Source organism: Streptomyces sp. NPDC002088, assembly GCF_040296605.1.
In the GTDB taxonomy this organism is placed as follows: Bacteria; Actinomycetota; Actinomycetes; order Streptomycetales; family Streptomycetaceae; genus Streptomyces.
The window spans coordinates 1-55,619 of record NZ_JBEOXO010000034.1 but is presented as its reverse complement, the minus strand read 5'-3'; the positions used below and the strand labels follow the sequence as shown (position 1 = coordinate 55,619).

The following is a 55,619-nucleotide window of genomic DNA, read 5'->3' as shown; positions in this document are numbered from 1 at the left end:
GCCGCGGCGAACGTGGCGTCGGGGATGCCCCGCAGCAGCTCCGGTACCCGGAAGGTGGCCCGGTCACTGGCGACGGCGATGTCGGCCATCATCGCGATCAGCAGGCCTCCGGCCTGGCAGATGCCGTTGACCGCCGCGATCACCGGGGCCCGGCTCTCCCGGATCGTGAGGAACGGCAGGAACTCGTGCCCGATGTCCGGGGGAGCGGTGTCCCCCGGCTGGGACCGGCCGCCCAGATCGCCGCCCGGGGCGAACACGTCACCCGTGCCCGTGATGACGAGAGCCGCCAGGTCCGGATCGGCGTTGACCAGACGGACGGCCCGCTTGATGCCGAAGTACATGGCCGGGGTCAAGGCGTTGCGCGCCTCCGGACGGTCGATGTGGCACCAGGCGATGACGCCGTCCCGTTCGAAGCGCAGCCCGGCCGCGCCCAGATCGTCTCCCACTCGCCCGCTCCTTCCAGTTGGTAGTTGGTCACCGAGGAGGCCGCGCCGTGGTGAGGCGCGTCCGCAGTTCGACGAGGACGTCGGCGGTGAGCCCCGCCCGTTCCGTCAGAAATCCCTCGACCGAGCCGTGTCGGGCCCGCAGGCCTGCGAGCACGGTCGCCATGGCGTGCCGGGGCCCCGAACACCGCGCGGTAGTGCGCGGCGTCGATGCCCGCGGCCTCGAGCTTCGGCCGGAGCCTCGGCATTCGCTGCGGTCCTTGCCATGCCGGCAGTGGAACAGCGCGGGCAGACCGTCGGGCTCGGTGAGGTGGGTGAGGATTCTGCCGAAGACCGGGGCGTGCGCCTCCAGCAGACTCTCGTACACCGGTACTCCTTCCCACGGTTGCGCCGGTGTGCCGCTCAGGTGACCGCGCCCGCCGCCTTCAGCGCGAGGATGCGATCCCAGTCCATGCCGAGTTCGAGCAGGATCTGCTCGGTGTGGGCGGCGAATTCCGGCGCGGGTTCCAGTTCGAGGGGTGCGGTATCGAACTGGACCGGGCTTGCGACCAGTTCGAGGTCTCCGGCCCGGGTGACGAACTTGTTGGCGCGCACCTGCACGTCGTCCCCGACCTGGACGGAGTCCTGGACGGGCGCCCAGGGGCCGGAGAGGGTGACGAAGCGCTCCGCCCACTCCGCGAGCGGCCGGGAGACGATCGTCTCGCGCAGCAGCTCCACCGCCTCCGCGGTGTGCTTGCTGATCAGTTCGGCGGTCGCGAAGCGCGGGTCGTCGGCGAGTTCGGGCCGGTCGATGTGCCGGCACACGTCCGCCCAGTACCTCTCGGGCTGCAGCATGACGAACGACAGGTGGCGGTCGTCGGCCGTGCGGTAGATGCCGCTGAGCGGGTTGGCCATCGCGTTGGGACCGCCGGGCCGGGCCATCACCCACGGCTTCTTCTGCGCCCGCGCCAGCGCGATGCCGTGACCCATCGCCCACACACCACTGCTGAGCAGGGACACGTCCACGACGGAACCCTCCCCGGTGCGTTCCCGCCGCAGCAGGGCGGCGGCGACCCCGCCCGCCAGGTTCGTACCGGAGATCGTGTCCCCGTACGCGGGCACCGGCAGCGGGATGATGCCGTCCAGGCCTTCCGGGGTGATGCTGGCGGCGGCCGAGGAGCGCGCCCAGAAGGCCGTCATGTCGTAGCCGCCCTTGTCGGACTCCGGGCCGTTCGGGCCGAACGCGGAGCCGCGGGCATAGACGATGTCCGGCTTGACGGTACGGATGTCGTCGGGCTCGATGCCGAACTTGCGCCGTGCCGCCGGCAGGAAGCTGGTGAGGAACACATCGGCACCGGCGACCAGTTCGCGCAGCACCGCCATGCCCTCGGGTTTGGAGATGTCCAGGCCCAGGCTGCGCTTGCCGCGGTTGGCGTGCTCGATGTTGGGGTTGGGGTCGCCCTCCTCGATGACGAACGCGCCCGTGCGGCGCAGCCCGCGCTGCGGATCGCCGTGCACGGCGTGCTCGATCTTGACGACGTCCGCGCCCCAGTCTGCGAGCACGGCGCCGGCCGCCGGGACGAAGCCGTACATGGCGACCTCGATGACGCGGATACCTTCCAGAGGCTTCATGCCGGCGCTCCGAACGTCTTGGTCTCCAGGAACTCCGCGAGCCCTTCGAGCCCGTACTCCCGGCCGATGCCGGACTGCTTGTAGCCGCCGAAGGGGCTGTCGGGCGCGAAGTAGTTGCCCCCGTTGATACTGAAGGTGCCGCTGCGGATGCGCCGGGCCACGTTCACCGACCGCTCCTCGGACGCGGAGAAAACGGCGCCGGACAGGCCGTACGCCGAGTTGTTGGCGATCCGCACCGCGTCGTCCTCCTCGTCGTACGGGATGACGGACAGGACGGGTCCGAAGACCTCCTCCTGGGCGATCTCGCTGTCCGGGTCCACGCCGGCGAGGAGCGTCGGCTTGTAGAAGAAGCCGGGGTCGACGCGCTCGCCGCCGCACACCAGCTTCGCCCCGTCCGCGACGGCGCGCCGCACCAGCGCGTCCACCTTGTCGCGCTGCCGCTCGCTGATGAGCGGGCCCATGTATGTGGCCGGGTCGGCCGGGTCGCCGACGGGGATGCGGGCCAGGCCCTGGGCGACCATCTCGACGACCTCGTCGTGCCGCTCCCGGGGAACGAGCAGGCGGGTGCAGATGGCGCAGCCCTGTCCGGCGTGGCTGCACGACATGAAGGAGGCCATCATCGAAGCCGTCCGGAAGTCGGCGTCGTCCAGGAGCACCATGGCGGACTTGCCACCGAGTTCGAGGAAGACGCGCTTGACCGTCTCGGACGCGGCCGCCATGATGCGCCGCCCGGTGGCCGTCGAGCCCGTGAACGTGACCACGTCGACGTCCGGGTGCGTGGTCATCACCTCGCCGGCCGCCGCGCCCGAGGAGGACAGGACATTGACCACGCCGGCCGGGATGTCGGTGTGCTCGGCGATCAGTTCGCCCAGGAAGAGGGTGACCAGCGGGGCGTCCGGGGCGCCCTTCAGGACGACGGTGCAGCCAGCGGCGAGGGCGGGGGCGAGCTTCGCCAGGCCGATCTGGTTCGGGTAGTTGTACGGGATGATCGCGGAGACGACGCCGGCCGCCTCCTTCTCGACCCAGCGGCGGTGCCGCCCTCCCCGGACCTCGACGACGCCGAGGTCCCGGCTGAACTCAAAGGCCGGCAGCAGGTCCGCGTACCAGCGGACGGTGGCGATCGGCTCCTCCAGCTGTGCTCCCGCGGTGAGTTGGTGCGGGGCGCCGACCTCCTCGATGGTCAGGGCCCGCAGTTCCTCCTTGTGGTCGACCAGCGCCCGGTGCAGCTGGTCGAGGCAGCGCACACGGAAGTCCCGGTCCGTGGCCCATACCGTGGTGTCGAAGGCGCGGCGGGCAGCGACGACGGCGGCCTCGGCCTCGGCGGGACCCGCATCCGGGGCGTGCCCCAGGACGGCGCCCGTGGCCGGATTGAGGGAGGCGAACGTGGTCTTGGCGCCGGTGAGTCGGCCGTCTATCAGAAGCCGCCGGTCGGGGGCTGGGTCGGTCATGGGCTCTACGCCTTCCTGCGTCGTTGCCGGAGTCGTGATTGCGGGAGTCGTGGTCGTACCGAGTGATGGGTTCGGGGCCCTCAGACCTTGCGGGTGATGCCGCCGTCGACGCGGATGATCGCGCCGGTGGTGAAGCTGGACGCGTTCGAGGCGAGGTGCACGGCCAGCGGTCCCACTTCCTCGGGGCGGCCCATGCGGCCCAGCGGTACGAACGGGGCGTCGTCCGGATCCTCGGGCCGCCAGGCGCGCGAGAGGTCGGTGACGAAGGGGCCCGGCAGGATCGCGTTGACCCGCACCTTCGGCGCGTACGCGTCCGCGAGGCCGACGGTGAGCGCGTTGAGGCCCGCCTTCGCGCAGGCGTAGGGGAGTTCGCGTGTGCTGGCGGTGAGCGAGCCCGCCGTACCGACGTTGATGACCGAGCCGCCGTCGTGTTCCGCCATGTAGGTCGCGGCCCGCACCGCGAGCCGGAACGGCCCCTTCAGGTTCACGCCCAGGGTCTTGTCGTACAGCTCCTCGCTGATGTCGTCGAGGCTCCGGTACGTGGGCGACATGCCCGCGTTGTTGACCAGCACGTCGAGTCGGCCGAACCGGTCGAGCGTCTCGTCGACGAGCCGGTCGCAGTCGTCCCAGTGGCCCGCGTGGAAGGCGATGGCCGCGGCGCGGCGTCCCGTCTCCTTGCTGATCTCGGCGGCAGCCGCCTCACAGGCGTCGGGTTTGCGGGAGGCGATCACGACGTCGGCCCCCGCCTCGGCCAGGGCCTGGGCGATGGCCCGCCCGATGCCCCGGGAGCCTCCGGTCACGACGGCGGCCTTGCCGGTCAGGTCATGGAGTGAGGCCAAGGTGTCCACAGGTGCTGCTCCCACGGTGAGATTCGTCAGTACGGGTGTGCGTAGCGCGGTCCAGGGCGGGCGGCGGCTCAGTCGGCCACCCGCACGACGACCTTGCCGATCGCCTTGCCGTCCGCCACGCACCGCAGGGCCGCCGCCGTGTCCGCGAGCGCGAACTCCGCGCCGATGTACGGCCGTACGGTGCCCGCGGCGAACAGTTCGCGCAGTCGCGCCTCGTTCGCCGTGAACTCCTCGGGCAGGTGCGCGGCCAGGTCGCGCAGCTGGAAGCCGGTCACGTTGACGCCCTTCAACAGGACGAGGTTCAGCGGGAGTCGGGGGATGCCCGCGGCGAAGCCGATGCTCACGAACCGGCCGCCCCAGCGCACCGACCGCAGCGCCGGTTCCGCGAGGTCGCCCCCGACCGGGTCGAGGACCACGTCCGCCCCGGCGGGCAGCGCCTCCTTCAGCGCGGCCCGCAGGCTGCCGCCGTGCCGGTGGTCGATCAGTACCGCGGCGCCCTCGGCCTCGGCGGCCTCCAGCTTCCGAGGTGACGACGCCACCGCCGTGACCCGGGCGCCGGCCAGCGCCCCCAACTGCACGGCGGCCAGGCCCACTCCGCCGCCGGCGCCGAGGACCACCAGCTCCTGACCCGCGCGCAGCCGGGCCACCGTGTGCAGGGCGTGGTAGGCCGTGCGGTGCGCCACGCCGAACGCGGCCGCCACCCGGTCCTCCACCCCGTCAGGGACGGGGGAGAGGGACCGGGCGGAGGCCACCGCCACTTCGGCGAACGCGCCGACCAGGCCGGTGCCGCACACGCGGTCGCCGACCCGCACCCCGCTCACGTCGTCGGCGACCTCCTCGACCACCCCGGCGAACTCGCTGCCCGGCACGAACGGCGGCTCGGCCCGGATCTGGTACTCCCCGGCGACCAGCAGTACATCGGGGAAGTTGACCGCGGCCGCGCCGACCCGCACCCGCACCTGGCCCGCGGCCAAAGCGGGCGGGGACACGTCGGCGAGGCGGACGATCTCCGGCGGCCCGTACGACGGACACTGCGCGGCCTTCATCGGATCAGCACCCCCGCCACACGGGCGCGCGCTTCTCCATGAACGCCACCGCGCCCTCCTTCGCGTCCTCGCTGGTGAAGACGCGATGCTGCAACTCCTGCTGCCGGGCCGCCGCGCGCTCGGGATCGGTGATCGTCAGCCGTACGAGTTCCTTGGCGGCGGCGAGCCCCAGGGGTGCGTTGGCCGCGATCCGCCCGGCCAGCTCCAGGGCTGCGGGCAGCACCTGGTCCGCGTCCACCACGGAGTTGACCAGCCCGATCTGCCGGGCGCGCGCCGCGTCCACCGCGTCCCCCGTCAGCACCAGCTCAAGGGCGGTCGCGAGGGGGATCCGGGTGCCGAGCGCGGCGCCGCCCCCCGCCGGGAACAGGCCCCGCTTGACCTCCGGGAACCCGAACGTCGCCGCCGCCGACGCCACGACGACGTCGCAGGCCAGCAGCAGCTCCATACCGCCGCCGAGCGCCGTGCCGTTGGCGGCGCCCACCACCGGGACCGTGCTCCCGCCGTCCAGGAACCGCTGATACGCGGCCCTTCCCTCGTCGGCGCCGAGCACCGTCTGCTCACCGCGAGAAAAGGCCCGCAGGTCCATGCCCGGGCAGAAGACCCGGTCACCGGAGCCGGTGACGACCACCGCCCGGAGGTCCGGATCGTTCTCCGCGTCCAGCAGGGCCTGCCCCAGGGCGGACATCAGCTCCGGGGTCAGCGCGTTGCGGGCCTTCGGCCGGTTCAGCCGGGCCACCAGGACGTTGCCGTTCCGTTCCCGTACGAGGATGTCCTCGCTGTCCTGTGTGCTCATCCCCGGTACCTCGTCGTCTCGGCAAGGTCGGCGGCCTCGCGCATCACTTTCAGGATGATCGGGCCGTACGCCTGGAGCTTCGGGTCGTCGCCGGCCCGCTGGAACCCCTGCTCCAGGACGATGGCGAGCTTCCACTTGGCCAGCACGCAGTAGTAGTCGATGTCGTCGACCTGACGGCCCGACGTCTGCGCGTACCGGGCCAGGAGTTCGTCGCGCGAGGGCATGCCGGTGAGGTCGACGTAGCCGGAGGTGGCGGCTTCGGGCGACGAGGTGTCCTCGGGCCAGGTGTGGATCATCCAGGCCAGGTCCAGCTTGGGGTCGCCGACGGTGCCCATCTCCCAGTCGACGACCGCGGCGAGCCGGGCCGGGGCGCCGTGTTCGAACATCACGTTGGCGAACTGGTAGTCGCCGTGCATCAGACCCGGCACGTAGTCCAGCGGCTTGTGGGCGCGCAGCCAGGCCGACGCCTCGTCGAGCCCCGGGATCTCACGGCCCTTGATGCGCTCCAGGAACCGCGTCCAGCGGTCCACCTGCCGCTCGTGGAAACCGTCGGGGCGGCCGAGGTCGGAAAGGCCGCGGGCCTGCCAGTCGACCTTCGACAACAGAGCGATACCGTCGGCGAGTTGCTCCGCGAGGCCACGGCGGGCCGACAGGTCGCTGCCGAACGGCTCCGGCCACTTCTTGTCCTTCATGTTCATCGGCGACCAGCCGTCGACGAACCCCATCAGATAGAACGTGCGACCGAGCACCGATGGGTCCGTGCACACCGCGACCGCCGGGGTGTGCGGCACGTCCGTGCCCTCCAGTGCCTCGATGATGCGCCACTCGCGGTGGATGCCCTTGTCCCGGTCGGCGGGGGCGGTGGGCGGCGGGATGCGCAGTGCGCAGTGCAGGGGGCCGCGGCGGATCTCGTAGATCTCGTTCTGGGTTCCGCCGGAGAGGTAGGCGTGCTCCACGGGTTCGCCCTTGCCGGGCAGATCGAGACCGTCCAGCCAGGTCGCGAGACGTTCGGTGTCGATCACAGATTTCCCATTTCTTGATCGAGAGGGCTCAGGTCGAGGTGCGCGGCGAACTTGGCGCGTGCGGCCTCCAGACGGGAGGGCAGATGGCCGGTCGGCCATATCCCCTCGGTGGCCCGGTGGTCACGCAGGACCTGGCGGGCGACGGTGACCTTGTGGACCTCGGTGGGACCGTCGGCCATGCCCATCACCCCGGCGCCCGTCATCATGCGCTGGAACGGCATCTCGTTGCTCATGCCGAGCGCCCCGTGGACCTGCGCCGCGCGCTGCGCGATGTCGTGCAATACCTGCGGCATGACGACCTTGACGGCGGCGATGTCCTTGCGGACCTTCTTGTAGTCGTTGTGCTTGTCGATCGACCAGGCGACGTACAGCACGAACAGCCGGAATTGGGTGAGCTGCGCGTACGAGTCGGCGATGTAGCCCTGCACGAACTGCTTGTCCGCGAGCACCCCGTCCCGGGTACGGCGGCTCAGCGCCCGCTCGCACATCATGTCCAGGGCCTTCTTCGCCTGCCCGATGGTGCGCATCGCGTGATGCACCCGGCCCCCGCCGAGCCGCGTCTGGGCGATCACGAACGCCTGCCCCGGACCGCCGAGCACCGCGTCGGCGGGCACCCGCACGTCGTCGTAGTGGATGAGGGCGTGTGAACCACCGCCCATTGGCTCGTCGCCCAGGCCCACGTTCCGCTCGATGCGGATGCCCGGGGTGTCGGAGGGCACGAGGAACATCGACATGCCCTTGTACGGGCCGGCCTGCGGGTCCGTCACCGCCATCACGATGAAGAAGGCCGCGGTGCGGGCGTTGGAGGAGAAGAACTTCCAGCCGTTGATCACCCAGCCGTCGCCGTCGCGTTCCGCGCGCGTCTCGAAGAGCGCCGGGTCGGCCCCCGCCTGCGGCTCGGTCATCGAGTAGCAGGAGAAGACCTCACCGTCGAGCAGCGGCCGCAGATAGCGTTCCTTCTGCTCCTCGGTACCGTAGTGGGCGATGATCTCGGCGTTCCCGGTGTCCGGTGCCTGGCAGCCGAAGATGATCGGCGCCCACTCGGAGCGGCCCAGGATCTCGTTGAGCAGGGCCAGCCTGAGCTGCCCGTAGCCCTCGCCGCCGAGTTCGGGGCCGAGGTGAGCGGCCCACAGGCGACGACGCCGTACCTCCTCCTTCAACGGCTCGATGATCTTGCGGAGGTCGGCGTCGGGCGGGGTGAACTGCAGTCCGTGGAAGGCCAGATCGAGGGGTTCCACCTCCTCGCGAACGAAGGTGTCGGCCCAGTCCAGCAGTTCCTGGAACTCGGGTTCCGTCTCGAAGTCCCATGCCATCTTTCGGTTACTCCTTCTCGGGGTCGAGCGGCGCACCCATCCGCTCCAGTGCGGCCCGGGCCGTGCCGAGTACGGCCTCGGCGGTGTCGTCGTGGCGTGTGTCGGGAGCGTCGGCCAGGGCGCTCATCAGGCGGACGTCCTTGGCGAGCAGCGCGCCCGCCAGGTTGCCCATCCGGCTCGGGTCGCCGCCCGCTGCCGCGAGCCGGCCGAGCGCGAAGCTGGCGGCGCTGCCGTGGCCCGCGACCTCGGCCAGCCGTTCGGGGGCCACACCGAGCCTGCGGCCGAGGTCCAGGGCGCTCGCGGCGATCCCGAAGTTGGCGGTGAACAGGACGTTGTTGAGGAGTTTGGCGACCTGGCCCGAGCCCAGCGGGCCCAGGTGGACGACCGGGTCGCCGTACGCCTCGAAGACCGGACGGCAGCGCTCCACAGCCTCGCTCTCGCCGCCCGCCATCACCAGGAGCCGCCCCGCGGCGGCAGCCGGGCCGCCGCCGCTGACGGGGGCGTCCACCACGTGCACGCCACGCCGGGCGGCGAGCGCGCCCAGGCGGCGGCAGGTGTCCGGGTGGACCGTGCTGTGCACGGCGAGTACCGCGCCGGGCCGCAGCCCCGCGAGCACCCCCGACTCGCCGAGAACCACGCCCTCGACGTCGGTGTCGGCCACCACGCACACCCCCACCACGTCGCAGGACGCGGCCAACTCCGCCGGGGAGGAGGCGAGTTCGGCCTTTGTCGACGCGAACGGCTCCAGTGACGCGCGGCGGCGCGCCCACAGGGTCAGGGGCAGCCCGGCATCCAGGATGCGATGGGCCATCGGGGCGCCCTGGCTACCCAGGCCGATGAATCCGGCGCGTGTCACAGAACCTCCAGAAAATCTCAGGGAATCAGGCCTTGCCCGATCGCTCCGGCTTCTTCGGCCGCCAGAACGTCGCCAGCAGTCCGGCCGTCGCGACGATGCCCACACCGAGCGCCACGCCGCCGCCCGTCCAGCCGGTCACCTCGACATCGAGCGCCGCGTCGAGGGACCAGGGGCCCGGGCCCAGCGTGGCCAGGGACAGACAGGCCACGGCCAGGACGAGGACGTACTCGTATCCGTCCTTGAAGACGAAGAAGCCGTTGCCGCGATGGGCGAGCAGCCCCGCGACGAGCATCACCGACACCACCGCCGCACAGGCCAGCGGCGTCAACAGCCCTGCGGCCAGGAGCGCTCCGGCGCCGATCTCGGTAGCCACGCTCATCCATGCCTGCAGCCGCCCGTTGCGCAGGCCCAGGCCTTCGAACCAGCCGGCGGTGCCCGCGATCCTGCCACCGCCGCGCCAGTGGTTGAGGCCGTGCACCACCATCGTCGCGCCGATGACCAGGCGCAGCAGCAGTACGGCGAACGCCTCCGCCCCGGTCATACGTTTCCTCCCTTCGCGGAGCCGCGCGTCCGCAGCACCGCGCATTCCTCGGCGAACGACAGGACCCGCAGGTGGTAGGCGCGGGCAGCGAGGCCCAGGCTCAAGTTGTGTCCGGCACCCCCCTGTTCATTGGCCCGCACCCAGGGTGACGCGGTGAACAGACCGGTGATCTCGGCGAGCGCCGCAGGACCGGACTCCCAGACCTTCTCGTGATCTCCGAGGCTGAACTCGACCGGGATCCGTACGCGGGCGGCGAGTGCGGCGAAGTCGTGCTCGATCCAGGCGCGCGCCGCACTCTCGTAGAGAGGGGAGTCCGAGGCGATGTGGGGCGTGTTCCAGACGTCCTCGGCATAGAGCGCGGCGGGACCCCACAGGGTCTCGCGCATCGAGGTGGGCCGTCGGCCGGCGCGGCGGATGGCCTCGGCGGCCTCCAGGGCGTGGACGGTGTCGGGGTCGTGCCGCAGTCCCGCCCCCGCGATCTCCAGGCCGAGCAGTTGCCGCCCCCGGGGATCGGCCGCCATGCGCACCGCCAGCTCGCACCCGGCTGAGTGTGCTGCGAGGAACACGCCTTGTCCGCATGGCAGTCGGGTCAGGAGCCGGTCCAGCGCCGCGTACGTGATGTCGACGCGCCGCGCCGGATCGTGGAAGTCGTCGCCGTGCGGTGCCGAGGCGCCGTAGCCCGGCCGGTCCAGGGCGATGACGGTGTAACCGAGGGCCGCTCCGGTCCGCAGCAAGGACAGCTCGGGGCGACCGGGGCAGTCGAAGTAGACCGAGGTGGTGCCACCGCCGTGCAGGGCAAGGAGCACCGCGCGGGGCGACGGCGCCGCGCAGACGCGCGCCGAGAACGGTATCCCGTCCACCCGCGTGGTGGCGGTGTGCACGGTCGGAGCGAACTCGTCTTCGGGGGCCGCCTCCAGACGGCCGGGCACCGTCATGCGCCCGCCCTCAGCAGCAGGACGCCGCTGGGCGTGAGACCGCCCGAGCTGACCACGGCGGTGCGGGCGCCGGCGATCTGTCGGGCCCCGCCCTCGCCGCGCAACTGGGTGATCGCCTCGCGGATCAGGCCCATGCCGTGGGTGCGGCCGTGGGACAGCTGTCCGCCGTGCGGATTGACGGGCAGGACGCCGTCGCGGGCGATGTTCTTGCCGCCCTGCAGGAAGTCCTTGGCCTCACCGATGCCGCAGAAGCCCAACGCCTCTATCCAGGACAGGCAGTTGATGGTGAACCCGTCGTACAGCAGCGCCACGTCGACGTCGTCGGGACCCAGATCCGTGCGGGTCCACAGATGGGCGGCCTGCGCCAGGACCTGCGGCTCGTGCGTGGCGGTGGACTGGTCCCACTCCAGGCGCTCGATCAGCTGCGTGCCCACCGCCTCCACGAGCACCGGCGGCTTCGGCAGGTCCCGCGCGGCGTCGACCGCCGACACCACCACCGCGATCGACGCGTCGCACGGCACGTCGCAGTCGTACAGGCCGAGCGGGGTGGTGATGGTGCGGGCCGACAGGTAGTCGTCCATGGTGAGCGGCTCGCGGTAGATCGCCTCGGGGTTGAGCGCGGCATTGGCACGCTGGTTGAGGGCGATCCAGCCGAGGGACTCCCGGGTGGTGCCGTACTCGTGGAAGTGGCGCTGGGCGTTCTGCGCGAGGGCGTGCGGCGCCAAGGCGCCGAACGGGGCGCGCCACTCGGCGCCGTCCGTCACCCGGTCCGGGCTTGTCACGGTGCGCCTGCCGTCGCGGATCTGCTGGGCGTGCGTGGCCTCCCACACGGTGCGAAAACACAGCACGTGCCGGGCCAGGCCGCCCGCGACGGCGAGCATCGCGGCGATGACGGAGCCGGCCGGACCGAAGGTCTCGGTGCCGCCGTTGTGCCAGGTGGGGCGGATACCGAGGGCGCTCTCCACGGCGGCCACCCCGCCCTCGCCGAACCCCGCGGTGATCCCGGCTCCGGGGTAGCCGGCGAGGCCGTCGATGTCGTCCATCGTCAGACCGGCGTCCGCGACGGCCTGCTCGCACGCCTCGACGGTGAGGGCGAGCGGCGGCAGACCGAGCCGGCGCCCGATCCGGGAAGCACCGGCGCCGGTGAGGGCCGCTTTGTGCTCGAACCTTTCGGAGCTGACCGGGGGTCGTACGAGGGCCGCGACGCGTTCCGGTCCCGGGTCGTCCGGTGGCAGCGCGGCGGGCTCGGCCGGCTGCTCGGCGCACGGCCGGAACAACGGCAGCCACACGTCCTCGATCTGCTCGAAGACGACCTCCACCCGCATGCCGAGCCGGAGTGCGGACGGCTCGCAGCCGACGATGCTGGTGGTGAGCCGCACCCGTGGGTCCTCGTCGACCGCCACCCGGGCCACCACGTACGGCGTCTGCAGACCGGGCACCGAGAAGCGTTCGTTGACGGTGAACGAGATCAGGGTGCCCGTTCCGGCGACGTCCGTGACGGTCAGCCCATGGCCCCGGCAGTGCCGGCACACCGGCTGCGGTGGGTGGATCAGGGCGGAGCAGGCCTCGCACTTCTGGAAGCGGAGGCGGCCGTCCGCGCCGGACGTCCAGAAGAACTCGTTCTCCTCCGTCAGCAGGGGCAGGGGGCGCCGGGCCACAGATGTCTCCTCACGATGCACGATGTGCTTCCCCCGCCGCGGTGCGGGCGGGGGAGGATGGTTCGCAGCCGCGCGCCGGGTGCCGCCAAGGGCTGCCCGGCGCGCGGCAGGCTCAGCGGATGTCGGCCCGTGCGGCGCGCGTGGTCACCGGGGCGGCCAACCCCTTTTCCTCACAGGCCCGTTGGAGCTTCTCCAAGGTCTCCTTCAGGCCCGGTCCCTGCCGTGTTCCCGGTGTGAAGACGGCGGGCAGGTGCCGCATGCCGTTGATGACGCCGATCGAGTCGTAGTGCACGGCGCCCTGCGGATCGCACACGTAGTCCGGCATCCGGTCCAGGACATGGGTGAGCATCCGCTTGAACACGACCCGCGCCACGTTGGAGCCGATGCAGCGGTGGATGCCGAGGCCGAACGCCTGGTGCCGGTTTCCCTTGCGCTCCAGGTCGACCGAGTTCGGGGCGTCGAAGACCGACGGATCACGGTTGGCCATCGCCCACGACAGCCAGATCCGGTCGCCCTCCCTGAAGTCCTGGCCCGCCATCTCGCAGTCCACCGCGACGGTACGGGCGTCACCGACGGCCGGGGTGAAGTACCGCAGGAACTCCTCCGTCGCCGAGTCGAGGAGCCTGTCCCGCTCCCGGCTCAGCCGTTCCCGTTCCGTCGGGTGCTGCGAGAGCCACTCCAGCGAACGCGCCGTCAGCGCGGTGGTCGTGTCGAAGCCGCCGCCGATCAGCAGCGCGAGGACCCCGACCAGCTCGGCGTCCGACGGCGCCGAACCACCGACGTTCGCGTTGAGCACCGCGTCCACCAGACCGGGCCGCGGATCGGCACGGACGGCGTGCAGCTGCCGGCCGATGTCCTGGATCATCGCCATGTGCAGCTCGCGCACCCGCGCCATCTCCGGCGAGTTGGGGTGGGTGTAGACCCCCGCGTGCGCGGGCTCGTTGTAGATCTCCCAGTTCTGCAGCGGGATCCCCATCATGGCCAGCGTGAACACCGCCGGCACCGGATTGGCGAGATTCTCGATGAAGTCGATCCGGCCCGACTCGATCCGCTCGTCGAGACAGGCGCGGATCAGCTCGTCCAGGAACGGGATCCAGCGCTGTATCGCCGCGGGCGAGAGATACGGATTGAGGGCCTGCCGGTAATAGCGCTGTTCCGGCGGGTCCATCTCCAGGAACCCGCCCCGCATGCCCTTGCCGCGGGTCGGGGCCGGGATGCTGATGCCCTGGTAGCCGCGGCGCTCGTCGTTGACGTCGTGGTCGTTGGAGAGCCTGTCGGCGGACCGGGCGATCTCGAAGACCTCCTGGTGCCCCGCGGCCACGAAGTGTCCACCGTGGGTGTCGGACCAGGCGACCGGGCAGCGGCTCTGCATCTCCTCGGTGATCTCGACGAACCGTTCCCGGTAGTCGGGGGCGTGGCGGTCGAACGCGTAGCGGGGGTTCTTGCGCTCCTCTTCCCCGGGCGCGTCGGGGGCGTCGTGTGCATTCACGGTGGTGCCTCCTTCCTCCCTTGCGGCGGGTCTGTCAGCCCGCGGTGTCGGTGAGGGATATGGCCCGTTCCGGGCAGGTGCGCGCGGCCTCGGCGGCGGCCGCCTCCTCGCCGGACGGCACGTCCTCGCTGATGGGCGAGGAGTGGCCGTCGATCTCACTGAGCTGGAACACCTTCGGCGCGATCATGGCGCACAGGGTGTGGCCCTGGCAGCGGTTCTGGTCCACGCTGACCTTCATGAACAGCCCCTTCCTTTCTCGGTCTCGGCGACCGGTCAGCGGCGCCAGTCGTACCACTTGAGGTAGCCGCCGGCGTCCACCCGCAACTGCACCCCGGTGATGTACCGAGCCTCGTCCGAGGCGAGGAACAGCACCGCGTTGCTGATGTCGACCGGCTCCACGAACGAGATGGGCATCGCCTGCTGGACGGCGAAGGCGGGCTCGGCGTCCTGCCGGGTCGGGTGCTCCAGGTCCGGGCGGAAGGACCGGTACATCGGCTCGCTCTGCAGCATCTGGGTGTTGACATTCGTGGGGTGTATGACGTTCGCCCGCTGCTTCAACGGGGCGAGATTCCGGGCGAGTTCGTGCATGTACTCGGCCAGCGCCCGCTTGGCGTAGGCGTATCCGGCGCCGCCCGGGTTGGAGCCGGGGTTCTCCACGATGCCGTGCTCCATGAGGGCGGCCGTGGACGCGGTGGCGATCACCGAGGCGCCCTCGCGCAGATGCGGCAGGCACGCCTGGATGGCGTTGATGCTGCCGACCAGGTCGACGTCGACCGCGTCCGCCCAGGCCTGCAGCGCAGGGGTGCCGTGCAGGGGCGCGATCCCGGCCTGCGCCACGACCACGTCGATCCCGCCGAGCTCCGCCACCGCGCGTCCCGCGGCGTCCCGCATGGCCTCCATGGAGCGGACATCGGCCTGGATCGCGAGTACGCGGCGGCCCTGTGCCTCCACCAGGCGTGCCGTCTCCTTGAGGTCGTCCGGTGTGGCCATCGGGTAGTCGACCGTCTCGTAGTCACGACACAGGTCGATCGCGACGATGTCGGCGCCCTCCTCCGCGAGACGCACCGCGTGGCTGCGCCCCTGACCGCGTGCCGCGCCGGTGATGAACGCGACCTTGCCCTCGACCCGTCCCATGCCGCTTCCCCTTGTCGTCGTCCTACGTCGTTGGTGGTGTGCCGAACCCGGCTTGCCGGTCACGCGTCTGTGCCGACCCCCGCGCGGCCCAGCGCCGCGAGCGCCGGCTCCAGGGCGCCGAGTCGCGCGCCGAGACCGTCCGCGACCTGCCGGACGACCTCGACGTCCTTGTCCAGGAACTCCCGTACGTCGGTGACGAATCGGTCCGCCGACCCGCGCGAGGCCACCCCCGCCAGGGCGCGGCTCGCCGAACTGCCGTGCCCGAGCGCTGCCAGCAGCACCGTCTCGTCCACCCCGAGGTCCCGGCCGAGCCGCGCGGCCTCCGCGACCAGCCCGATCTGCGCCGCGAACAGCGCGTTGTTCACGAGCTTCACGCGCTGTCCCGCGCCCACCGGGCCGACCGGCAGCACCGGGTCCGCGTACGCCGCCAGCACGGGCCGCAGTCGCTCGACGGTGGCTTCGTCGCCGCCCGCGAAGACGGTCAGCCGACCCGCCGCGATGTCGTGTGGCCCTCCGCTCACCGGCGCGTCGAGCACGGTGATGCCGCGTGGGGCGGCCCGCTCGGCGATCTCCTGGAGCGTCCGCGGGTTCGCCGTGGTGTGGACGACCAGCGCCGCGCCGTCCGGCAGCGTGTCGAGGAGCCCGCTGTCGAGGCAGACCTCGCGCACCTGCCGGTCGGTGAACACGCACACCAGGACGGCGTCGGCCTCCTCGGCGGCGTCCTCGACGCGACCGAGGGCGACGGCGCCTTCCCCGGTCAGGGCCGTGCGCCGGTCCGGCGTGCGGCCCACGGCGCGCACCTCGTGTCCGGCCGCCACCAGGCGGCGCACCATGGGCAGCCCCATGCGTCCCGCACCGGCGAATCCCAGCCGCTTCACGGGTGATTCGTGAGCCACAAGAATCTCCCTCCCGTTTCACGAGAACAGTAATCTCGCCATCGGAGCTGTGGAAGGTGTCGTTCGGGACTTTCTCCAGGCGTTCCTATGGGCCCGCGTGGCGCGCCCTTGGGTCGCGGATGGGGAGTACGTCCTGTTGCCCACAGAGGGCGAGAATCATATTCTCTCTGAATGAAAACCAGAGATGCGATCGGGTGCGTGGTCCGGATCAACGGCAGCGCCCGGAGCTGAGGCACGGCGGAGGGGATCTCGGATGACGGTCCGTCACGACCACTGGATCGACGGCAAGCCGGCCGTACCCGCCCTCGGCGGCTATCTGCCGCTCCGCGACCCGGCCACCCGCCGTGCGGGGGACGACGTGGCGGCCGGCTCGTCCCACGATGTGGAACGGGCCGTCGCCGCCGCGGTCGCCGCACAGCCCGCCTGGGCCCGGCAGCCGACCCTCGAACGGTCCCGGATCCTGCACCGGATCGCCGACGCGATCGAGGCGCACGCCGAGGAGTTCGCGGTGCTGGAGCGCTCCTGCACCGGCAAGGTGGAGACGCAGCTGGCCACGGAAGTCGCCATGTCCGCCGCGTATTTCCGCTACTACGCCGGAGTGCTGCCGGCCTTCCACGGCCGAACCGTCGACCAGGGCGCCGGCACGCTCACGTACACCCGGCTCGAACCCTTCGGGGTCGTCGGTGTGATCACCCCCTGGAACCTGCCGCTCAACCAGGCCTGCCGGGCGCTGGCCCCCGCCCTCGCCGCGGGCAACGCCGTGGTGGCCAAGCCCTCCGAACACACCCCCCTCAGTACGCTGTTCCTCGCCCGCCTCGCCTCCGCGGCCGGACTCCCGGACGGCGTGCTCGACGTCGTCTCCGGTACGGGCGCGGACGCGGGGACTCCGCTGGCCGCCCACCCGGACGTTCGGCGCGTCGCCTTCACCGGCTCGGTGCCCGTCGGCCGCCACCTGGCGGCCGTCGCCGCCGACCGGCTGATCCCGCTCACCCTCGAACTCGGCGGCAAGTCACCGCTTGTGGTCTTCGCCGACGCCGACCTCGACCGGGCGGTCGCCGCCGCGGTCTCGGCCCTCGCCTCCAACGCCGGGCAGGTCTGCTCGGCCACCACCAGGCTGCTCGTCGAGGAATCCGTCCACGACGAGGTCGTCGCCCGGATCGCCGAGCGCGCCGAACGGCTCGTGCCCGGCACCGACTTCGGGCCGATGATCACCGAGGCACAGTACGACAAGGTCCTCGACCACTTCGCCAAGGCCGGCGCCGAGGGAGCCGTCCCGGTGTGCGGCGGTGGCGCGTTCGACGACGGTCCTGCCGCCCAGGGGCAGTACATCCGCCCCACCGTCTATGCCCGCGTCGAACCGGATCTGGGCATCGCCCGGGAGGAGGTCTTCGGGCCCGTCCTGGTGACCCAGCCGTTCACCGGTGAGGCCGAGGCGCTCGCCCTCGCCAACGACACTCCCTACGGCCTGGTGGCCCATGTATGGAGCGGCGACACGGCCCGCGGGCTCCGGCTGGCCGAGGGCATCGAGGCGGGACAGATCTCGGTCAACGGCGGCCCGCTGACCATCGAGACGCCGTTCGGCGGCTTCAAGCAGAGCGGCTACGGCAGGGAGAAGGGGTTCGAGGCCCTCCACGAATACACGCAGGCCAAGACCGTCAGTGTCGGCCTGTCGTCCTGACGCCGATCCGCGCAGAGCCCGATCCGAGCCCGGACGGAGCAGAGCCCGCGCCGTCCGCACACCACCACCCCCCGAACCCGTACGAGGAGGAACCCCGTGGCGCAGACCGATCCGCCGAAGGACGCCCGAGGCATGCGTCGGGCCGTGCTCGGCGACGCCTACGTCGACGCCGCCGTCCGCGATCCGGAGCCCGCCGTCGCCGAATTCCAGGACTACATCACCGAGACGGCCTGGGGTGTCTGGGCCCGAGGCGGCGCGCTCACGCCACGCGACCGCAGCCTGCTCGTCCTCGCGATGACGGCCGCCCTCGGCCGGACGGAGGAGTTCCGGGTGCATGCCACCGCCGCGCCGCGCGCCGGTGTGACCCAGCAGGAACTCGACGAACTGCCCTTCCAGGTCGCCGCCTACTGCGGCGTGCCCGCCGGTGTCGCCGCCCGCCGCGGCCTCACCGAGACCGGGGCCGCGCGCGAGGACGTACGTCGGGAGACGTCCGCCGCCGGAAAGGGCGGGGCGTGAGCATGCCCACGGTCGGATTCGTCGGTCTCGGCAACATGGGCGGCGCACTCGCCGCCAACCTCGTGCAGAGGGGCCATCGCGTCGTCGCCTACGACAGCGCGGGCCCCGCCCGCACGCCCAGCTTCGCCGCGACCTGCAAGGACGTGGCCGAAGTCGCGCGCACGGCCAGGACGGTGGTGCTCAGCCTCCCCGACGGACACGTCAGCGAGAAGGTCGCGCGGGAGATCGCGGAGGCGGCGGGGCGCCGTACCACGTACGTGGTGGACACCTCCACCGTCGGCGTGACCGCGGCCCGCCGCGTCGCCGACCTCCTCGCCGAGCACGGCATCGGGCATGCCGACGCCCCGGTCTCCGGCGGCGTCGCCGGGGCCCGGGCGCGCACGCTCACCATCATGTATGCCGCCCCCGACGAAGTCTGTGCCGCCGTCGAGCCCGTACTCGCCGATCTCAGCGACCGGCGCCGCAGGGTGGGGGAGCGGCCGGGCATGGCGCAGGCCCTGAAACTCGCCAACAACTTCCTCTCCGCTACCGCGCTCGCCGCCACCAGTGAGGCCGTCGCGTTCGGCCGGGCCGCCGGCCTCGACCCGGCTCAGATGCTGGACGTGCTCAACGCCTCCAGCGGCCGCAACGGCGCGACCGAGGACAAGTTCCCCCGTCATGTCCTCACCGGCCACTACGACTCCGGATTCGCCAACTCCCTGATGGCCAAGGACGTGGACCTCTATCTGCGGGCCGTGGCCGAGCAGGGCGGTCCGGACGAGGTCGGCACCCTCATCGGCGCGCTGTGGCAGCGATTCGCCGACGCCGAGCCCGGAGCCGACTTCACCCGCGTGCACCGCTTCGTCGAGGCCACCAGGAGGCACGACCGATGACCACCACACCCGAGGCCGGAAAGGCCGAGCCGCGGCGTATGTCGCCCCTGCCGATCCGCCAGTGGCCGCCGGAGATGAGGGCCGCGCTGGCCGCGCTGACACCGCCGGTGGCGCGACATCCGGTGCCCGAGCGGGGCGCCGACCGCCCCAAAGGGCTGAACGCACTCGGCACCATGGCGCACTACCCGGAACTGACCCGGGCCTTCCATGTCTTCAACGGGCATGTGCTGTTCGCGACGAGCCTGTCCCTCCGCCAGCGGGAGCTGACGGTCCTGCGGATCAGTGCGGTGCGCGGTGCCGTCTACGAGTGGACGCAGCACACGTGGATGGCGCGGAACGAAGCCGGCATGACGGACGACGAGATCGGGCGCGTGGCCGAAGGGCCCGACGCGCCCGGCTGGAGCGATGAGGACCGGGCCCTGCTGCGTGCGGTGGACGAACTGATCGCGCACGCACACATCGGCGACAGCACCTGGCAAGAACTCGGCACGGTCCTGGAGGAACGGCAGTTGATGGACCTGGTCTTCACCGTCGGCGCGTACGACACGCTCGCCATGGCCTTCAAGACGTTCGGGGTGGAGCTTGACGACGAGCTCTCGCCATGATGGTCCGAGAAGTGACTTCTCTGTAAAAGAGATCATACTTATCCTTGGCGGGGTGAGCTGACGGAAGGACCCGATCGCATGGCGAGTTGGCGTGAACAGGCCGTCGCCCGCTCGGTCGACCCGGTGCGGGCACGCGCCGAGAAACGGGTGCAGAGGTTTCTCGACGCCGCGCTCGACCTGATCGTCAGCGAGCCGGGCAAGGACTTCACGGTGCAGGAGGTCGTCAAGAAGTCGGGTCAGTCGCTGCGCGGCTTCTATCAGAACTTCAGCGGCAAGCACGAGTTGCTGCTCGCGCTGCTCGAGGAGTCGGTGTATGACACCGCGCACCGGTTGCGGGAGACGGTCGAGCGGGAGCCGGACGCGCTGAGCCGGCTGCGGCGCTTCACCGTCGAGTACCACCGGCTGTGCCGGCCCTCGTCCGCGGCGAGCTCCCGGCAGTCCGTCGAGATCCTCGGTATGGCCGAGTTCGCGCAGCAGTTGCTCACTCAGGACCCCAAGGAGGCGGCCCGGGCCTTCGCCCCGATGCTCGCCCTGCTGGAGGGGATCCTCGACGAAGCCGCCGCAGAGGGGTCGGTGCGCTCCGGTCTCGACCGCCGCGCCGGGGCCGGGGCGATGCTGCAGGCCATCATGTTCAACTCGTTCGCCCTGACCATCAGCGGGTCCCCTGTGCGCTCCGACGGAGAGGACGCCGAGGCGCTGTGGGATCTGCTCGCCCACGGCCTGACCTACGGCGGATGACGGAGGGCGGAGGACGGAGGACGGTGGATGGAAACGTCCTTCTCGTATTTGGAGATGATTGATATCGTGCTGCCGCCGGGTCCTGGTGAGCGCGGGGCCGGGTTTGTCCGGACAGCACGGCCGGCACGAGAGGGGCAGCACATGAAGGACTTGGACGCGGTCGACTTCTTCCGGGACGAGGAGGCCGTGGCCGACCCGTACCCGTATTTCGCGGCCTCGCGTGGTCGGTGTCCGGTGCGACGGGAGCAGCACCACGATGTCGTCATGATCACCGGCTATGACGAGGCGGTCCAGGTCTACAACGACACCGAGCGGTTCTCCGCGTGTGTCTCCGTCACGGGCCCGTTCCCCGGCTTCCCGGTTCCCCTCGAGGGCGACGACATCTCCGAGTTGATCGAACGGCACCGCGACGAGCTGCCGATGAGCGACCAGCTGCCCACGCTCGACCCGCCCCGGCACACCGACCACCGGGCGCTGCTGATGCGCCTGATCACACCCAAGCGCCTCAAGGAGAACGAGGAGGCGATGTGGCGGCTGGCCGACACGATGCTCGGCGACTTCCTCGCCCCCGGTGCGGGGGAGTTCATCGGAGGGTTCGCCGGCCCCTTCACCCTCCTGGTCATCGCCGACCTGCTCGGTGTGCCCGAGGAGGATCGCGCCGAGTTCGCCGACGAACTGCAGGGGCGGCCGCGCGGCCGGGGAGCCATCGGCAGCACCGATGCCGAATCCCTCGGCCACACGCCCCTGGAGTTTCTCTACGGCCGGTTCACCCGCTACATCGAGGAGCGGCGCAGCGCACCCCGCTCGGACGTCCTCACCGGTCTGGCCACCGCCACGTTCCCCGACGGGACGGTGCCCGAGGTCGCCGAGGCGGTGCGGGTGGCCGCCAACCTCTTCGCCGCCGGCCAGGAGACGACCGTGCGGCTGCTCAGCACCGCGCTGAAGATCCTCGCCGAGGATCAGGAGCTGCAGCGCAGGCTGCGCGCGGAACGGCAGTTGATCCCGTCGTTCGTCGAGGAGTGCCTGCGCATCGAGGCGCCGGTCAAGGGCGACTTCCGGCTCTCCAGGGTGCCCGTCACGGTCGGGGGCGTCGACCTGCCCGCGGGTACCACCGTGATGGTCCTGAACGGAGCGGCCAACCGGGACCCGTCCTGGTTCGAGAACCCCGATGTCTTCGATGTCGAACGGCCCGGCGTGCGACGCCACTTGGCTTTCGGGCGCGGCGCGCACACCTGCCCGGGTGCCCCGCTGGCCCGGGCCGAGGCGCGGGTCGCGATCGAGCGGCTCCTCGACCGCTCCTCGGAGATCAGTATCTCCGAGGAGCATCACGGACCCGAGGACGCTCGCCGCTATCGATACGTCCCCACGTACATCCTGCGCGGGCTCACCCGGCTCCACCTCGAGTTCACCCCGGCCCCCGAGGAGGCCCGGTGAAGGTCGCCGTCGACGACGACCGCTGCCGCGGTCACGGCATCTGCTGTGTCACCTGCCCCGAGGTCTTCGATCTGGGCGACGACGGTTACGCGGTCGTCGCCACCCCCGAGGTCCCCGCCGCCAGCGAGGACGACGTACGGGTCGCCGCCCGCTCCTGCCCGGAGCGTGCCATCACCCTCCACTGAGGGAAGAACATCCGCTGACGGAAGAACATCCGCTGAGGGATGAACATCCACTGAGGGATGAGGGGAGATTCGCCGTGGCAATCAACTTCGCGTCACCGGTCACGGATCACGCAGGGGCGCCGTCCTGCGGTCAATTGCGAGAGCTGGACGAGGAGATCATCGAGCTCTTGCGCCGCCGCCGCGCGCTGGTGCGTGAACTCCCGGCGCCGGCCGGCCCTCGTGGCGTCGACCCTTCGTTCGCCGAGGCGGTGCGTGACACCATCGCCCGCTACCACGAAGAACTCGGTGGCGGCAGTGAACTCGTCGCCCGTGCGATTCTCGTGCTCTGCGACCCCGGCGACAGGACGTAGACGGCCCTTGTCCCTCTGGACGCGGTGAGGCGCCGCCCCTTTCGAGGGGCGGCGCCTCATTCGTACTCGACCACCACGGACGGTGAGCCCTCGTCCGGCACCGCCTGACAGGTCAGGACGTACCCCTCGGCGACCTCGTCCTCCATGAGCGCGTCATTGGCCCGCATGGTCGCGCTGCCCTCGCGCAGCTTGGCCATGCAGGTCGCGCAGTTGCCGGACTCGCACGAGAACGGCGGGGCGAGTCCCGCGCGGCGGGCGCTCTGCAGCAGGGTCTCGTCGGGGCGGCGACCGACCGTGGCCCGGTCGCCGTGCAGCAGGATCGTGACGGTGGACTGCTCCGGGGCGGTGGCCGGGGGAGGTTCCGGCGCCGGGCGGGGCGTGGGGACCTCGCCGCCACCGAACCGCTCGCTGAACACCCGCCCAATGCCCGCGAGTGCGGATTCCACCAGTTCCATGAACGGGCCGGGCCCGCACACATACGCGTCGGCTCCCGCGTCCGCCCCGACGAACTCCTTGACGTCCGCCGGGGTGAGAAGCCCTCGCGCGTCATCGAGGTGGCGGACCACCTCGAGCCGACCGGGATGGCGCGCCGCCAGTTCGGCGAGGGTGTCGTGAAAGATGGCCTGGCTCCGATTCCGGTCCGCGCACAGCAGCCTGACCCGGCGATCGGTCGCCGCCAGCGCGCTCTTGGCGAGAGACAGCACCGGGGTGATGCCGCTCCCGCCGCAGAACCCGAGGAGCGGTGTGCCGGCCGGACGCAGAGTGAACTTTCCGCGTGGCTCGGTCAGTTCGAGTTCGTCGCCCTCGCGTACGTGGTCGTGGAGCCAGTTCGAGACGGCCCCGCCCGGGACGCGTTTGACGGTCGTGGTCACCTCGTCGTCGGCTTCCGGCGCGCTCGACATCGAGTAAGCGCGTGGCTGCAAGCGCCCTTCGACCACGACCTTGAAGATGCAGTACTGGCCGGCCTGGTAGGCGAGCGGTCCGCCGTGCGGGGCGAGCGTGAACGTGCGGGTGTCGGCGGTCTCCTGGACGATCCGCGTCACGGTCGCGCGCCGGAACAGCGGGGGGCTCGGCATGGGCGGCATCCTCCTTCTGAAACGAGAGTTCTATCCATACGAGAATAGCGTTCTCGTCCAGGAAATGGCACCACTGAGGCGTCCGTGCCCGGCTGGAAGGTCGCCCGTGCCGACAGCGCCGCTATTTCGGCGGGAACCGCAGTGCGCCGTCGAGGCGTACGGTCTCGCCGTTCAAGTAGTCGTTCTCGCACAGGGCCTGGACCAGGGCCGCGTACTCCTCGCTGCGCCCCATGCGCTTCGGGAACGGCACCTGAGGCCCCCAGTACGCCTCCAGCTGGTCGCCGGCCTTCCCGTACGCGGGGGTGTTGATGGTGCCCGGCGCGATGGTGGTGACCCGGATGCCCAGCGGTGACAGGTCGCGCGCCGCGACGAGCGTCATGCTGGCGACGCCGCCCTTGGCCGCCGCGTACGGCAGTTGGCCGATCTGCCCCTCGAACGCGGCGATGGACGCGGTGGTGACGATGACGCCGCGGCCGCCGCCGTCCTCCAGCGGCTCCTGTCGGGCGAGCGCGGCCGCACCCAGGCGCAGCACGTTGAAGACGGAGGTCAGGTAGTACTCGATCGTGGTGCGGAAACCGTCCAGGGGCAGCGGGCTGCCGTCCTTGCCGACCAGACGGCCGCCGCCCGCGGGTCCGCCGTGCACATCCACCACGATGCGGAGCGGGCCGTTGGTCTCGGCCTCGGCGATCGCCGCGCCCACGCTGTCCTCGTCGGTCGCGTCAGTGCGTACGTAGCGGATGCCGAGCTCGGACTCGAGGGCCTTGCCCTTCTCGTCGTTGACGTCCGCGGCCACGACCTTCGCGCCCGCCGCGTGCAGTCGGCGCACCGTGGCCTCGCCGAGGCCCCCGGTGCCGCCCACCACGATCGCGGAGCTCCCGGTGATCTGCATATGTGCTCCCCACTCTTGAAAGTCCCGCTCTACTGACGCGAGAATAGCACTCTCATGAACATCGTGATGACTCTCGAGATGGCCGCGTCGGCAGGGGAGCGGGCCGCGGTGACATCGGACGGCCGCTCCCTGACCGCCGCCCGAATCCTCGGCCTGGCGCGCTGCGCCGCCGACCGTTTCCGCGGGGCTCCCGCGGTGCTCTACCGTGCGCCGAACCACCTCGCCTATCCGGTCGCACTGTTCGGAGCCGCCCTCGCGGGTGTCCCCTTCGTTCCCCTCAACTACCGCCTCGGAACGGAACAGTTGGCGGAGATCGAGGGCCGGCATCCCGGAGCCGTCCGCCTCGGCCCACCCGACCTGGACGAGCTCCTCGACCCTCCGAAAGCCGCGCACGGGACCGTCACCGACGACGTCCAGGCGCCCTGGGACGAGGATGCCGTGGCCGTGATCCTCTACACCAGCGGCACGACCGCCGCCCCGAAGGCGGCCCTGCTGCGCCACCGCCATCTGCTCGCCTACGTGTTGAACACCCTGGAATTCGGCTCCGCGGGGGAGGCCGACGCCGCGCTGGTCGCCGTCCCGCCTTACCACATCGCGGGTCTGACCAATCTGCTGTCGAACCTCTACACCGGACGCCGCGTCGTCTATCTGCCAGGGTTCGACGCCGCCGACTGGCTGACCACCGCACGCAGGGAGAAGGTCACCCACGCGATGCTGGTGCCGACGATGCTCGCCCGCATCGTCGAGCAGGTCACCGACGGCGCCGACGCCGGGACCCCGACCCTGCGCAGTCTCGCCTACGGCGGCGCCCGCGCCCCCCGCGTCGTCGTCGAGAAGGCGCTGCGGGCCTTTCCCGACACCGACTTCGTCAACGCCTACGGCCTGACCGAGACCGCCTCGTCGATCGCGGTGCTCGGCCCCGAAGACCACCGCGCGGCGATGGCTGCCACCGACCCCGCGGTCCGTGACCGGCTCACCTCCGTCGGCCGTGCCCTGCCCGGCGTCGAGATCGCCCTGCGCATCGCATCGGGCGAGCCGTGCCCGCCCGGGCAGACCGGTCTCGTGCACGTCCGGGGCGAGCAGATCTCCGGCGAGTACAAGGGGCGCAGCGCCCTGGACGCGGGCGGCTGGTTCCCCACCGGGGACCTCGGCCACCTCGACGCCGACGGCTATCTGTACATCGAGGGCCGGGCGGACGACACCATCATCCGCGGCGGCGAGAACATCGCGCCCGCCGAGATCGAGGACATCCTTCTCGCCCACCCCGGCATCCGCGAGGCGGCCGTGATCGGTGTCCCCGACGAGGAGTGGGGTCAGCGCATCGTCGCCGTGCTCGTCGGTGTGGGCGACCCCGAGGAGGTCCGGCTCTGGGCCAAGAGCCGGCTGCGTACGTCCAAGACCCCCGACGTCATCGTCTTCCGTCCCGAACTGCCCCGTACGGGAACCGGAAAACTGCTGCGCCGCACCCTCGTCGCCGAGCTCGACACCACGGAGAGCACTCATGCCTGAAGCCGTCATCGTCTCCGCCCTGCGCACCCCCGTCGGCACCGCCCGCAAGGGGACCCTGCGCGACACGAACGCCTATGAGCTGGCCGACCGTGTGGTCGCCGCCACCGCCGGCCGGCTGTCCGAACTCGGCGTCGCGGCCGACCGCGTCGATGACGTCATCCTCGCCGAGGGGCTCTACGGTGGCGGAGTCATCGCCCGTCATGCCGCGCTGACCGCGGGCCTGATCGGCGCGCCCGGTCTGGCCCACAATCGGCACTGCGCCGCGTCGCTCGCCGCCGTGCAGTCCGCGGCGGCCTCCATTCGCTCCGGCATGGACGAGGTGGTCATCGCCGGGGGCGTCAACTCCGCCTCCACGTCGCCGCGTTTCCGGTTCCGCGAGGGCGAGGAGTGGAACGAGGCGTGGGTGCCGCCCACCCATCCCGACCGGCCCGACGCCCCGAACATGGACATGTCCATCACGGTCGGCTGGAACGCGGCCGTCGCGGCCGGGGTGAGTCGCGAGGAGATGGACGCCTGGGCGCTGCGCTCCCACCGCAACGCGGTGCGCGCCATCGACGAGGGCCGCTTCGAGGACGAGATCATCCCCGTCGAGACCCCGTACGGACTCTTCAGCGTCGACGAACACCCGCGCCGGGACACGTCGCTGGAGAAACTCGCCGCGCTCAAGCCGCTCCACCCCGAGATAGACGGCTTCAGCATCACCGCGGGCAACGCGGCCGGCGGCAACGACGCCGCAGCAGCGCTCGCCGTCGTCAGCGACCGTCTCGGCCTGCCCGCCCTGGCCACGGTCAAGGCCTGGGCGTCCGTGGGCGTGGACCCCAAGGACACCGGGCTCGCCCCTGTGCAGGCCATCCCCAAGGCCCTCGCCCGCGCCGGACTCGCCACCGCCGACGTCGACCTCTTCGAGATCAACGAGGCTTTCGCCGCGATGTGCGTCGCGGTCGTCCGCCGCCTCGACCTCGACCCGGAGAAGGTCAACGTCAACGGCAGCGGCTGTTCCCTGGGCCACCCGGTCGCCGCCACCGGCGGACGGATGATCGTCACCCTTGTCCATGAACTGCGCCGTCGCGGCGGGGGAGTCGGCGTAGCCGCGATGTGCGCGGGCGGCGGCATGGGATCGGCCGTGGTCCTTGAGGTTCCCGCGCCGTAAAGTTCCCGCGCCGTAAGGGGAGGGCGGCGGGCGCCGGGCGTGATCTGGTTACCGCACTCTTCGGTGCGAATGCTTGATTACCGATATTGGAGAAGTTAGTTTCCACTCGGTGGGAGCCCCTGGAGAGGAGCCGTCGATGTCGTCAGCGGTCCGAGAACTGCGCCCCGGCCTGCAACTGGCCAGCGCCGTCTGCGGAGTACGAGTGATCGTCGTCCGCGCGCCGGCCGGCCCAGCCCCCGAGATCACCTGCGGGGGCGAACCGATGGTCCCCGCCGCCTCCCCGGCCCCGGCGGCCTCCGGCGGCCCGACCAGTGAGACCGCCACCCTCATCGGAAAGCGGTACGTGGACACCGAGGAGACGCTCGAACTGCTCTGCACCTCCTCCGGAACGGGCGCCCTGAGCTGCGACGGCGTCCCGATGACCGTCAAGGCGGCCAAGGCGCTGCCCGCGTCTGACTGAAAGACACTCGGCCCTGCAACGGGACCGCGCCGCCACGCGGAGCAGGGTTGCCACTGCCTCACCTTCTCCGAGAACTCTGCCGCGATGGGTTACCCAGCTTCCACGACGAGTACGGGAACCCGGTGTGGAAAGCCCTGTGCGACACCGACACGCTGATGACCCCACAAGGAGCCCCCATGCCCCCGGCCTCGAACCCCTTCGCCCTCACCGGCCGCTCCGCCCTGGTCACCGGCGCGGGCGCGGCCGGCGGCATCGGTGCCGCCGTGGCCCGAGCGCTGGCCCGGGCAGGCGCCTCGGTCCTGGTCACCGACGTCGACGGCGACGCCGCGGCGGCCACCGCCGCGGCCATCCGCGCCGACGGCGGCAAGGCCGACGGCGCCGCCCTCGACGTACGCGACCGGGCGGCGGCCGACGAGGCCGTGGCAGCGGCGGCCGCCCTCGCCGACGGCACCCTGCACATCCTGGTGAACAACGCCGGTGTCACCGCGCCCGCCATGTTCCCCAAGCTGACCGAGGACAGCGTCCGCAAGCTGCTCGACATCCACGTCATGGGCACCTTCAGCTGCGCCCAGGCAGCCCTCGCGCGCCTCCCTGAGGACGGCACCGGACGCATCATCAACGTGACCTCGTCCGCCGGCATCACCGGCACCCTCGGGCAGGTCAACTACTCCGCGGCCAAGGCCGGCATCATCGGCCTGACCAAGTCCCTCGCCCGCGAGCTGGCCCGCAAGAACATCCTCGTCAACGCCGTCGCCCCGCTCGCGGCGACGCCCATGACCAAGACCATCCGCACGGACGAGAAGTTCGCGGCCGGCATGCTCGCCCGCATCCCGCTCGGCCGCTGGGCCGAACCCGACGAGGTGGCACCCGCGTTCGTGTTCCTCGCGTCCGACGCCGCCTCCTTCGTCACCGGGCAGGTACTGCCCGTCGACGGGGGCCTGGTCATCTGATGCGACGACGGCCCAGACGGCCGTAGGGGGAACCATGGAGCCGCTGACACCGCACGTCCACGCACAGCGCACACCCGACGCCCCGGCCGTCCTCATGTCAGGGACGAGCGTCACCTTCGCCGAACTCGACGACCGGTCGGCCCGTCTCGCCGGCGCCCTGCGGGCACGCGGGCTGAGCCGCGGCGGGCGGATCGTCCTGCTGATGGAGAACCACCCGGTGTTCCTGGACGCGGCCTGGGCCGCTCAGCGCTCGGGCCTGCGCTACACGGCTGTCAACAGTCATCTGCACCCCGCCGAGGCCCAGTACATCCTCGACGACTGCGGCGCCACCGCTCTGATCGCGTCCGAGGCCATGGCGAAGGTCGTCGCCGGGCTCGATCTGTCGCGGGTCCCGGTGCGCCTGTGCGCGGTCGGGAACCTGCCCGGCTTCGAACGGCTCGACGAGGCCGTCACCGGACAGCCGCCGCTACCGGAGCCGGAGGAGTCCGAGGGCCGGGAGATGTTGTACTCCTCCGGAACCACCGGGCGCCCCAAGGGAGTTCGCAAGGAGCTGCCCGACGGACCGTTCGGTGATCCCACGGCCGCGCCCGCCGTCATCGCCCGTGGTATCGGCATGCAAGCCGAGGGCGTGCGGCCCGCAGACGTCTTTCTCAGCCCGGCCCCGCTCTACCATGCCGCACCCCTGGTGTACTCGATGTCGATGCACCGTCTGGGCGCCACCGTCGTCCTCGTGGACCGGTTCGACCCGCGCGACTGCCTGGAGCTGATCGAGCGTCACCGGGTCACGCACGCACAGTTCGTGCCCACGATGTTCGTCCGGATGCTCAGGCTGCCGCGCGAGGAGCGCGAGCGGTACGACCTGTCGAGCCTCAAGGTCGTGGTGCACACCGGGGCGCCCTGTCCGGTCGCGGTGAAACGGCAGATGCTCGACTGGTGGGGGCCGATCATCCACGAGTACTACTCGGGGACCGAGGACATCGGCAACTCCGCCATCACGCCCCAGGAGTGGCTCACTCACCCGGGCTCGGTCGGCAGGCCGGCGACCGAGTGCCACATCGTCGACGAGAGAAGTGGCGAGGAACTGCCGCCCGGCCGGGAGGGCGTGGTCTATTTCGCCGGCGGCCGCCCCTTCACCTATCACAACGACCCGGCGAAGACGGAGTCGGTCACCGACCACCGGGGCTGGCGCACCCTGGGCGACATCGGCCGTCTCGACGAGGACGGCTACCTGTATCTGACCGACCGCCGGGCTCACGTGATCATCTCCGGTGGGGTCAACATCTACCCTCAGGAAGCCGAGAACGTCCTCGCCGGACACCGAGCCGTCGCCGATGTCGCGGTCATCGGCGTGCCCGACCCGGAGATGGGGGAGGCGGTCAAGGCCGTGGTGCAGCCCGCCGAAGGGGCCGTGGGCGGGCCGGAGCTGGCGGTGGAACTGATCGCTTACTGCCGAGCCGAACTGGCCTCGTACAAGTGCCCGCGCAGCGTCGACTTCACCGACGACCTGCCGCGTGACCCGAACGGCAAGCTCTACAAGCGTCGTCTGCGCGAGCGTTACTGGCAGGGCCACGACTCACGGGTGATCTGATGGCACGGGAAGGTGAGCCGGTGACCGGACGCGACTGGTTCAGCCGGAGGGCGGGGCTCGCCGACAACGTCGCTCTGATCACCGGCGGTGCCGGTGTCCTCGGCGCGGCGATCACCCGTGACCTGGCCGCGAACGGCGTACGCACCGCGGTCCTGGACCTCGACGAGAGCGCGGCCCGCACCCTGGAGCGCTCCCTCGCCGACGCCGGCCACGACACCGTCGTACGTGTCGGGGACGCCCGCGAGCCGGCCGACCTGGAGGCGCTGTTCGCGGTCGTCGACCAGCGGTGGGGCCGCCTCGACACCCTGGTCAACGTGGTCGGCGGCACCTTCCGCGCCCCTTTCACCGACACCAGGCCCAAGGGCTGGGACGCGCTGATCCGGACCAACCTCGTTCATGTCCTCCACGCCTGCTCCCTCGCCGTCCCGCGCATCAGGGACGGTGGCCGGGGCGGTAGCATCGTCAATCTGACGACCATCGAGGCGCATCGCGCGGCCCCCGGCTTCGCCGTGTACGCGGCGGCGAAGGCGGCCGTCGAACAGTTCGCCCGTACGCTCGCGGTCGAACTCGCCCCCGACGGCATCCGCGTCAACAACGTCGCGCCCGACTACGTGCCCACCCCGAGCCTGACCCGGCTCTCCCAGGACGGCTCCGACGCGCTCTCCACGGCCGAGGGTGTCGGCGTGGCCATCCCGATGGGTCGCGCGGGGCGACCCGAGGACGTGTCCGGCTGTGTCGTCTTCCTCGCCTCCGCGCTCTCGTCCTACGTCACCGGCACCACCCTGCATCCGGACGGCGGCACGCACGCCTCTTCGGGCTGGTTCAACTGGCCCGGGACGGGATGGGCCAACCATGTGCCGGCGGACGTACTGAAGGGGCACCAGCCGTGAACTGGTGCCCCCCCCGAGCCTTGTCGGGCCGGCCGTCAGGTGTTGCGTCCCCCGTTGACCCCGATGATCTGCCCGGTGATGTACCCGGCTTCCTCCGAGACGAGGAACGAGCAGGCCGCCGCGATGTCCTCCGGCCGCCCGGCCCGCCGCACCGGCGTGACCTCGGCGATGTCGTCGACCGAGCTGCCGAGCAGGCCGCGCCGCTCCGACCCCCGCAGCATCGGCGTGTCCACGAACCCGGGCGGGATGGTGTTCACCGTGATGCCCTTCGGCCCGAACTCCAGGGCGAGGGACTTGGTCAGGCCGATCAGCCCGGACTTCGACGCCACGTAGTGGGTCATGTACTGCTGACCTGAGTGGGCACTGGAGGAGGAGATGTTGACGATCCGGCCCCAGCCGGCGGCGATCATGTCGGGAATGGCGGCCTGGCAGCAGTAGAACGGGCCGCTCAGATTCACCGCCATGATCGAGTCCCACGCCTCGTCGGTGATCTTCAAGAACTCCTTGAAGCCCGTCTTCCCGGCGTTGTTGACCAGTGCCAGGACAGGCCCGAACTCGCTTCGGGCGCGCTCGAGCGCGGTGTTCACCTGGTCCCGGTCGGAGACGTCGACCCCGCCGAGCGCGATCGCCTCATGGCCGTTCTTCCGGGCCTCCTGGGCCACCGACTCGGCGGCGTCCGCGTCCAGGTCGAGGACGGCCGTGGCGAAGCCGTCCTCCGCCAGGCGCAGCGCGATGGCCCGCCCGATCCCCGAACCGCCGCCCGTGACCAGTGCCGTACGTCGCTCGGTCATGCGATGGCCTCCTCGCCGGCCAGGGAGGTGCGGTGCATCAGACGCGACGACGACTGCTCGTACGGCAGCGCCCGGTGCAGCATGCCGGTGTTGTCCCAGATCACCAGGTCGCCCTGACGCCACTCGTGGCGCAGCGTGAACCGCGGCTGCGTCGTCCATGCGAGCAGCCGGTCCAGGAGGGCCTTGCCCTCCGTGGCGCCCATGTCCGTGACCTCTCCGGCCGTCGTCCCGACCAGGAGCGACTTGCGGCCGTCCTGGTGCGTCCACACCAACGGGTGCTCGCGGGCCGGGTTACGGTCCCAGGCCGCGCGCTCCTTCGGTGACGGGTTCGGGTGCACGTGCAGCTGCGAGGCGGCGAAGCTGTGCACCACCCGTACCCCTTCGAGCTCGGCCCGTTCGGCCTCGGGCAGTGCCGCGTACGCGGCGTAGGTGTTGGCGAACTCGGTGTCACCGCCTCCGTTGCCGTCGATCCGGCGTGCCGTCAACAGTGTTGCCTTGTCCGGCACTTCACTGGTGGTGCCGTCGATGTGCCAGAAGAACGTGGCCTCCCGGTAGGCGGCGAGCGGGCTCTTCGACGGGTCCCGGGTGATCGCCTGGACCTCCGGGTGTTCCGGTACGCCGCCGTTCGGCAGCGGCACGACCTGCCCGAGGAGCCGGCTGAAGGCGACCAGGCCGGCGTCGTCCAGGTTCGCCTCGCGGTAGACGACGACGCCGCGCCGGTCGAGGGCTGCCCGGCAGTCCTCGACCACCGCCTTGTCCACAAGGCGGCTTCCCGACAGACCGGTGATCTCCACCCCGGTCGTCGGGGTGAGCTCGGTGACGGTGATACTCATCGATCCCCTCTCGGACCGTCGACGCATCGATACGTCGGTACTTCGATACGTAGACGGCCTCGGTCGACATGCTGTGCCAAGCCCTCAGGCCACGACCTCACCGAAGGTCTTGCGCTCCATGAACTCCTCAAGCCCGGCGACTCCCTTCTCCCGGCCGATCCCCGACTGCTTGTAGCCGCCGAACGGGGTGTCGGCGAAGAAGTAATTGCCGCCGTTGATGCTGAAGGTGCCGGTACGGATGCGTCGTGCCACCGCGAGGGCCCGCTCCCGGTCGGCGCTGTGCACGGCGCCGGACAGGCCGTAGATGGAGTTGTTCGCGATGCGCACCGCGTCGTCATCGTCGTCGTACGGGATCACGGCGAGAACCGGCCCGAACACCTCTTCCTGGGCGATCTCGCTGTCCGGGTCGACGTTCGCGAGCAGCGTCGGCGTGTAGAAGTAGCCCGGGCCTTCGGCCTTTTCACCGCCGGTGACGAGGGTGGCCCCCGCCGCCACGGCGCGCCGCACCATGCCGTCCACCTTGTCCCGCTGCCGCTCGCTGATGAGCGGGCCCATGTACGTCTTCGGATCGTTCGGGTCGCCGCAGGGCACCCGCTCCAGGCGCCTGGCCACCTGCGCCACGATGGCGTCGTGGTGCCGACGCGGCACCAGCATCCGCGAGGTGATCGCGCAGGCCTGCCCGGAGTGCAGGCAGATCATGTACGCCGCGTACGTCGCCGCGCCCTTGAAGTCGGCGTCGTCCAGGACCACCAGCGCGGACTTGCCACCGAGTTCGAGGAAGACCCGCTTCACGGTGTCGCTCGCCGCCGCCATGATGCGCCGTCCCGTCGGGCTGGCCCCGGTGAACGTCACCAGGTCGACGTCCGGATGGGTGGTGAGCACCTCGCCCACAGCGGCCTGCGACGACGAGAGGACGTTCACCACGCCGGCCGGAATGTCCGTGTGCCGCGCGACGATTTCGCCGAGCGCCAGCGTCACCAGCGGGGTGTCGGGCGCCGACTTCAGCACCACCGTGCATCCCGCAGCCAGGGCCGGTGCGAGCTTCGCGAGTGCCAGCTGGTTGGGGTAGTTGTACGGGATGATCGCGGCGGCGACACCGCCGGCCTCCCACTCCACCCAGCGGTGGTGCCGCTGCCCCTGGTACTCCACCACACCCATGTCCTCGACGAGCGAGCGGTTCTTGAGCAGGTCCGCGTAGTACCGCACCAGCTCGATCGGCTCGTCCAGCTGCGCGGCGTAGGTGAGCAGGCGCGGCGATCCGGCCTCCGCGATCGTCAACTCCCGCAGTTCCTCGCGGTGTTCGACGAGGGCGGAGTGGAGCTGGTCGAGGCAGCGGTACCGCAGTTCGGTGTCCGTCGCCCAGTCGGTCGTGTCGAAGGCCCGGCGGGCGGCGGCCACCGCCTCTCGCGCCTGCTCCTCGGTGGCCTCCGGGGCGTGGCCCAGCACCTTTCCCGTGGCGGGGTTGAGGGAGGCGAACGTCGCGTCGGCTCCCACGAGCCGTCCGTCGATGAGTTGGCGCCGTGAGACGGCACCCGGCTCCGGGTCCGTCCCCGGTGCCTTCTGCGGATTTTGCTGTGGATCCTTCTGCGGATCCTCCTTTGGGAGTGACATCCTGTCCCCTTGCCTGCGGCGGAAGTTGTGTGGTGCGGGATCGAGACCGCGTCAGGGGCGGTACTCCGCGGCGACCTTCATGATCTGCAGGCGCGTCCCCTGCTTCATGAGCAGCGTGTCGGACATGTTCAGCTTGCCCGCGGCCGATGCGGCGATGACGTTCTTGACCGCTTGCTCGGGGTCGCCCTCGATCTCGTACTGGGTGATGTACGGCCCGCCCTTCTCCTTCGGGGCGTAGCGGACGGCCGACACGAAGCCGTCCAGCGCCACCACCTCGGGGAGGTGGACCTCGTCGTACCAGCGGTTGAACTCGTCCACGACCTCCTCGCTGGTCGGCCGGGACTCGACGTGAAGGATGTATTTCGTCACGGTGTCTCCTTTCGCGCGGGATGCCGAGGGTTTTCTGCCACGCGTGAGGACCTGGGAACGGCAGGATGGTATCGGCATTTCTCCAATAGGAGAACCCTATTCTCATCGGGAACCGGGAGCGGCGGCATCGGGCGGCTCCATGTCGGCGGGCGACGGTATGTTGGGGCACCGGCGGAAGGAGCCTGTGTGCAGTCGCCTACGAGCAGCGTGGCCGACCAGGCGGTCAGGGGTGGACGTCCGCGTGCCACGTCGCGGGCCGACCTGGAGCGGCTCGGCTTCGAACTCTTCGCGCGGCAGGGCTTCGACGCCACCACGGTCGACGACATCGCGGGGGCCGCCGGCATCGGCCGACGGACCTTCTTCCGCTACTTCGCCTCGAAGAACGACCTGGTGTGGGGCGACTTCGAAGCGCAACTGGACGGATTCCGCGAGCTGTTGAGCGCATCGGACCCCGACGTCCCGATGATGACGGCACTGCGCGAAGCCGTCGTGGAATTCAACCGGTTCGACGCCACCGTGGTGCCCTGGCACCGGCAGCGCATGCACCTCATCCTGACCGTGCCCACGCTCCAGGCCGACGCCACCCTGCGGTACGCCTCATGGCGTGCGATCGTCACCGAGTTCGCGGCGCTGCGCCTGGGCCTGTCCCCGTCCGACATGGTGCCCCGGCTCTTCGGCAACACCGTGCTCGCCGCGGCCGTCACGGCGTACGAGCACTGGCTGGCGCAGGACGGCGCCGAGCTGAGCGACCTGCTCGACCTGGCGATCCGGCGGCTCGACGACGGCCTCGGCGCGGTGTGAGCCGTCAGGGCAGGTCTCGCCGGATGGCGTCGGCGATCAGCTCGCCGACGAGAACGGCGGTCGCGGCCGGGCCGCGGTGCGGGGTGTCCGGCAGTATGGACGTGTCCGCGACGCGCAGCGCGCGCACGCCGTGCACCCGCCCGAACTGGTCGACCGCGGCGAGCTCGGGCTCGTCAGGGGGTCCCATCGGGACGGTTCCGCAGGTGTGTTGCGCTGTGCCGAGGTGCTCGCGGATCCAGTGGTCGAGCGTACGGTCGTCGCCGAGGACATCGGGCCCTGGTTCGAGGAGGCCGGGAGAGAGTTCCGCGAGGGGCGGCGTGTCGAGGAGAGCCGCAGTGACGCGGACGGCGGTGCGCAGGCGGCGGAGGACCCCGGGGCTGCTCAGGTAGCGGTAGTCGATGAGGGGAGGTGTGGTGGGGTCGGCGGCGCTGAGGCGCAGGCGCCCCGTGGGGCGAGGCGTCTGGACGGAGACGAGGAAGGACAGCGGGGCTCCTGGGACGCGCACGGCACCGCTGACGAGCCCGGCCATGGGGACCAGTGACTGGAGGATCTCCACATCGCCCGGGCCGCCGCGCTGGGAGCCCTCGGCCGTGCCGCCCGCGGACGACATGTGAAGGCAGCCACCCAGCCAGGAGTCGGACGGCTCGCCCAGGTCGTCCCGCGGTGCCCAGTCCAGCACCAGCTGCGGGTGGTCGCCGAAGCGGGCGCCGACCGCGGGGGCGTCCCGCACGACGGGGATGCCGACGCGTTCGAGGTCGGCACGAGGCCCGATGCCGGAGAGCAGGAGCAGGTGGGGGGTGGTGAGCGCCCCGGCGCTGAGCACCACGGCGTCCGCGTCGAGCGTGGTGTGTCCGCCGTCGCGCTCCACCACGACACCCGTGGCACGGCCCCGCTCGATGACGACCCGGCGGGCCGAACAACCGTCCAGGACCGTGAGGTTGGGGCGGTCGAGCACCTCGGGCGGCAGATAGCTGAGCCCGGTGTTGCGACGCACACCGTCGACCGAGTTGGAGGGTATGGGACCGAAGCCCGGCGGCGCCTGGTCGTTCTTGTCGGGGTCCGGAGGGAAGCCCAGCGCCAGGGCCGCATCGCGGAACGCCGAGGCCGCCGAATGCGCCAGGCGAGGGCGCGCTATCCGCATCGGGCCCCGGTCCCCGTGCGCCGCGCCCGAGCCGAAGTCGAGGTCTGTCTCCAGCGCGCGCAGCATCGGCAGGACGCGGTCGTATGCCCAGGCCGGATTGCCCAGGGCGGCCCAGCGGTCGAAGTCCTCGCGCCGGGCCCGGACGAAGTAGCCGCCGTTGACCGTGGTGGAGCCGCCGAGAATGCGTCCGCGCGGCACCTGCCACGGGCGCTGCGGGGTGAGCCGCACGGAGAGGGCGTGTGTGGCGGGGTGGTCCGGCTGGGCGCCCGGCACCCGTCGCGCGTCGAGCAGAGCGGGGCCGAACCCGGCCGCGCCGTAGGGCACCCGGCCGGCTTCCAGCAGCAGCACGCTCCGGTCGGGGTCCTCGCTCAGCCGGGAGGCGAGCACGGCACCGGCGCCTCCGGCGCCTATCACGACGACATCGGACCTCCGGCTCACGGGAGTTGTGCCACGGTGGCGAGGAGGGCGCGGACGATGAGGGCGGGGTGCCGACTGTGTTCCATGGCCACGGATCCAAGCTCGCTCGGGCCGTCGCGCGCAAGCCCTCCACGGCCGTCGCGAGATTGGCGGCGCCGACGCCTTCCGTTTTGGCATCGCATGCCAATACCCTCCGAAGAGGCGCACGGCGCGGTCGGCGATGCACGCGATCGTTGAGGCGTGTCCTGCCCTGCTCTGTTCGCAAGCCCATCCACGCACCCTCGGGAGTGCGCACGCAGACGTGCTCATCCGCACCTCGTTGCGTGCGCACCCACACCTGCCGGAACCTCAAGGGAGGCTCGCATGAACGAGTTCAACTCCGCGCCGACGAACGTGAATCCGGACGACGAGACGATGCTCCTCGATGAGGCGCCCATCGACGCCGAGGAGTTGATCGAGGAGGTCTCGATCGACGGCATGTGCGGCGTCTACTAGCCCTCCCATGACCACCAGCCCTCCCACGACCACCTCGGACGCCGACGTGGATCCGGATCTCGACCTGGACCTGGACCGCGCGTGGGACCTGCATCCGCAGGTCTCGGTCCGGCCGGAACCCTTCGGCGCGCTGCTGTACCACTTCGGCACCCGCAAGCTGTCCTTCCTCAAGGACCGCGGTCTCCTCTCCGTCGTCCAGGCGCTCGTGACGGCGCCCACCGCACGGGCGGCCTGTGCGGCCGCCGGTGTCGCCGCCGAGGACATGCCCCGTTACGGGCGGGCCCTGGCGGTCCTGGCCCGCTCGTCGATGCTGGTCGAAAGGACACCGGCCGCATGACCACAACTCCCGTGAGGACACAGCCCGGTTCACGCCTCGTGGACCTCTTCGAGTACGGCCTCGACGCACCGATCTGCCTGACCTGGGAGCTCACCTACGCCTGCAACCTCGCCTGCACGCACTGCCTGTCCAGCTCCGGCCGCCGCGACCCGCGCGAACTGACCACGGCGGAAGCCAAGGCCGTGATCGACGAGCTGGAGGCCATGCAGGTCTTCTACGTCAACATCGGCGGCGGCGAGCCCACGGTCCGCCCCGACTTCTGGGAACTGCTCGACTACGCCACCGCCCATCACGTCGGCGTCAAGTTCTCCACGAACGGCGTGCGGATCACGCCCGAGATCGCCCGACGGCTGGCCGGCAACGACTACGTCGACGTACAGATATCGCTCGACGGCGCGACCGCCGAGGTCAACGACGCGGTGCGCGGGGCCGGTTCCTACGACACGGCACTGCGCGCGCTGCGCAACCTCGCCGACGCCGGGATGAAGAACTTCAAGCTGTCGGTCGTCTGCACCCGGCACAACATCCCGCAGATGGACGATTTCAAGGCGCTCGCCGACCGATACGGCGCGAAACTGCGGTTGACCCGGCTGCGCCCGTCCGGGCGTGGCGCGGACGTGTGGGACGACCTGCACCCGCTGCCCGGGCAGCAGCGGCAGCTGTACGACTGGCTGGTCGCGCACGGCGACACGGTGCTGACCGGGGACTCGTTCTTCCATCTGTCCGCGTACGGGCAGGCGTTGCCGGGCCTCAACCTGTGCGGCGCCGGCCGCGTGGTGTGTCTGATCGACCCGGTCGGCGACGTGTACGCCTGCCCCTTCGCCATTCACGACGAGTTTCTTGCCGGGAACGTGCGCGGGCCGGGCGGCTTCGCGCAAGTGTGGCGTCTGTCGCCGCTGTTCCTGCGGCTGCGTGAGCCGCAGCAGGGCGGGGCGTGCGGTTCGTGCACGTTCTATGACACGTGCAAGGGCGGCTGCATGGCCGCCAAGTTCTTCACCGGTCTGCCGCTCGACGGCCCGGACCCGGAGTGCGTCCAGGGCCATGGCGAGAAGCTGCTCGCCATCCGCGGCGCCGTACCGAAGCCGACCGGCGACCACTCCCACCGCACCGCTCCACGCGCCCGTCGCACCGGCCCCGTCGATGTCGTCCTCACCCGGCGCGAGGACCTCGACCGACCGCCCGTCGGCGCGTGCTGCGAGGACCCCCTGGCCGGCCTGGGCGCCACCTGACCTCCCTCACCGAGAGAGAGCCGCACACATGGGCAGAAACCCCTGGTTCGAGACCGTCGCGGAGGCACAGCGACGCGCCAAGAAGTACCTGCCGAGCACGGTCTACGGGGCCGTCGTGGCCGGCTCCGAACGAGGCCGCACCATCGACGACAACATCGGCGCCTTCGCCGAACTGGGTTTCGCCCCACGGGTGGTGGGCCATCACGCCGAGCGGAACCTGACCACGACCGTGCTCGGCGTGGAGTCCGCGCTGCCGGTGGTGATCTCGCCGACCGGCGTGCAGGCCGTTCACCCCGACGGTGAGGTCGCCGTCGCCCGTGCCGCGGCGAACCGGGGCGTGATCATGGGGCTGAGCTCGTTCGCCAGCAGGTCCGTGGAAGAGGTGGTCGAGGCCAACGCGAACACCTTCTACCAGATGTACTGGATGGGCACCCGGGACTCCATGGCGCAGCGCATGGAACGTGCCCGGTCCGCCGGGGCCAAGGCGCTGATCGTCACCCTTGACTGGTCGTTCTCCAACGGGCGGGACTGGGGCAGCCCACCCATCCCGGAGCGGATCGACCTCAGGACGGCACTCAGGTTCGCGCCCGACGTCCTGCCCCGTCCGCGCTGGCTGTGGGCGTTCGCCGCGTCCCGTCGCATCCCCGATCTGACCACCCCCAACCTTCAGCCGCCCGGCGGCCCGGCCCCCACGTTCTTCGGCGCGTACGGCGAATGGATGCAGACCGCGCCGCCCACCTGGGACGACGTGAAGTGGCTTCGCAAGGAGTGGGGCGGCCCGTTCCTGCTCAAGGGCGTGGCCCGGGTCGACGACGCCAAACGGGCCGTCGACGCCGGCGTGTCCGGCATCTCGGTCTCCAACCACGGCGGCAACAACCTGGACACCACGCCCGCCACCATCCGCCTGCTGCCCTCGATCGCCGAGGCGGTCGGCGACGAGATCGAGGTCCTGCTCGACGGCGGCATCCGGCGCGGCGGTGACGTCGCCAAGGCCCTGGCCCTCGGCGCCCGAGCCGTCCTCGTCGGCCGCGCCTACCTGTGGGGCCTTGCCGCGAACGGGCAGGCGGGCGTGGAGAACGTGCTGGACATCCTGCGCTCCGGACTCGACTCCGCCGTACTCGGCCTCGGGCACGCTTGCGTCGACGAGCTGGACCTTGACGACCTGGTGATCCCGGACGGCTTCACCCGCACCCTCGGTGTGCCGCGTGCCGCGGGCTGAGGCGGGGGAGCTGGCCCGCTCGGTCTGGCCGGAGATTCCGAAGGCAGCACTCGTCCTGGTGCCGGTCGGCTCCACCGAGCAGCACGGCCCGCATCTGCCGCTCGGGACGGACAGCGTCATCGCTGAGACGGTGGCTCGCAGGACGGCCCGTCAACTGACCCACGAGCATGTCCTTCTGGCTCCCTGCATCACGTACGGAGCCAGCGGAGAGCACGCGGGATTCCCCGGGACGGTCTCCATCGGGCACGAGGCGCTGCACGTGCTGCTGGTGGAGACCGTGCGGTCGTTGTCCCTGTGGGCCGGTCGCGTCGTCTTCGTCAAGCTCATGGCCCACGGCGTACGCGCGGTCTCGCCGAGCGGTGTGCTCGGCGACCCTGCCGGCGCCACGGCGGAGGAAGGGCGTGCCCTGCTCCGGGCGATGGTGTCCGCTGCCGTGCGGCTCATCACCGAGGGCGACGTGGACGCCCGCGGCCGCCTCGCCGGTGCCGGGGACACGCCGCGTCCCGCCGGACGACGGACAGCGGCCCGGTCATGACGCTCCCGCAGGGCTTCGTGGTCAGGCTCGACCGGCACACCCGGGTCCTCGACGGCGGGCGCGCCCTTCTCGGCGGCCATCCGACCCGCCTGCTCAGGCTCAGCCCCCGGGCCAGAGAGCTGCTGACCGGACGCACGGTCCAGGTACGGGGCGCGGCCGGTGCCGCCCTCGCCGACCGTCTTCTGGAGACCGGCTTCGCCCACCCGGCCGTCAAGGAGCTGCCCCCGCACCTCGGCCCGGCCAACGGACCCGAACCGACGTGCAGTTACGTCATCCCGGTCCGCGACCGGCCCCGGGAACTCGACCGTCTCCTGGCGAGCATCCGTCCCTCGGAGGGCGGTGCGGTCATCGTCGTGGACGACGCCTCGCACCACCCCGACCGCATCGCCGCCGTCGCCGCACGGCACGGCGCCCGACTGATCCGCCTCCCCGCCAACCTGGGGCCCGCCGGCGCCCGCAACGCCGGACTGCGCGAGGTCACCACGCCCTACGTGGCCTTCGTCGACTCCGACATCGTCCTCGCGCCCGACACGGTGCCCACGCTGCTGCGGCACTTCGCCGACCCCGAGGTCGCCCTGGCCGTCCCCCGGATCACCGCCCTGACCACCCCGGAATCCGACCGCTGGCTCGGCCGGTACGAGAACGCCCGCTCCTCTCTCGACCTGGGCAGAAACCCGGCCGCCGTCCGCCCCGGCACTCCGGTCTCCTGGGCCCCCAGCGCCTGCATGGTCGCCCGGACCCGCGTCCTGGTCGACGTGGGCGGCTTCGACGCCGGCATGCACGTGGGCGAGGACGTCGACCTGTGCTGGCGGCTGATCCGGACCGGGCGACGCATCCGCTACGAACCCTCCGTCCAGGCCGCCCACGAACACCGGGTGGGGCTCGTCGACTGGTTCCGGCGCAAGGCCGTCTACGGCACCGGGGCCCATCCCCTCGCCCGGCGCCACCCCGAACACATCGCCCCCGCCGTGCTCGCGCCGTGGAGCGCCGCGCTGCTCCTCGCCCTGCTCGCGCAGCGCCGCTGGTCCCTGCCCGCGGCCGCGGGCGTCGCGGCCGTGGCCACCGCCCGTAACGCCGAGAAGCTGAAAGACGTCGAGCGGCCGTTGCGGCACGCCGCCCGACTCACCGGCCTCGGCACCGTCTCGGCCCTCACCCAGGGCGCGGCGCTGCTGACCCGCCACTGGTGGCCGCTTGCCGCTGTCGGCTGCCTGGCCTCGCGGCGCATACGGCGCGCGACAGCCGTGGCGGCCGTCACCGATATCGCTCTCGAAGTGTTCGAACACGGCACCGCCACCGTCCGGCTCGACCCGGTGCGCTATGGCATCGCCCGCCGCCTCGACGACCTGGCCTACGGCTCCGGGGTCTGGATCTCCGCCCTCAAGGGCCGCTCGACCGCGGCCCTGCGCCCCCGTGTCGTGCGCTCCGGCCAGGCCGCCCGGGCTCGCGCCGCCCGTCTTGCGGCTTCCACGGACGGGTGAGAGTATCGCTCGCTGTGAATGAGAATGTAATTCTAGTAGTGGGATCGACACTCTGCCGAGCGGGGTTGCGGCCATGAAGGCCGAGGACCAGTTCCATCTCGGCATCGTCACCGATGACTTCGAGGCGACCAGGGCCCAACTCTCCGCCGTGTTCGGCTACGAGTGGGGTGCAGAAGTCGGCGGCCCGGTCCAGGTCACCCTCACTACCGGGGACACCGTGCTCGAACTCCGCTGCGCGTACTCGGTGACAGCGCCGCGCCTGGAGCTCGTACGCAGTGTCCCGGGGACCCTCTGGGAGCCCGCGGCCGGCGTCGGCATCCACCACATCGGCTACTGGTCGGACGACGTGGCGGCGGACTCCGCCGAGCTCGGACGCCAGGGATTCGTGACCGAGGCGACCCGCACGGGGCCCGACGGAACGCCGTTCTTCAGCTTCCAGCGCAACGCGTCGGGCCTCCGGGTCGAGCTGGTGAACCGTGCCGCCCAGTCCGGCCTCGAACAGTGCTGGGCGGCCGTCAGGCGACCACGGGCATGATCTCTTCGGCCACCAATTGGGTGTAGTCCAGGTACTCCTCGACGTGGTCGAGTCGTGGAATCGGTACCGAACTCATCGTCACACCGAGTTCCCCGAACCAGCCGAGCCGGTCGATGATCTCCCCCTTGGACAGGCCGGCCCGGGCGCGCGGGTCCTGCCGCACTTCGTGGCCCGCACCGACGCGTGAGGTGGCGAAGCCGTAGAACACGTCCGTGAGGCCGCCGCCGTAGTCGGACTGGGACTTGATGAATTCGATCTTCGCGGGGATGTCCTCCGGCTTGGTGAGGAAAGGCCACCAGCCCGACGCGTACCGGGCGACGCGCCGGAGCACTGGGTCGGCGTCCCCGCCGAACCACACCGGCGGATGCGGTTTCTGTACAGGCTTGGGCTCGAACACGACGTCCCGGAAGGACACGTACTTGCCCTCGAACTCCGGGTGCGCACCGGTCCACAGCTCGATGACGGCCCGGATGTACTCCTCGCTGATCGCCCCGCGCTCATGGAAGGGAACCCCGAGCGTGTCGAACTCCTCTTTGAGCCACCCGACCCCGAACGTGACCGTGACGCGGCCGCTCGACAACCAGTCGATGCTCGCGAGCGCCTTGGCCGTGACGACGGGGTGCTGCAGCGGAAGGATGGCAATGCACGAATTGACCCGGATCGACTCCGTGGCGCCGGCCAGATAGGCCATGGTCGGGTACGCGCTGAAGTAGTGAGGTCCGGAGAGATCGACATGGGTCTTCGGGACGATGTGGTGCTCGGGCACACTGATCATGGCGTAGCCCAGCTCGTCGGCCCACTTGGCCATGCGGGTCTGGTCCGCGCCCCGCACGGCCGCCTCCCACGGCTGACCGGTGGCCTTGAGCCGCAACAGGTGCGGCATGGCGAATCCCAGCTTCATGACGCTCCTGAGGTGCCGCCGACTGTTCCTTCCGCATCCGGCGCGGTCCCGTCCTCGTGTGCCATCCAGTGCACGAAGCGGTGCAGCGGATACATGGCGTCGTGCGGGTTGCCGATCGTGCTCGGTCCCGCCTCGCCCAGGCGGACGATGCGCTGTGCGCCGCAACTGGCGAGCCGGTCGCGATAGTCGGCCATCCGCTCGTACGGATAGAAACCGACCGTCTGCGTCGCGACGTTCACGCCGCGCACCGCGTCGTCGAGCGAGTCCACCCGCACCACGTTGGCGATCTTGTTGATCGGGTGGAAGTCCACCGGCTCCTCCGACCGGATCACCACTCCGGTGCCGTCCGTCCTGCCCCAGACGCGGAAGTCGTCGTCGAGCAGTTGCAGCGTCTCGACCTGCTCGCGCAGATCCACGTCGAGGGGACGGGCGTCGCCAGAGGCCGCCGCCTGCTCGGCGATGTGCGCGTACAAGCGTGCGCAGAAGCGGTCCGCGTCGTCGCGGTCCGCCTCCACGTAGAGGAAGCGGCTGGCGACGCAGGCCTCTTGGTTGAGCACCATCACGTCGGACGCCGCGAGCGTGGCGGCCCGCTCCAGCGCCTCGTCGGAGACGAAGGTCTCCTTGCCGACCATCGAGATCGAGGTCTTGGGGTCGAACGACACCAACTGGAACCCCGGACCGAGGTACTTGACGACATTCGCGATGGCGTCGCCGCCGCCCCAGGCCACGATCTTGTCGAAGTACTGCGGGCGGTAAAGGACCCGTTCCACCGCCTCGTCGCCGCCACGCCAGTAGACCGCCGACATGGACGTCACCACGGGATGGCCCGGGTCGATCTCCGCCATGGTCCGCAGGATCGCGACCGAGGTGAAGGGGTCGCTGGAGGACATCTTGAACAGATTGACCGCCTTCACCAGGGCGCCCTGGGCGATGGACTTCACCGCGACGCCCGGTGAGTTGCCCGGCAGTACATGGATCAGCCGCGGCGCGAAGGCGCGGACGAAACTCCTGCGCCCCGTGAAGTCCTCCTTGGGCACCCACTCGTCCAGCGCCCTGGGATCCGGGAAGTTCTGTTCCACCACGGTCCGCAGCAGCCGCTTGTCGAGGTAGCCGGCAGCGCTCCTCACCTGTGCTTCCAGGACGTCACGCGGCAGCGGGTGGGTGCTGGTCATGCGCTCGATGCACTCGCGCACGAAGGGGTTGCGCCGGTCGCGGATGCGCTCTCCGGTCTCGACGAGGAAGTCGATGATCTCGTCCAAGGGGACATCGAGCAGCGGCGGCACCTCACCGCGCGGATGTACCACCTGGTCCAAGTCGATGGAGGGCGTGGCGAAGGTGACGCCCAGGTCGCGTGAGCGGTGGGTGACGTCCTGGCCCTCGCACAGTCGGCCGCGCAGGAAGAACGGCGCGGACACGGGGGGGTCGGCGGACGGGGAGGCAGAGGTGGCCGGCGTCATGACACACCTCGCACGTACGCGTCGACGGTGCCCGCGCAGCCGATCTTGTCGTCGCCCGCGAGGTCCGCGTAGCGCACGATGTCGTTGCGCACCGACGGACCCCGGGCGCCGCAGGCGCAGGGGTCGAGGTCGAGCGCGATCCGGTCGCCGGTGATGACTCCGCCCCATCGCCCGTCGAGCGAGAGGTCGAAGAAGGCCGCGCGACCCTCGACCTCACCGCTCCCGTGCGGCAGCAGTTGTTCGCCGCCCTCGTCGAGGACGAACGGCACGACCCACGGCGGTAGGTGATAGCGGTCGCCCTTTCGGCACTTGGGCATGCCGGAGCCGAGTTCCTGCATGGAGTAGACCTGGAAGTCCCGGTCGGCCGGTATCCCGAACGTCTCGCGCACGAACGTCTGGTAGTCGGGCGGGAGTTGGGCTCGCTTGAGGCCGCCGCCGACGTAGAGGCAGTTGTCGGGATGGAAGTCCGCCCCGGAGTAGCCCATCTCCTGGACGATCCCCGCCACTTGGTGCAGTGCGCTCCACATGCCGGAGATGTAGAGCTTCTCGCGCCGGTGCTCGACGAGTGCCTCGGCGGCCGCGGTCATCGCCTTGTCGAGCGCTTCCTGCCGCTGCTTGGAGGTCCGCTCGAACTCGGCCAGTTCCTCGGGCCGAGCACTGCCGTCGGCGATCTTCTTGCGCAGCAGGATGGTCTTCGTCAGCGTGCCGACGGTGATCGGCGGGATCGGCAGCCGAAAGCGCTCTTTGTCCGGGTCGCCGAAGGCCCGCTCCTGTGCCTCGCCGATGACCATGTTCTTCGGGACGGCGGCGGTGGGCGCGATCCCGAACATCCGGCGGTCCCCCGTCGGCAGCACGCCCGAACCCCAGGTGAAGACGCCTACGGTGTCCTTGCGTGACCAGTCCATGTCCCGGTCCGACGCGAGTAGCATCGCCGACTTACCGGTCGTCCCGCTGGAGCAGGAGACATGGTGGCCGTGGGCCCCCAGGCGCTCGATCCAGTCGTCGATGTCCCTGATGTCCGAGGTCCCTACCGGGGTGATCGGATACGGCGAGACGGTGCCCAGCCACCTGCCGAGCCGGTCCCACCTCTCCTCGGTCAGAAAGCTCTCCGGATAGCTCTTGTAGACGCTGTGCGGAAACAGCAGCGGCACCATGTCCCGGCGGTCGCGGACTTCGGTGGTGCCGGCTTCGCGGGCCCGGTGGGCCAGCAGCTTGATGCGGTCCTTGCGTTCCTGGAACCGCTCGTTGAGCGCCAGCACCTGCGTCTCGCGCAGTTCTCGGTGGGAGTGGTCGAAGCGGTCGGGGGCTTCGACCAGCGCTGTCAGCTTCTGTGTCGCAGAGGTCACGGGGGCACCCTTCGATGTGTGGTGGCCGGACTCGACAAATAGCAACTCGCCCGTATCATTTTCACCGATCCGGGTGACCGCACAAGAGGCAGGGCGGGAGACGTCGACGTGGCCGAAGGAATCGCCCCGGCTCGCGGCCGGGCCGGGCGCCCCACTCGCGCACAGGCTCAGGCGCGCCACGAGGAGCTGCTCGACACCGCGCTCGACCTGTTCCTCGAGCACGGCTTCGAGGTGGCCACGATCGAGATGATCGCCACCCGCGTCAGCATGACCAAGCGGACGATCTACGCCCGGTATCCGGACAAGGCCGGGCTGTTCCGTACGGCCATACAACGCGCCATCGAGCGGCAGATCGTGCCGCAGCAAGTGCTCGAAGATCTGGATCGGGGCGACTTGGTCGCGACGCTGGAGGCGATCGCCCGGCTCCGTATCCGCCAGGTGGCATCACCCCATGGGCTGCGGCTGCAGCACATCATCAACACCGAGAGCTACCGCTTCCCGGAGATCTTCAGCGCGTACTTCGAGCAGAGCACCCGGCCGGTGATCGATTACGTGGCCGGGCTCCTCGACCGGGCCGCCGCCGCGGGCGAGATCGCCCCCACCAACTCCGGATTCGCGGCGTCCGCCTTCATGAGCATGGTGGTCGGTGGCCGGGTGCGGGCCATCGTGAACGGTCTCGCGCCGACGCCGGAGGAGATCGACGAGAAGGTCCGTTTCACCGTGCGGCTGTTGCTCGACGGCCTGAGGCCGCGCTGAGACCCTTGGGAGGACATGCCTTGACGCTCGATGCGAATCGTCCGGTCGCCGTCGTCACGGGGGCAAGTGCCGGAATCGGAAAGGCGACCGCCCTGAAACTCGTGGCGCGCGGCTGGCAGGTGATCGGCACCGGCCGCGATCCGCGACGCATCGCCGTCGCCGAGGCGGAGACAGCCGCGGCGGCACGCGACGGCGGCAACTGCACTGTGCTGCGGGCTGACTTCAGCCTGATGGCGGAGGTCGTGCGGACAGCCGACGAGATCAAGAAGCGCACCTCGCGTCTCGACGTCCTGATCAACAACGCGGGAGGCGTACGGGACCGCCAGATCGTCACCGGGGAAGGCACGGAGGCGACCTTCGCCGCCAACCATCTCGCGCCCTTCCTGCTGACCCGGGAGCTGATGCCTCGGCTCAGGGCGAGCGCGGCGGCGCTGCCCACCGGCTCGGTGCGGGTCATCGCCGTGTCGTCGAGCGCCCACCGCCAGGCAGCGGGGCTCGACTGGAGCGACCTGCAGAGCCTCGGCCCCGTCCACTGCGTCGCCGCATACTGCCGGGCCAAGCTCGCCACCCTGCTCTTCACCCGTGAACTGGCAAGACGGGCAGGGCCCTTCGGGATCGTGGCCCAGGCCATGCACCCCGGCGTGGTCGCGAGCAATTTCGCCGCGCACGGGAATGCGGCGATGCGAGCGCACATGGCCGCGGCGGACGCCGTACCGCCCGACGAGCCGGCGAAGACGCTGGTGTGGCTGGCCACCGCGCCCGAAGGCGGCCGGGGCTGCGGGCGCTACTTCCACCGGCAGGCCGAGGAGACACCCAGCGACGCGGCCCGGGACGATGCCGCCGCCACACGCCTCTGGGAAGAGAGCGAAACGCTGCTGGAGAAGCTCGGCTTCTAGTCGCCGCAAGCTTGCTTCCGTGAGATGCCGGGCCTCAGTCGGTCTTGGCGAATCCGTCGGAGCAGAAGGCCCAGATCTCCTGGGCGGTGATCGGGTGGCTGGTCTCGTCGTCGGGGGCGCCGCTGGACTGGGCATTGAACATGACGGTCTGCATGGTCAGCGCGGCCATGCGGTGAGGCTTGACGCCTGGGCGAAGCCGGCCGGCGTCCGCGGCCTCCGTCATCAACTCGGTGAACAGGGCGAGGAGCGGGGCGTGGGCGACCTTCACCTCGGCCGGGTGGGACACCAGCAGTTTCGGCGCGAAATCGGTGAACAGCGGTCGCTGGGCGGCCGGATCGGGAAGCGAGAGGTCGAACAGCAGCTGCACGGCGATCTTGAGGCGCTCCAGCGGGTCGGACTGGCCGGACGCGGCGGCGCGGATCTGGTCGGCCGTGCGGACCATGGCGTCCTCGAGCAGGGCGAGCAGCAGTTCGTGCTTGCCGTCGAAGTGCTGGTAGAAGCTGCGCAGCGACTGGCGGGACCACTCGACGACCTCCTGGACGGTGAACCCTGTGGTGCCCCGCTCCGTCATGATCGCCTGCGCCGCGTCGAGGAACCGGCCCACCCGTTGTTCGGCTCGGCGTATCGCCGCCTGGGTGGACCGCTCGATCGCGCGCTGCTTCCACGCCGGCTCTTCGTTCGGCGTGCTCACCGGCTGACTCGTCTTCTGCGCCATGGGCAGAACCTTACTGCAGCGTACGCAGGGTCTCCTTTGCTTCGATCGGGCACCTCCGGAGGGGCGTCCGAAACTATTACTTTCATTCAGCGAGAATGATATTCTCGCGCGGTGCGCGTCGGAGCGCAGGCTAGGAGGCCGAGATGCTCTTCGAGTTCGACTCGGATCAACGGCTGTGGCAGCGGACCGTCCGAGAGGCTGTCTCCAAGGAGTGCACGCCGGCTCTGGTCAGGTCCGTCGCTGACGGCGCGGAGGACCCGGCATCCCTCTGGCGCACCTACGGGAAACTGGGCTGGACCGAGTTCACCGACCCGTCGGACGCCGTCGAACTCGGCATCGTCCTGGAGGAGTTGGGGTGGGCCGCCGACCCGACGCCGTACCTGGCGACGATGACGCAGTTCGCCCCGCTCGCTCCGACGGCCCTGGAGGGCGGGCGGTCCGGCGCCGCCGTGTTCGACGGTGTGAGTGCCCGCCGGGACGGTGAGAGCTGGCTGCTCGACGGCACCGCACGGTACGTGCTGGACGGTGACCGGGCGGACCGGCTGGCCGTGATCACGGGCCCCGGTGTCTTCGTGGTGCCCGCCGAGGAGGTGACCGCGGAGTCCGTCCCGGTCTTCGACCCCCTGTTGCACGTCGCCGACGTCACCTTCGCGGGGGTACGGGTCACCGAGGACGCGCGCAGCGCGGCCGACCCCGAGAAAGCCCGTCATCTCGCGCTTGCCGGCCTGGCGATGACCATGGTCGGCGCGTGCCGTCGGATCCTGGATCTGGCCCTCGAGCACGTCCGTACGCGCCGCCAGTTCGACGCGGTCGTCGGCTCCTTCCAGGCCGTCCAGCACAAGGCGGTCGACATGCATGTGGCGATCGAACGGGCCCGCGCCCTCGCCTATTTCTCGATGATGACGATCGCCGCCGACGACCCGCGCCGCCGCCTGGCCGCCTCCATGGCCAAGGCGTCGGCGGGGGAGTGCCAGGCCCTGGTGTTCCGGCACGGCGTGCAGCTGTTCGGGGCGATGGGGACCACCTGGGAGAATGACCTGCAGTTCGCGCTCAAGCGGGCCAAAGCGGGCGAGCTGCTGCTCGGCGGCACGGCCGAGCATCGGGCGCTGATCGCCGAGGAGTGCCATGCGACTGACCTTTGACGACGACGTCGAGTCCTTCCGTGCGGAGTTCACGGCGTTTTTGGATGCCAACCTCCCGGCCGAGGCCGAGGCCGCCGAACGCTCCCGCTCCACCGGGCACCTGCCCGAGTGGGCCCGGCGCTGGCAGCGGCTGCAGTTCGACTCCGGCTGGCTGCTCCCCGGCAACCCGCCGGAGTTCGGCGGACGCAACGCCACCGTCGTCCAGAGCTACGTACACCTGGAGGAGCTGGCCCGGCGCCGCATCTTCCACAGCTTCAACCCCCAGGGCGTGGGGATCATCGCCGCCTCGCTGCTCTCCTTCGGCACCGAGGAACAGAAGCACCGCTGGGCCGTGCCGATCCTGCGGGCCGAGCTCACCGCGGCGCTCGGCATGAGCGAACCCGGTGCCGGCTCGGACCTCGCCTCGCTGCGCACCCGGGCCGTCCTGGACGGCGACCACTTTGTCGTCGACGGGCAGAAGGTGTGGACCTCCGGTGCCCACGACGCCGACGTACTGCTCACGTTCGTACGGACCGATCCCGAGGCCCCCAAGCACAAGGGGATCAGCGTGCTGCTGATCCCCACCGACAGCCCCGGGCTGACCCGCCGCCCCTTCGCCGCCTTCACCGGCCCCGAGGACAAGGACTTCAACGAGGTCTTCTTCGAGGGCGTCCGCGTGCCCGCCGAGAATCTCGTCGGCCGGCTCAACGAGGGCTGGCGGGTGGCCAACGGATCGCTCGGGCACGAGCGCACCCTGATGTGGCTTGGCGACGCCGAGCGGATGAGCGACCTGCTGCGCGACTTCAGCGCCGCCACCGCGGTCGACAAGGACTGGTACGCCACCTTGGTCATGGACCGACAGGCGCTGATGCTGCTCGGCTCGGCTGCTCTGGCGCGCGCTGCCCGGGGTGAACAGGACGTGCCGGCCTTGTCCGTGCTGAAGGTTCTCGGCTCGGAAGCCTCGCAGAGGGCGCTGGAGCGGGCCTTGGAGGCTGCCGGGCCCGAAGGGCTGATCCACCCGCGACACACCGCGCCGTACTACCACATGAGCTTCGACGACGCCTTCGCCAGCTGGTTCCACCGCTATGCGCGCAGCTTCGGCGGCACGATCGCCGGCGGCACCTCCGAGATCCAGCGCACCATCGTCGCCCACCGAGTGCTCGGTCTGCCCCGCGGCTGAAGCTTCCAACTCCAAGTCCGTGCACGGGGCTTGTCGCGGTCCCCGCAACCGACCTACCGTCAGTTCGGTAGGTTGGTCGAAGGGGACCGGATGCCCGATCGTCGGCCGTACGCCACGCTGCTCGCCAAGGGGGAGGAGCGCAGGCAGCGGATTCTGACCGTGGCGCAGCGGCTGCTGACGCGCAACGGGTGGCGCGGCATCACGCTCGCCCAGATCGCCCGGGAGGCGGGCGTCAGTACGGCGGGTTTGCTGCACCACTTCGAGTCCAAGGAACAACTGCTCCATGCGGTGCTCGACGCCCGCGACGCCTCCGACGAGGCCTACCGGGAACGGTCGGACGACGTGCTGGAGCAGATCGAGAGCCGAGCCGAACGGTTCCGACGGACCCCGGAGCTGGTCAGCATGTTCGCGGTGCTCCTGATCGAGAACCTCGATCCCGACGCCCCGCTGCACGACCGCTTCTTCACCCGGTACCGGGCCGCTGTCGACGCCGTCGCCGAGTTCATCCGGCAGGGGCAGCGAGCGGGCAGGTACCGCACCGACCTGGACCCAGCCGTCAAAGCGGTGGAGATCGTCGCCTTTCTCCACGGGATGGAGACATCGTGGTTGCTCGACCCTTCGATTCCGCTGACCGAGGTGTTCCGGGAGTACGCCGGGGCACTCGCCCGACAACTCGCCCTGCCTCGCGACACTCCCTGAGGCCACGCCTCGTGGCGCTCGCGCCGAGCACCTCCGATGCGGTGCGGTACGCGGGCGGCTGGCTGTTCGACCGGGCGATGGCCGGGTGGGACGCCACGGTCGCCGCCCCGGACCACGGCGGTTCCCGGCCCCTGCGGATCCTGGGGGTCCGAGGTGCCGACCTCGAGTCCGCGGTGGCGACATCCTTCGGCGGGCCGGGGTGCCTTGCCCTCGCGGTCCACGCCGGCCTGTACGCAAGCGACGAGCGTGTGCGGCGGATGGTCCTCGAAGCCCGCGAGGGAGCGCTCGCCGACGTCAGGTTCTGGGGTGAGACGTGGCCGGGTGACCTCACCGAGGGGGGTGGTGTGACGCGCCACAGGTTGAGCGTGGCGGCACGGGCCTTCAAGCAGCAGGCGCTGACCGCGTCCGCAACCGCCGTGGACATGATCGGGGGTATCGAGGTGTTCCGCAGGGGCGGGCCGCCCCTGCGGCGCCCCGGCGCCGCGCTGCGGACGGGCTCTCTCACTGGCTGAGAGAATCACGTTCTGCGCTGTTCGGGAGAACAGCTGGTTGCCGGTGCTGGGGTGGTCGCGGATCAGCGAGGGCATCGGTCCCAACCTGCAGTCGGCCGTGCCGCCTGCCATCGCGATCGCGTCGACGGGCGAGTTCGGCGACTCGGTCCAGCTCTACGACCGTCCCGCCCACCCCTGCACCCGCGCCCTCCTCGACTCCGTCCCGCCTCGTTCCGACGGCCTGACACCCGACACCCGACACGGACGGGAGCTTCCACGTGCGTACGATCCCCAGCGAACTGGTCGAGCGATACGAGGCGGAAGGCTGGTGGACCCGGGACACGATCGGGGACCTGCTCACCCGCGGCCTCGACGCCGCGCCCGGGACCCATTTCTGCGTGCACTCGGACGTCCGGCCCTGGTCCGGGACCTTCCGCGACGTCGAACGCGTCGCGCGCCGGCTCGCCGGCGGACTGCGGGCCCGTGGTGTCGGGCGCGGTGACGTGATCGCGTTCCAGCTGCCCAACTGGATGGAGGCCGCCGCGGTTTTCTGGGGGTCGGCGTTCCTGGGAGCGGTCGTGGTCCCGGTCGTCCACTACTACGGGCGCAAGGAACTCGGCTACATCCTGAAGGCGGTCGAACCCCGCGTCTTCATCACGGCCGAGCGCTTCCACCGCATGGAACACCAGCCGGACCTCAGCGCCCACGTGCCCGTCGTGGGTGTCGTGGGACGAGACTTCGACGACCTGCTCAGCGCCGACCCCATGCAAGGAAACCTCGCGACGGACCCCTCCGGCCCCGCTCTGTACGCCTTCACCTCCGGCACCACGCGCGCCCCCAAAGGCGTCGTCCACAGCCATCAGACGCTCGGCTGCGAGACCCGCCAGATCACGGAGCGCTTCCCGCCCGATATGGGGAGGCAGCTGGTCACCGCGCCCGTGGGCCACTTCATCGGCATGGTGACGGCGTTCCTGGTCCCGGTCCTCGAAGGCACGACCATCGACCTCGCCGACGTCTGGGACCCGGGTCTGGCGCTCAAGCTGATGACCAGTGACGGCATCACCGTCGGCGGCGGCCCGCCCTACTACCTGACGAGCCTGCTCGACCATCCCGACTTCGCGCCGTCGCGGCATCTGCCGTACATGAAGTACGCGGGCCTGGGCGGGGCGGCCGTCCCGACCGCGGTCACCACCCGCCTGTCGGGACTCGGCATCACGGTGCACCGCTCGTACGGCAGCACCGAACACCCCTCGATGACGGCCTCCTTGCACACGGCGCCCGAGGACAAGCGGCTGCGCACCGACGGCAAGGCGCTGGCCGGCGTGGAGGTCCGGCTGGCCCCCGACGGCGAGATCCTCAGCCGTGGCCCCGATCTGTGCCTCGGGTACACCGACGCGGCCCTCACCGAGCAGGCCTTCGACGAGGACGGCTGGTACCACACGGGCGACATCGGCGTGCTCGACGAGGACGGCTACCTCACGATCGCCGACCGCAAGGCCGACTTCATCATCCGCGGCGGCGAGAACATCAGCGCGTCGGAAGTGGAGGAGGCGCTGCTCACCATGGACGCCGTCGCGGAGACGGCGGTGGTCGCCGCTCCCGACGCACGGCTCGGCGAGCACGCCGCGGCCGTCGTGCGCCTGCGCCCGGGGCACACCCTGCCCACGCTCGACGAGGTACGCGCCCACTGCGCACAGGTGGGCCTGGCCCGGCAGAAGTGGCCCGAGGAACTGCACCAGGTCCCGGAGTTCCCGCGCACCGCGAGCGGAAAGATCCAGAAGTACCGGCTGCGCCAGGACCTCGCGGTGCGCGGGGGAGACGAGTAGGTCCGGCCAGCGTCGGAACTCTTACTTTCGATTAAGGAGAATGATATTCTCCTGCGGCCCGCGGGAAGGGCTGACCGAGGTGAGGGAAGACACCCATGGACCAGATCCTGTACGAGGTCACCGACCACATCGCCGTCATCACGCTGAACCGGCCCGAGGCGGCGAATGCCCAGACGATGGCGCTCCTCGACGACCTGGACGCGGCCTGGACGCGCGCCGCCGACGACGATGAGGTCCGCGTGATCGTGCTGCGCGCCAACGGCAGGCACTTCTCGGCCGGCCATGACCTCAAGGACCGCTGGCCCGCCCCGCGTGACGTGACCCTGGAGTGGATCAACAACACCGAGGCGCGACGGTATCTGGGGTACTCGTTGCGGTGGCGGAACGTGCCGAAGCCGTCGATCGCGGCGGTGCAGGGAAAGTGCATCGCCGCGGGGCTGATGCTGTGCTGGCCGTGCGACCTGATCGTGGCAGCGGAGAACGCGGAGTTCTCCGATCCGGTCGTGCGCATGGGGATCGGGGGCGTCGAGTACCACGGTCACACCTGGGAGCTGGGCGCGCGCAAGGCCAAGGAGATCCTCTTCACGGGGCGTGGGCTGACGGCTGATGAGGCCGAGCGGGTCGGCATGGTCAACAAGGTCGTGCCGTTGGATGAACTCGACGATGCGGCGACGGAGTTGGCGCAACGGATCGCGAGCATGCCCGCGTTCGGTCTGCGGCAGGCCAAGCGGGCCGTCAACCAGACCCTCGACGTGCAGGGCTTCTATTCGGCCCTGCAGTCGGCCTTCGACATCCATCAGACCGGGCACGGCAATGCCCTGAGCGTCGACGGCTACCCGATCCTCACCCGCCTCGAGGAGATGAAGGAACACATCAAGAAGGCCTGACGACCCGCTGGGCCGCCCGATAGGCCCTTCACCTCGTTCCGCCGGGTCATCGGGGTGTCGGTGAAGCCCGGCGGGACGGTGTCGACGGTGACGCCCTGCGGGCCGGCCTCCTGCGGCGCGTCGGCGCACGCCGTGTGCCTGTCCGGACCCGCGGCTGCCGCCCTGTTCTGCGCTGAACAGGTCCCTTGAGCCGGGTCAGCCGGGATGCGTACGGGTCGTGCCGAATGCTTCTAGGGACTCCAGCGTCGCCGCCGCCGACCGGTGCGGGCCGGGTGGTCACGGCGGCGGCATGGCCGAGCGCCGCGAAGGGGTCGAGTGTCTGGTGCGCGCTGAAGGACAGCCCGTCGAAGCCGAACTCCTCGGCATTGCGGGCGACTTCGGTGAGCGGCCCGGCGTCCAGGATGTCGCCGTAAGGCTCTGTTCGGCTGTGGCGGCGCCCGTGATCGGGTCCCTCGAGGGCGTATCCGCACGAGCGGCTTGACGCGCCATCACGGGTGAGAATACCGTTCTCATGTTGAGAGATCAGTGTTATCGACAGTGTGTGGTGGAGTCCGACTGGAGGGTGCGAGGTCCATGCCGCATTTCAAGAAGCCCGCTGAGGGTAGTTGGACGGAGCATTTGAAGATCGGG

General features: G+C 70.8%; 58 protein-coding genes (1 of these 58 running past the window's edge). 30 read left to right on the top strand and 28 right to left on the bottom strand.

The window, feature by feature from the left end; all coding sequences use genetic code 11:
• The 17 genes from ABT114_RS43370 to ABT114_RS43290 form a co-directional block, all read right to left on the bottom strand.
• A protein-coding gene (locus ABT114_RS43370) for an enoyl-CoA hydratase/isomerase family protein (RefSeq protein WP_351150754.1) crosses the window boundary here: on the bottom strand, window positions 1-446 show its 5' portion. 343 nt of this gene lie to the left of the window's left edge; only the first 446 of its 789 coding nucleotides appear in the window; it begins with the start codon at window positions 444-446; its stop codon lies beyond the left edge, outside the window.
• Between the two features lie 28 nt (window positions 447-474).
• The gene (locus ABT114_RS43365; protein ID WP_351150751.1) at window positions 475-810 is read right to left on the bottom strand and encodes a tyrosine-protein phosphatase; all 336 of its coding nucleotides are present in this window, start codon (window positions 808-810) and stop codon (window positions 475-477) included.
• A gap of 35 nt (window positions 811-845) precedes the next feature.
• Window positions 846-2,054 (bottom strand): CaiB/BaiF CoA transferase family protein, encoded by a 1,209-nt coding sequence (locus ABT114_RS43360; RefSeq protein ID WP_351150748.1) that lies wholly within the window; start codon window positions 2,052-2,054, stop codon window positions 846-848.
• Window positions 2,051-3,502, bottom strand: a complete 1,452-nt coding sequence (locus tag ABT114_RS43355; RefSeq protein WP_351150746.1) for an aldehyde dehydrogenase family protein — start codon at window positions 3,500-3,502, stop codon at window positions 2,051-2,053. Before ABT114_RS43355 ends, ABT114_RS43360 begins: the two co-directional genes overlap by 4 nt.
• A gap of 80 nt (window positions 3,503-3,582) precedes the next feature.
• Complete coding sequence (locus ABT114_RS43350) at window positions 3,583-4,350, bottom strand: SDR family NAD(P)-dependent oxidoreductase (RefSeq protein WP_351150743.1); 768 nt, start codon at window positions 4,348-4,350, stop codon at window positions 3,583-3,585.
• Between the two features lie 68 nt (window positions 4,351-4,418).
• A complete protein-coding gene (locus tag ABT114_RS43345; RefSeq protein ID WP_351150741.1) occupies window positions 4,419-5,396 on the bottom strand; it encodes an NADPH:quinone oxidoreductase family protein in 978 nt (325 codons plus the stop codon).
• A gap of 4 nt (window positions 5,397-5,400) precedes the next feature.
• On the bottom strand, window positions 5,401-6,189 hold the full coding sequence (locus ABT114_RS43340) for an enoyl-CoA hydratase-related protein (protein ID WP_351150738.1): 789 nt from the start codon (window positions 6,187-6,189) through the stop codon (window positions 5,401-5,403).
• Window positions 6,186-7,211, bottom strand: coding sequence for a phosphotransferase family protein (locus tag ABT114_RS43335; protein ID WP_351150735.1), 1,026 nt, complete (start codon window positions 7,209-7,211; stop codon window positions 6,186-6,188). Before ABT114_RS43335 ends, ABT114_RS43340 begins: the two co-directional genes overlap by 4 nt.
• Window positions 7,208-8,524, bottom strand: coding sequence for an acyl-CoA dehydrogenase family protein (locus ABT114_RS43330; RefSeq protein WP_351150733.1), 1,317 nt, complete (start codon window positions 8,522-8,524; stop codon window positions 7,208-7,210). Before ABT114_RS43330 ends, ABT114_RS43335 begins: the two co-directional genes overlap by 4 nt.
• A 7-nt stretch (window positions 8,525-8,531) precedes the next feature.
• The gene (locus tag ABT114_RS43325; protein ID WP_351150730.1) at window positions 8,532-9,380 is read right to left on the bottom strand and encodes an NAD(P)-dependent oxidoreductase; all 849 of its coding nucleotides are present in this window, start codon (window positions 9,378-9,380) and stop codon (window positions 8,532-8,534) included.
• Between the two features lie 25 nt (window positions 9,381-9,405).
• A complete protein-coding gene (locus ABT114_RS43320) occupies window positions 9,406-9,921 on the bottom strand; it encodes a DoxX family protein (protein WP_351150728.1) in 516 nt (171 codons plus the stop codon).
• Complete coding sequence (locus ABT114_RS43315; protein WP_351150725.1) at window positions 9,918-10,856, bottom strand: alpha/beta hydrolase; 939 nt, start codon at window positions 10,854-10,856, stop codon at window positions 9,918-9,920. Before ABT114_RS43315 ends, ABT114_RS43320 begins: the two co-directional genes overlap by 4 nt.
• Window positions 10,853-12,514, bottom strand: coding sequence for a thiolase C-terminal domain-containing protein (locus ABT114_RS43310; RefSeq protein WP_351150722.1), 1,662 nt, complete (start codon window positions 12,512-12,514; stop codon window positions 10,853-10,855). The genes ABT114_RS43315 and ABT114_RS43310 overlap by 4 nt, the downstream gene beginning before the upstream one ends.
• A 112-nt stretch (window positions 12,515-12,626) precedes the next feature.
• Window positions 12,627-14,003, bottom strand: coding sequence for a cytochrome P450 (locus ABT114_RS43305; protein WP_351150719.1), 1,377 nt, complete (start codon window positions 14,001-14,003; stop codon window positions 12,627-12,629).
• A gap of 34 nt (window positions 14,004-14,037) precedes the next feature.
• A complete protein-coding gene (locus ABT114_RS43300) occupies window positions 14,038-14,241 on the bottom strand; it encodes a ferredoxin (protein ID WP_351150716.1) in 204 nt (67 codons plus the stop codon).
• Between the two features lie 35 nt (window positions 14,242-14,276).
• Window positions 14,277-15,137 (bottom strand): mycofactocin-coupled SDR family oxidoreductase, encoded by an 861-nt coding sequence (locus ABT114_RS43295; RefSeq protein ID WP_351150714.1) that lies wholly within the window; start codon window positions 15,135-15,137, stop codon window positions 14,277-14,279.
• 59 nt (window positions 15,138-15,196) lie between these two features.
• Entirely contained in the window at window positions 15,197-16,033 is an 837-nt protein-coding gene (locus ABT114_RS43290; protein WP_351150711.1) for an NAD(P)-dependent oxidoreductase, read from the bottom strand.
• 253 nt (window positions 16,034-16,286) lie between these two features.
• Here ABT114_RS43290 and ABT114_RS43285 point away from each other — a divergent pair, with 253 nt between their 5' ends.
• The 8 genes from ABT114_RS43285 to ABT114_RS43250 all read left to right on the top strand — a co-directional run bounded on the left by ABT114_RS43285 (window position 16,287) and on the right by ABT114_RS43250 (window position 22,411).
• Window positions 16,287-17,711 carry an aldehyde dehydrogenase family protein gene (locus ABT114_RS43285; protein ID WP_351150708.1) on the top strand — a complete coding sequence of 475 codons (1,425 nt, stop codon included), beginning with the start codon at window positions 16,287-16,289 and terminating at the stop codon, window positions 17,709-17,711.
• A 96-nt stretch (window positions 17,712-17,807) separates the two neighbouring features.
• A complete protein-coding gene (locus ABT114_RS43280) occupies window positions 17,808-18,227 on the top strand; it encodes a carboxymuconolactone decarboxylase family protein (RefSeq protein ID WP_351150705.1) in 420 nt (139 codons plus the stop codon).
• A gap of 2 nt (window positions 18,228-18,229) precedes the next feature.
• Complete coding sequence (locus ABT114_RS43275; RefSeq protein ID WP_351150825.1) at window positions 18,230-19,099, top strand: NAD(P)-dependent oxidoreductase; 870 nt, start codon at window positions 18,230-18,232, stop codon at window positions 19,097-19,099.
• The gene (locus ABT114_RS43270; protein ID WP_351150703.1) at window positions 19,096-19,704 is read left to right on the top strand and encodes a carboxymuconolactone decarboxylase family protein; all 609 of its coding nucleotides are present in this window, start codon (window positions 19,096-19,098) and stop codon (window positions 19,702-19,704) included. The genes ABT114_RS43275 and ABT114_RS43270 overlap by 4 nt, the downstream gene beginning before the upstream one ends.
• 78 nt (window positions 19,705-19,782) lie before the next feature.
• Entirely contained in the window at window positions 19,783-20,442 is a 660-nt protein-coding gene (locus ABT114_RS43265) for a TetR/AcrR family transcriptional regulator (protein ID WP_351150700.1), read from the top strand.
• Window positions 20,443-20,583: 141 nt separating this feature from the next.
• Window positions 20,584-21,876: a cytochrome P450 gene (locus ABT114_RS43260; protein WP_351150697.1), complete on the top strand. Its 1,293-nt coding sequence runs from the start codon at window positions 20,584-20,586 to the stop codon at window positions 21,874-21,876.
• A complete protein-coding gene (locus ABT114_RS43255; protein ID WP_351150694.1) occupies window positions 21,873-22,061 on the top strand; it encodes a ferredoxin in 189 nt (62 codons plus the stop codon). The genes ABT114_RS43260 and ABT114_RS43255 overlap by 4 nt, the downstream gene beginning before the upstream one ends.
• A gap of 74 nt (window positions 22,062-22,135) precedes the next feature.
• Window positions 22,136-22,411 (top strand): hypothetical protein, encoded by a 276-nt coding sequence (locus ABT114_RS43250; RefSeq protein WP_351150691.1) that lies wholly within the window; start codon window positions 22,136-22,138, stop codon window positions 22,409-22,411.
• Window positions 22,412-22,467: 56 nt separating this feature from the next.
• Here ABT114_RS43250 and ABT114_RS43245 read toward each other — a convergent pair whose 3' ends face one another.
• Both ABT114_RS43245 and ABT114_RS43240 read right to left on the bottom strand, forming a co-directional pair.
• Entirely contained in the window at window positions 22,468-23,487 is a 1,020-nt protein-coding gene (locus ABT114_RS43245; RefSeq protein WP_351150688.1) for a 2Fe-2S iron-sulfur cluster-binding protein, read from the bottom strand.
• Between the two features lie 121 nt (window positions 23,488-23,608).
• On the bottom strand, window positions 23,609-24,376 hold the full coding sequence (locus ABT114_RS43240) for an SDR family oxidoreductase (protein WP_351150685.1): 768 nt from the start codon (window positions 24,374-24,376) through the stop codon (window positions 23,609-23,611).
• A 66-nt stretch (window positions 24,377-24,442) separates the two neighbouring features.
• Here ABT114_RS43240 and ABT114_RS43235 point away from each other — a divergent pair, with 66 nt between their 5' ends.
• The 6 genes from ABT114_RS43235 (at window position 24,443) to ABT114_RS43210 (ending at window position 30,923) form a co-directional block, all read left to right on the top strand.
• Complete coding sequence (locus ABT114_RS43235; RefSeq protein ID WP_351150683.1) at window positions 24,443-25,885, top strand: class I adenylate-forming enzyme family protein; 1,443 nt, start codon at window positions 24,443-24,445, stop codon at window positions 25,883-25,885.
• Entirely contained in the window at window positions 25,878-27,035 is a 1,158-nt protein-coding gene (locus ABT114_RS43230; protein ID WP_351150681.1) for a thiolase family protein, read from the top strand. The genes ABT114_RS43235 and ABT114_RS43230 overlap by 8 nt, the downstream gene beginning before the upstream one ends.
• Window positions 27,036-27,171: 136 nt before the next feature.
• Entirely contained in the window at window positions 27,172-27,495 is a 324-nt protein-coding gene (locus ABT114_RS43225; RefSeq protein WP_351150678.1) for a hypothetical protein, read from the top strand.
• A gap of 176 nt (window positions 27,496-27,671) precedes the next feature.
• The gene (locus ABT114_RS43220) at window positions 27,672-28,445 is read left to right on the top strand and encodes an SDR family NAD(P)-dependent oxidoreductase (protein WP_351150675.1); all 774 of its coding nucleotides are present in this window, start codon (window positions 27,672-27,674) and stop codon (window positions 28,443-28,445) included.
• 34 nt (window positions 28,446-28,479) lie between these two features.
• On the top strand, window positions 28,480-30,033 hold the full coding sequence (locus tag ABT114_RS43215) for an acyl-CoA synthetase (protein ID WP_351150672.1): 1,554 nt from the start codon (window positions 28,480-28,482) through the stop codon (window positions 30,031-30,033).
• A gap of 20 nt (window positions 30,034-30,053) precedes the next feature.
• Window positions 30,054-30,923, top strand: a complete 870-nt coding sequence (locus tag ABT114_RS43210; RefSeq protein WP_351150669.1) for an SDR family NAD(P)-dependent oxidoreductase — start codon at window positions 30,054-30,056, stop codon at window positions 30,921-30,923.
• Between the two features lie 35 nt (window positions 30,924-30,958).
• Here the strand turns inward: ABT114_RS43210 and ABT114_RS43205 are convergent, their stop codons facing one another.
• The 4 genes from ABT114_RS43205 to ABT114_RS43190 all read right to left on the bottom strand — a co-directional run bounded on the left by ABT114_RS43205 (window position 30,959) and on the right by ABT114_RS43190 (window position 34,527).
• Window positions 30,959-31,714, bottom strand: coding sequence for an SDR family NAD(P)-dependent oxidoreductase (locus ABT114_RS43205; protein WP_351150666.1), 756 nt, complete (start codon window positions 31,712-31,714; stop codon window positions 30,959-30,961).
• Window positions 31,711-32,547, bottom strand: a complete 837-nt coding sequence (locus ABT114_RS43200) for a TauD/TfdA dioxygenase family protein (protein WP_351150664.1) — start codon at window positions 32,545-32,547, stop codon at window positions 31,711-31,713. Before ABT114_RS43200 ends, ABT114_RS43205 begins: the two co-directional genes overlap by 4 nt.
• Before the next feature lie 84 nt (window positions 32,548-32,631).
• Window positions 32,632-34,158 (bottom strand): aldehyde dehydrogenase family protein, encoded by a 1,527-nt coding sequence (locus ABT114_RS43195; protein ID WP_351150661.1) that lies wholly within the window; start codon window positions 34,156-34,158, stop codon window positions 32,632-32,634.
• Window positions 34,159-34,209: 51 nt separating this feature from the next.
• Window positions 34,210-34,527, bottom strand: a complete 318-nt coding sequence (locus ABT114_RS43190) for a hypothetical protein (protein ID WP_351150659.1) — start codon at window positions 34,525-34,527, stop codon at window positions 34,210-34,212.
• A 186-nt stretch (window positions 34,528-34,713) separates the two neighbouring features.
• On the opposite strand from ABT114_RS43190, the gene mftR reads away from it, so the two are divergent.
• Window positions 34,714-35,328 carry a mycofactocin system transcriptional regulator MftR gene (gene mftR / locus ABT114_RS43185; protein WP_351150656.1) on the top strand — a complete coding sequence of 205 codons (615 nt, stop codon included), beginning with the start codon at window positions 34,714-34,716 and terminating at the stop codon, window positions 35,326-35,328.
• A 4-nt stretch (window positions 35,329-35,332) separates the two neighbouring features.
• On the opposite strand, the gene mftG is transcribed toward mftR, so the two are convergent.
• The gene (gene mftG, locus ABT114_RS43180; protein WP_351150653.1) at window positions 35,333-36,883 is read right to left on the bottom strand and encodes a mycofactocin dehydrogenase MftG; all 1,551 of its coding nucleotides are present in this window, start codon (window positions 36,881-36,883) and stop codon (window positions 35,333-35,335) included.
• A gap of 366 nt (window positions 36,884-37,249) precedes the next feature.
• Between mftG and mftA the strand changes: the two genes are divergently transcribed.
• The 7 genes from mftA to ABT114_RS43145 all read left to right on the top strand — a co-directional run bounded on the left by mftA (window position 37,250) and on the right by ABT114_RS43145 (window position 42,714).
• The gene (mftA, locus tag ABT114_RS43175; RefSeq protein ID WP_351150650.1) at window positions 37,250-37,381 is read left to right on the top strand and encodes a mycofactocin precursor MftA; all 132 of its coding nucleotides are present in this window, start codon (window positions 37,250-37,252) and stop codon (window positions 37,379-37,381) included.
• A 7-nt stretch (window positions 37,382-37,388) separates the two neighbouring features.
• Window positions 37,389-37,718, top strand: coding sequence for a mycofactocin biosynthesis chaperone MftB (mftB, locus tag ABT114_RS43170; RefSeq protein ID WP_351150647.1), 330 nt, complete (start codon window positions 37,389-37,391; stop codon window positions 37,716-37,718).
• On the top strand, window positions 37,715-38,947 hold the full coding sequence (gene mftC, locus ABT114_RS43165; protein ID WP_351150644.1) for a mycofactocin radical SAM maturase: 1,233 nt from the start codon (window positions 37,715-37,717) through the stop codon (window positions 38,945-38,947). The genes mftB and mftC overlap by 4 nt, the downstream gene beginning before the upstream one ends.
• Before the next feature lie 28 nt (window positions 38,948-38,975).
• Entirely contained in the window at window positions 38,976-40,166 is a 1,191-nt protein-coding gene (gene mftD / locus ABT114_RS43160; RefSeq protein WP_351150641.1) for a pre-mycofactocin synthase MftD, read from the top strand.
• Window positions 40,153-40,701 (top strand): creatininase family protein, encoded by a 549-nt coding sequence (locus ABT114_RS43155; RefSeq protein WP_351150638.1) that lies wholly within the window; start codon window positions 40,153-40,155, stop codon window positions 40,699-40,701. Before mftD ends, ABT114_RS43155 begins: the two co-directional genes overlap by 14 nt.
• Window positions 40,698-42,179, top strand: a complete 1,482-nt coding sequence (mftF, locus tag ABT114_RS43150; RefSeq protein WP_351150636.1) for a mycofactocin biosynthesis glycosyltransferase MftF — start codon at window positions 40,698-40,700, stop codon at window positions 42,177-42,179. The genes ABT114_RS43155 and mftF overlap by 4 nt, the downstream gene beginning before the upstream one ends.
• Window positions 42,180-42,252: 73 nt before the next feature.
• On the top strand, window positions 42,253-42,714 hold the full coding sequence (locus ABT114_RS43145; protein ID WP_351150634.1) for a VOC family protein: 462 nt from the start codon (window positions 42,253-42,255) through the stop codon (window positions 42,712-42,714).
• Here ABT114_RS43145 and ABT114_RS43140 read toward each other — a convergent pair.
• The 3 genes from ABT114_RS43140 to ABT114_RS43130 are packed head-to-tail and all read right to left on the bottom strand — an operon-like array spanning window position 42,695 to window position 46,418.
• Window positions 42,695-43,615, bottom strand: a complete 921-nt coding sequence (locus ABT114_RS43140) for a TIGR03619 family F420-dependent LLM class oxidoreductase (protein WP_351150631.1) — start codon at window positions 43,613-43,615, stop codon at window positions 42,695-42,697. The two genes, ABT114_RS43145 and ABT114_RS43140, sit on opposite strands and share 20 nt — an antisense overlap.
• The gene (locus ABT114_RS43135; RefSeq protein ID WP_351150629.1) at window positions 43,612-45,072 is read right to left on the bottom strand and encodes an acyl-CoA reductase; all 1,461 of its coding nucleotides are present in this window, start codon (window positions 45,070-45,072) and stop codon (window positions 43,612-43,614) included. Before ABT114_RS43135 ends, ABT114_RS43140 begins: the two co-directional genes overlap by 4 nt.
• Window positions 45,069-46,418: a hypothetical protein gene (locus tag ABT114_RS43130; protein ID WP_351150626.1), complete on the bottom strand. Its 1,350-nt coding sequence runs from the start codon at window positions 46,416-46,418 to the stop codon at window positions 45,069-45,071. Before ABT114_RS43130 ends, ABT114_RS43135 begins: the two co-directional genes overlap by 4 nt.
• A 108-nt stretch (window positions 46,419-46,526) precedes the next feature.
• Between ABT114_RS43130 and ABT114_RS43125 the strand changes: the two genes are divergently transcribed.
• Together ABT114_RS43125 and ABT114_RS43120 are read left to right on the top strand one after the other, a co-directional pair.
• Window positions 46,527-47,174, top strand: a complete 648-nt coding sequence (locus tag ABT114_RS43125; RefSeq protein ID WP_351150623.1) for a TetR/AcrR family transcriptional regulator — start codon at window positions 46,527-46,529, stop codon at window positions 47,172-47,174.
• Between the two features lie 20 nt (window positions 47,175-47,194).
• A complete protein-coding gene (locus ABT114_RS43120; protein WP_351150620.1) occupies window positions 47,195-48,070 on the top strand; it encodes an SDR family NAD(P)-dependent oxidoreductase in 876 nt (291 codons plus the stop codon).
• A gap of 34 nt (window positions 48,071-48,104) precedes the next feature.
• Here the strand turns inward: ABT114_RS43120 and ABT114_RS43115 are convergent, their stop codons facing one another.
• Window positions 48,105-48,785, bottom strand: a complete 681-nt coding sequence (locus tag ABT114_RS43115; RefSeq protein WP_351150617.1) for a TetR/AcrR family transcriptional regulator — start codon at window positions 48,783-48,785, stop codon at window positions 48,105-48,107.
• 143 nt (window positions 48,786-48,928) lie between these two features.
• Here ABT114_RS43115 and ABT114_RS43110 point away from each other — a divergent pair, with 143 nt between their 5' ends.
• The 6 genes from ABT114_RS43110 (at window position 48,929) to ABT114_RS43085 (ending at window position 54,989) form a co-directional block, all read left to right on the top strand.
• A complete protein-coding gene (locus ABT114_RS43110; protein WP_351150614.1) occupies window positions 48,929-49,927 on the top strand; it encodes an acyl-CoA dehydrogenase family protein in 999 nt (332 codons plus the stop codon).
• Window positions 49,911-51,086 carry an acyl-CoA dehydrogenase family protein gene (locus ABT114_RS43105; protein ID WP_351150611.1) on the top strand — a complete coding sequence of 392 codons (1,176 nt, stop codon included), beginning with the start codon at window positions 49,911-49,913 and terminating at the stop codon, window positions 51,084-51,086. Before ABT114_RS43110 ends, ABT114_RS43105 begins: the two co-directional genes overlap by 17 nt.
• Window positions 51,087-51,176: 90 nt before the next feature.
• On the top strand, window positions 51,177-51,785 hold the full coding sequence (locus tag ABT114_RS43100) for a TetR/AcrR family transcriptional regulator (RefSeq protein WP_351150608.1): 609 nt from the start codon (window positions 51,177-51,179) through the stop codon (window positions 51,783-51,785).
• Window positions 51,786-51,796: 11 nt separating this feature from the next.
• Window positions 51,797-52,297, top strand: a complete 501-nt coding sequence (locus ABT114_RS43095; RefSeq protein ID WP_351150605.1) for a hypothetical protein — start codon at window positions 51,797-51,799, stop codon at window positions 52,295-52,297.
• A 257-nt stretch (window positions 52,298-52,554) separates the two neighbouring features.
• Window positions 52,555-54,102 carry an AMP-binding protein gene (locus ABT114_RS43090; RefSeq protein WP_351150602.1) on the top strand — a complete coding sequence of 516 codons (1,548 nt, stop codon included), beginning with the start codon at window positions 52,555-52,557 and terminating at the stop codon, window positions 54,100-54,102.
• Window positions 54,103-54,197: 95 nt separating this feature from the next.
• Entirely contained in the window at window positions 54,198-54,989 is a 792-nt protein-coding gene (locus ABT114_RS43085) for an enoyl-CoA hydratase (protein ID WP_351150599.1), read from the top strand.
• The last annotated feature ends 630 nt before the right edge of the window (window positions 54,990-55,619 follow it).

What these genes read in the sequence shown, in the direction of transcription:
- ABT114_RS43360 (WP_351150748.1), bottom strand. Translation starts at nt 2,054, where the DNA reads ATGAAGCCTCTGGAAGGTATCCGCGTCATCGAGGTCGCCATGTACGGC.
- ABT114_RS43355 (WP_351150746.1), bottom strand. Translation starts at nt 3,502, where the DNA reads ATGACCGACCCAGCCCCCGACCGGCGGCTTCTGATAGACGGCCGACTC.
- ABT114_RS43345 (WP_351150741.1), bottom strand. Translation starts at nt 5,396, where the DNA reads ATGAAGGCCGCGCAGTGTCCGTCGTACGGGCCGCCGGAGATCGTCCGC.
- ABT114_RS43340 (WP_351150738.1), bottom strand. Translation starts at nt 6,189, where the DNA reads ATGAGCACACAGGACAGCGAGGACATCCTCGTACGGGAACGGAACGGC.
- ABT114_RS43330 (WP_351150733.1), bottom strand. Translation starts at nt 8,524, where the DNA reads ATGGCATGGGACTTCGAGACGGAACCCGAGTTCCAGGAACTGCTGGAC.
- ABT114_RS43320 (WP_351150728.1), bottom strand. Translation starts at nt 9,921, where the DNA reads ATGACCGGGGCGGAGGCGTTCGCCGTACTGCTGCTGCGCCTGGTCATC.
- ABT114_RS43315 (WP_351150725.1), bottom strand. Translation starts at nt 10,856, where the DNA reads ATGACGGTGCCCGGCCGTCTGGAGGCGGCCCCCGAAGACGAGTTCGCT.
- ABT114_RS43300 (WP_351150716.1), bottom strand. Translation starts at nt 14,241, where the DNA reads ATGAAGGTCAGCGTGGACCAGAACCGCTGCCAGGGCCACACCCTGTGC.
- ABT114_RS43295 (WP_351150714.1), bottom strand. Translation starts at nt 15,137, where the DNA reads ATGGGACGGGTCGAGGGCAAGGTCGCGTTCATCACCGGCGCGGCACGC.
- ABT114_RS43285 (WP_351150708.1), top strand. Translation starts at nt 16,287, where the DNA reads ATGACGGTCCGTCACGACCACTGGATCGACGGCAAGCCGGCCGTACCC.
- ABT114_RS43275 (WP_351150825.1), top strand. Translation starts at nt 18,230, where the DNA reads ATGCCCACGGTCGGATTCGTCGGTCTCGGCAACATGGGCGGCGCACTC.
- ABT114_RS43270 (WP_351150703.1), top strand. Translation starts at nt 19,096, where the DNA reads ATGACCACCACACCCGAGGCCGGAAAGGCCGAGCCGCGGCGTATGTCG.
- ABT114_RS43265 (WP_351150700.1), top strand. Translation starts at nt 19,783, where the DNA reads ATGGCGAGTTGGCGTGAACAGGCCGTCGCCCGCTCGGTCGACCCGGTG.
- ABT114_RS43260 (WP_351150697.1), top strand. Translation starts at nt 20,584, where the DNA reads ATGAAGGACTTGGACGCGGTCGACTTCTTCCGGGACGAGGAGGCCGTG.
- ABT114_RS43245 (WP_351150688.1), bottom strand. Translation starts at nt 23,487, where the DNA reads ATGCCGAGCCCCCCGCTGTTCCGGCGCGCGACCGTGACGCGGATCGTC.
- ABT114_RS43240 (WP_351150685.1), bottom strand. Translation starts at nt 24,376, where the DNA reads ATGCAGATCACCGGGAGCTCCGCGATCGTGGTGGGCGGCACCGGGGGC.
- ABT114_RS43235 (WP_351150683.1), top strand. Translation starts at nt 24,443, where the DNA reads ATGACTCTCGAGATGGCCGCGTCGGCAGGGGAGCGGGCCGCGGTGACA.
- ABT114_RS43230 (WP_351150681.1), top strand. Translation starts at nt 25,878, where the DNA reads ATGCCTGAAGCCGTCATCGTCTCCGCCCTGCGCACCCCCGTCGGCACC.
- ABT114_RS43225 (WP_351150678.1), top strand. Translation starts at nt 27,172, where the DNA reads ATGTCGTCAGCGGTCCGAGAACTGCGCCCCGGCCTGCAACTGGCCAGC.
- ABT114_RS43220 (WP_351150675.1), top strand. Translation starts at nt 27,672, where the DNA reads ATGCCCCCGGCCTCGAACCCCTTCGCCCTCACCGGCCGCTCCGCCCTG.
- ABT114_RS43215 (WP_351150672.1), top strand. Translation starts at nt 28,480, where the DNA reads ATGGAGCCGCTGACACCGCACGTCCACGCACAGCGCACACCCGACGCC.
- ABT114_RS43205 (WP_351150666.1), bottom strand. Translation starts at nt 31,714, where the DNA reads ATGACCGAGCGACGTACGGCACTGGTCACGGGCGGCGGTTCGGGGATC.
- ABT114_RS43200 (WP_351150664.1), bottom strand. Translation starts at nt 32,547, where the DNA reads ATGAGTATCACCGTCACCGAGCTCACCCCGACGACCGGGGTGGAGATC.
- ABT114_RS43195 (WP_351150661.1), bottom strand. Translation starts at nt 34,158, where the DNA reads ATGTCACTCCCAAAGGAGGATCCGCAGAAGGATCCACAGCAAAATCCG.
- mftA (WP_351150650.1), top strand. Translation starts at nt 37,250, where the DNA reads ATGAACGAGTTCAACTCCGCGCCGACGAACGTGAATCCGGACGACGAG.
- mftB (WP_351150647.1), top strand. Translation starts at nt 37,389, where the DNA reads ATGACCACCAGCCCTCCCACGACCACCTCGGACGCCGACGTGGATCCG.
- mftC (WP_351150644.1), top strand. Translation starts at nt 37,715, where the DNA reads ATGACCACAACTCCCGTGAGGACACAGCCCGGTTCACGCCTCGTGGAC.
- mftD (WP_351150641.1), top strand. Translation starts at nt 38,976, where the DNA reads ATGGGCAGAAACCCCTGGTTCGAGACCGTCGCGGAGGCACAGCGACGC.
- mftF (WP_351150636.1), top strand. Translation starts at nt 40,698, where the DNA reads ATGACGCTCCCGCAGGGCTTCGTGGTCAGGCTCGACCGGCACACCCGG.
- ABT114_RS43145 (WP_351150634.1), top strand. Translation starts at nt 42,253, where the DNA reads ATGAAGGCCGAGGACCAGTTCCATCTCGGCATCGTCACCGATGACTTC.
- ABT114_RS43140 (WP_351150631.1), bottom strand. Translation starts at nt 43,615, where the DNA reads ATGAAGCTGGGATTCGCCATGCCGCACCTGTTGCGGCTCAAGGCCACC.
- ABT114_RS43135 (WP_351150629.1), bottom strand. Translation starts at nt 45,072, where the DNA reads ATGACGCCGGCCACCTCTGCCTCCCCGTCCGCCGACCCCCCCGTGTCC.
- ABT114_RS43115 (WP_351150617.1), bottom strand. Translation starts at nt 48,785, where the DNA reads ATGGCGCAGAAGACGAGTCAGCCGGTGAGCACGCCGAACGAAGAGCCG.
- ABT114_RS43110 (WP_351150614.1), top strand. Translation starts at nt 48,929, where the DNA reads ATGCTCTTCGAGTTCGACTCGGATCAACGGCTGTGGCAGCGGACCGTC.
- ABT114_RS43105 (WP_351150611.1), top strand. Translation starts at nt 49,911, where the DNA reads ATGCGACTGACCTTTGACGACGACGTCGAGTCCTTCCGTGCGGAGTTC.
- ABT114_RS43100 (WP_351150608.1), top strand. Translation starts at nt 51,177, where the DNA reads ATGCCCGATCGTCGGCCGTACGCCACGCTGCTCGCCAAGGGGGAGGAG.
- ABT114_RS43085 (WP_351150599.1), top strand. Translation starts at nt 54,198, where the DNA reads ATGGACCAGATCCTGTACGAGGTCACCGACCACATCGCCGTCATCACG.